This window comes from Actinotalea sp. C106, from assembly GCF_023630195.1.
Classification (GTDB): Bacteria; Actinomycetota; Actinomycetes; order Actinomycetales; family Cellulomonadaceae; genus Actinotalea.
Map to the genome: position 1 here is coordinate 1 of NZ_JALPKN010000001.1, position 44,508 is coordinate 44,508.

Annotated in this window: 34 protein-coding genes; 17 read left to right on the top strand and 17 right to left on the bottom strand. The window is 70.8% G+C overall.

The window, feature by feature from the left end; genetic code table 11:
* Positions 1-181: 181 nt before the first annotated feature.
* The gene (locus L0B03_RS00005; RefSeq protein WP_250442479.1) at positions 182-1,423 is read right to left on the bottom strand and encodes an LCP family protein; all 1,242 of its coding nucleotides are present in this window, start codon (positions 1,421-1,423) and stop codon (positions 182-184) included.
* A gap of 132 nt (positions 1,424-1,555) precedes the next feature.
* Positions 1,556-2,551 carry a dTDP-glucose 4,6-dehydratase gene (gene rfbB / locus L0B03_RS00010; RefSeq protein WP_250442482.1) on the bottom strand — a complete coding sequence of 332 codons (996 nt, stop codon included), beginning with the start codon at positions 2,549-2,551 and terminating at the stop codon, positions 1,556-1,558.
* Between the two features lie 209 nt (positions 2,552-2,760).
* Here rfbB and L0B03_RS19435 point away from each other — a divergent pair, with 209 nt between their 5' ends.
* On the top strand, positions 2,761-4,947 hold the full coding sequence (locus L0B03_RS19435; protein WP_250442484.1) for a DUF4214 domain-containing protein: 2,187 nt from the start codon (positions 2,761-2,763) through the stop codon (positions 4,945-4,947).
* Between the two features lie 146 nt (positions 4,948-5,093).
* On the opposite strand, the gene L0B03_RS00020 is transcribed toward L0B03_RS19435, so the two are convergent.
* The 4 genes from L0B03_RS00020 to L0B03_RS00035 form a co-directional block, all read right to left on the bottom strand.
* Entirely contained in the window at positions 5,094-5,456 is a 363-nt protein-coding gene (locus L0B03_RS00020; RefSeq protein WP_250442487.1) for a hypothetical protein, read from the bottom strand.
* A gap of 59 nt (positions 5,457-5,515) precedes the next feature.
* Complete coding sequence (locus L0B03_RS00025; RefSeq protein WP_250442489.1) at positions 5,516-7,519, bottom strand: hypothetical protein; 2,004 nt, start codon at positions 7,517-7,519, stop codon at positions 5,516-5,518.
* Positions 7,520-7,596: 77 nt separating this feature from the next.
* Positions 7,597-8,808, bottom strand: coding sequence for an ABC transporter ATP-binding protein (locus L0B03_RS00030; RefSeq protein ID WP_250442491.1), 1,212 nt, complete (start codon positions 8,806-8,808; stop codon positions 7,597-7,599).
* Positions 8,808-9,710: an ABC transporter permease gene (locus L0B03_RS00035; protein WP_250442492.1), complete on the bottom strand. Its 903-nt coding sequence runs from the start codon at positions 9,708-9,710 to the stop codon at positions 8,808-8,810. Before L0B03_RS00035 ends, L0B03_RS00030 begins: the two co-directional genes overlap by 1 nt.
* Before the next feature lie 189 nt (positions 9,711-9,899).
* Between L0B03_RS00035 and L0B03_RS00040 the strand changes: the two genes are divergently transcribed.
* Positions 9,900-11,840, top strand: coding sequence for a DUF4214 domain-containing protein (locus L0B03_RS00040; RefSeq protein WP_250442494.1), 1,941 nt, complete (start codon positions 9,900-9,902; stop codon positions 11,838-11,840).
* A gap of 60 nt (positions 11,841-11,900) precedes the next feature.
* Here the strand turns inward: L0B03_RS00040 and L0B03_RS19440 are convergent, their stop codons facing one another.
* Genes L0B03_RS19440 through L0B03_RS00055 form a run of 3 tightly spaced genes read right to left on the bottom strand, consistent with a single transcriptional unit; the run spans position 11,901 to position 15,891 of the window.
* A complete protein-coding gene (locus tag L0B03_RS19440; protein ID WP_250442496.1) occupies positions 11,901-13,385 on the bottom strand; it encodes a glycosyltransferase in 1,485 nt (494 codons plus the stop codon).
* Entirely contained in the window at positions 13,376-14,938 is a 1,563-nt protein-coding gene (locus L0B03_RS19445; RefSeq protein WP_250442498.1) for a glycosyltransferase family 1 protein, read from the bottom strand. The genes L0B03_RS19440 and L0B03_RS19445 overlap by 10 nt, the downstream gene beginning before the upstream one ends.
* Positions 14,935-15,891, bottom strand: coding sequence for an FkbM family methyltransferase (locus L0B03_RS00055; protein WP_250442500.1), 957 nt, complete (start codon positions 15,889-15,891; stop codon positions 14,935-14,937). Before L0B03_RS00055 ends, L0B03_RS19445 begins: the two co-directional genes overlap by 4 nt.
* A gap of 122 nt (positions 15,892-16,013) precedes the next feature.
* On the opposite strand from L0B03_RS00055, the gene L0B03_RS00060 reads away from it, so the two are divergent.
* From L0B03_RS00060 to L0B03_RS19450, 3 genes are read left to right on the top strand one after another with little or no spacing between them, the layout of a single operon-like run.
* Entirely contained in the window at positions 16,014-16,997 is a 984-nt protein-coding gene (locus L0B03_RS00060) for a GDP-mannose 4,6-dehydratase (RefSeq protein ID WP_250442502.1), read from the top strand.
* A 3-nt stretch (positions 16,998-17,000) separates the two neighbouring features.
* Positions 17,001-17,978 carry a GDP-mannose 4,6-dehydratase gene (locus L0B03_RS00065; protein ID WP_250442504.1) on the top strand — a complete coding sequence of 326 codons (978 nt, stop codon included), beginning with the start codon at positions 17,001-17,003 and terminating at the stop codon, positions 17,976-17,978.
* Positions 17,975-20,476: a glycosyltransferase gene (locus tag L0B03_RS19450; RefSeq protein WP_250442507.1), complete on the top strand. Its 2,502-nt coding sequence runs from the start codon at positions 17,975-17,977 to the stop codon at positions 20,474-20,476. Before L0B03_RS00065 ends, L0B03_RS19450 begins: the two co-directional genes overlap by 4 nt.
* 24 nt (positions 20,477-20,500) lie before the next feature.
* On the opposite strand, the gene L0B03_RS00075 is transcribed toward L0B03_RS19450, so the two are convergent.
* Positions 20,501-22,930, bottom strand: coding sequence for a glycosyltransferase (locus L0B03_RS00075; RefSeq protein WP_250442509.1), 2,430 nt, complete (start codon positions 22,928-22,930; stop codon positions 20,501-20,503).
* Positions 22,931-23,189: 259 nt separating this feature from the next.
* Here L0B03_RS00075 and L0B03_RS00080 point away from each other — a divergent pair, with 259 nt between their 5' ends.
* Positions 23,190-24,134 carry a glycosyltransferase family 2 protein gene (locus L0B03_RS00080; protein WP_250442511.1) on the top strand — a complete coding sequence of 315 codons (945 nt, stop codon included), beginning with the start codon at positions 23,190-23,192 and terminating at the stop codon, positions 24,132-24,134.
* Between the two features lie 6 nt (positions 24,135-24,140).
* On the opposite strand, the gene L0B03_RS19455 is transcribed toward L0B03_RS00080, so the two are convergent.
* Positions 24,141-25,181 carry a glycosyltransferase family 2 protein gene (locus tag L0B03_RS19455; RefSeq protein WP_250442513.1) on the bottom strand — a complete coding sequence of 347 codons (1,041 nt, stop codon included), beginning with the start codon at positions 25,179-25,181 and terminating at the stop codon, positions 24,141-24,143.
* Complete coding sequence (locus tag L0B03_RS00090; protein WP_250442515.1) at positions 25,178-26,335, bottom strand: glycosyltransferase family 1 protein; 1,158 nt, start codon at positions 26,333-26,335, stop codon at positions 25,178-25,180. The genes L0B03_RS19455 and L0B03_RS00090 overlap by 4 nt, the downstream gene beginning before the upstream one ends.
* A gap of 103 nt (positions 26,336-26,438) precedes the next feature.
* On the opposite strand from L0B03_RS00090, the gene L0B03_RS00095 reads away from it, so the two are divergent.
* From L0B03_RS00095 to L0B03_RS00115, 5 genes are all read left to right on the top strand, one after another.
* A complete protein-coding gene (locus L0B03_RS00095; RefSeq protein ID WP_250442517.1) occupies positions 26,439-28,496 on the top strand; it encodes a DUF4214 domain-containing protein in 2,058 nt (685 codons plus the stop codon).
* An 85-nt stretch (positions 28,497-28,581) separates the two neighbouring features.
* A complete protein-coding gene (locus L0B03_RS00100) occupies positions 28,582-29,700 on the top strand; it encodes a nitroreductase family protein (protein ID WP_250442519.1) in 1,119 nt (372 codons plus the stop codon).
* Positions 29,690-30,637, top strand: a complete 948-nt coding sequence (locus L0B03_RS00105; RefSeq protein WP_250442522.1) for a lysylphosphatidylglycerol synthase domain-containing protein — start codon at positions 29,690-29,692, stop codon at positions 30,635-30,637. The genes L0B03_RS00100 and L0B03_RS00105 overlap by 11 nt, the downstream gene beginning before the upstream one ends.
* Positions 30,634-31,854 (top strand): polysaccharide pyruvyl transferase family protein, encoded by a 1,221-nt coding sequence (locus L0B03_RS00110; RefSeq protein WP_250442523.1) that lies wholly within the window; start codon positions 30,634-30,636, stop codon positions 31,852-31,854. The genes L0B03_RS00105 and L0B03_RS00110 overlap by 4 nt, the downstream gene beginning before the upstream one ends.
* Positions 31,851-32,978 carry a glycosyltransferase family 1 protein gene (locus L0B03_RS00115; protein ID WP_250442525.1) on the top strand — a complete coding sequence of 376 codons (1,128 nt, stop codon included), beginning with the start codon at positions 31,851-31,853 and terminating at the stop codon, positions 32,976-32,978. Before L0B03_RS00110 ends, L0B03_RS00115 begins: the two co-directional genes overlap by 4 nt.
* Here L0B03_RS00115 and L0B03_RS00120 read toward each other — a convergent pair whose 3' ends face one another.
* Both L0B03_RS00120 and L0B03_RS00125 read right to left on the bottom strand, forming a co-directional pair.
* Entirely contained in the window at positions 32,979-34,667 is a 1,689-nt protein-coding gene (locus L0B03_RS00120; RefSeq protein WP_250442527.1) for a hypothetical protein, read from the bottom strand.
* On the bottom strand, positions 34,664-35,281 hold the full coding sequence (locus L0B03_RS00125; RefSeq protein ID WP_250442528.1) for a dTDP-4-dehydrorhamnose 3,5-epimerase family protein: 618 nt from the start codon (positions 35,279-35,281) through the stop codon (positions 34,664-34,666). Before L0B03_RS00125 ends, L0B03_RS00120 begins: the two co-directional genes overlap by 4 nt.
* A gap of 79 nt (positions 35,282-35,360) precedes the next feature.
* On the opposite strand from L0B03_RS00125, the gene rfbD reads away from it, so the two are divergent.
* Positions 35,361-36,215 (top strand): dTDP-4-dehydrorhamnose reductase, encoded by an 855-nt coding sequence (rfbD, locus tag L0B03_RS00130; RefSeq protein ID WP_250442530.1) that lies wholly within the window; start codon positions 35,361-35,363, stop codon positions 36,213-36,215.
* 19 nt (positions 36,216-36,234) lie between these two features.
* On the opposite strand, the gene L0B03_RS00135 is transcribed toward rfbD, so the two are convergent.
* Entirely contained in the window at positions 36,235-37,212 is a 978-nt protein-coding gene (locus L0B03_RS00135; protein WP_250442532.1) for a lysylphosphatidylglycerol synthase domain-containing protein, read from the bottom strand.
* 1 nt (position 37,213) lies between these two features.
* Complete coding sequence (locus L0B03_RS00140) at positions 37,214-38,794, bottom strand: DUF2142 domain-containing protein (RefSeq protein ID WP_250442534.1); 1,581 nt, start codon at positions 38,792-38,794, stop codon at positions 37,214-37,216.
* Positions 38,795-38,830: 36 nt separating this feature from the next.
* Between L0B03_RS00140 and L0B03_RS00145 the strand changes: the two genes are divergently transcribed.
* Positions 38,831-39,523, top strand: coding sequence for a hypothetical protein (locus L0B03_RS00145; protein WP_250442535.1), 693 nt, complete (start codon positions 38,831-38,833; stop codon positions 39,521-39,523).
* 1 nt (position 39,524) lies between these two features.
* Here L0B03_RS00145 and rfbA read toward each other — a convergent pair whose 3' ends face one another.
* Positions 39,525-40,394 carry a glucose-1-phosphate thymidylyltransferase RfbA gene (rfbA, locus tag L0B03_RS00150; RefSeq protein ID WP_250442537.1) on the bottom strand — a complete coding sequence of 290 codons (870 nt, stop codon included), beginning with the start codon at positions 40,392-40,394 and terminating at the stop codon, positions 39,525-39,527.
* 138 nt (positions 40,395-40,532) lie between these two features.
* On the opposite strand from rfbA, the gene manA reads away from it, so the two are divergent.
* The 4 genes from manA to L0B03_RS00170 form a co-directional block, all read left to right on the top strand.
* Positions 40,533-41,711: a mannose-6-phosphate isomerase, class I gene (gene manA, locus L0B03_RS00155; RefSeq protein ID WP_250442545.1), complete on the top strand. Its 1,179-nt coding sequence runs from the start codon at positions 40,533-40,535 to the stop codon at positions 41,709-41,711.
* Positions 41,712-41,836: 125 nt separating this feature from the next.
* Positions 41,837-42,577, top strand: coding sequence for a glycosyltransferase family 2 protein (locus tag L0B03_RS00160; RefSeq protein ID WP_250442539.1), 741 nt, complete (start codon positions 41,837-41,839; stop codon positions 42,575-42,577).
* Positions 42,574-42,981 (top strand): DUF2304 family protein, encoded by a 408-nt coding sequence (locus L0B03_RS00165; protein WP_250442541.1) that lies wholly within the window; start codon positions 42,574-42,576, stop codon positions 42,979-42,981. The genes L0B03_RS00160 and L0B03_RS00165 overlap by 4 nt, the downstream gene beginning before the upstream one ends.
* A partial coding sequence (locus L0B03_RS00170; RefSeq protein ID WP_250442543.1) for a DUF2142 domain-containing protein occupies positions 42,978-44,508 on the top strand: 1,531 nt, incomplete at its 3' end. The genes L0B03_RS00165 and L0B03_RS00170, both read left to right, overlap by 4 nt.

The following is a 44,508-nucleotide window of genomic DNA, read 5'->3' on the forward strand; positions in this document are numbered from 1 at the left end:
CGTCCGGTCCCGCCGACCACGATCGGGTCGGGGCCGCCCTGGCGGCGGGGGGCCGCAGGCCGGGTACGGCTGCTCGGCGCGAAGGTGGGAGGGGTCTGCTGAGGGGCGGGCCCCTGGTCCTCGCCGGAGCCCCGGGTGCTGCGTCGGTGAGGGCGGGGACGCTCGTCGTCGCTCATGGGGCTCAGCCGCAGACCGTCTCGAGGTCCGCCGCGTTGAAGGAGTCGCGATCCTCGAGGTCGGTGGTGTCCTCCGGCTCGCCGGCCTCCTCGGGGGGCGAGGTGGTTCCGCCGGAACCCTGGTCCTCGGTCGTGTCCGGGGCCTCGGGCTCCTCGTCCTGCAGGGGCCGGTCCTCGGCGATGCGGGCCCACACGTCGGCGGCCTCGGGGGTCCACACCACGCGGTTGGGGTCCGAGGGCGCGGCGCCGAAGGGGATCGTCATGAAGGTGATGATGCCACTCGGGACGTTCCGGAGGCTGAACGCCAGGCCGCTGAGGTCCGGGATCGAGGAGATCCCGTCGCTCACGGTCAACGAGCGGGTCACGGCGTTGAGGAAGCGGACGAGCTCAGGCACGTCGGTCAGCAGGTTCTTGGACAGCACGCTGTTGGCCGTGGCGGCGATGAGGCGCTGCTGCCGGGTGATCCGGCCGGTGTCCGAGCCGTCCAGGCCCTCGCCCGTGCGGGCGCGGGCGTAGTTCAGGGCTGTGCTCCCGTCGAGGGTCTGCTGGCCGGCCTCGAGCACCAGGTTGTTCGCCTTGGGGGAGTCGATCGGCTCAGGGAGGCAGATCGGGATGCCGCCGAGGGCGTCGACCATGTCGATGAACCCGGCCATGTCGACCACGACGAACTCGTCGATCCGCACCCCGGTGTTCTGCTCGACCGTGCGGATGGTGCACGCGGCGGCATCGGTGGTCTCCCCGGACTGGCTGCCGATGGTGAAGGCCGAGTTGAACATCGCGTTGGACTGCGCGTAGGAGGTCGAGCCGTCCGAGCGCGTGCACGAGGGGATCTCGACGAGGGAGTCGCGGGGGATCGAGACCATCTCGACGCGCTGCCGGTCAGCCGAGACATGGACGACGATCGTGGTGTCGGAGTGCTGACCGGCCTCCCCGTCCCCCTCCATCTCCTCGATGCCGTCACGGGTGTCGGTGCCCATGACGAGGATGTTCAGCGCCGTCCCCTGGTTGGGGTCGTTGGGGTCCGGGGCCGCAGCCGCCTCGGGGCGGTCCTCACCGAGGAGGTCGTCCACGTCCGCGGAGTCGATGTTGCCCTGCAGCCGCAGGTACGCCGTCGCGGCGCCCGTCCCGGCGAAGGACAGGACGCCCACCAGTGCCAGGGCGACGACGAAGCGCACCGGGTGGCGGCGCGCGCTACGGGCGTGGCGCACGGCGCGGGGGCGCCCTGAGGAGGCGTGGCGGGGGGTCACAGGGACCGAGCATAGGGCGGCACCTGGCGCTGTTGGGTGGACCTCACCCGGTTGCGTCGTGGAGGAGTCGTGGAGGATCTCGCAGGTCGGGGCGGCGAGCGACGGCGCTCGTCACCCCGGCCGGCGGCAGCCTCAGCGTCCGAGCTGGGCGTACTTGGCCTCGGTGGCGTCCTTCTGGGGGCGCCACCAGGCCTCGTTGGCGCGGTACCAGTCGATCGTGGCGGCGAGCCCGTCGCGGAAGCTCGCGTACCGCGGCTCCCAGCCGAGCTCGGTGCGCAGGCGGGTCGCGTCGATCGCGTAGCGCATGTCGTGCCCGGGCCGGTCGCTGACCAGGTCGTAGGCGTCGGAGGACTGCCCCGTGAGCTCGAGGATCAGCTCGACCACCGAGCGGTTGTTCTCCTCGCCCTCGGCACCGATCAGGTACGTCTCGCCGATCCGCCCGCGCTCGACGATCGCCCACACCGCGGTGTTGTGGTCCTCGACGTGGATCCAGTCCCGGACGTTCTCCCCGGTGCCGTACAGCTTGGGGCGCACCCTGTCGATCACGTTGGTGACCTGGCGCGGGATGAACTTCTCGACGTGCTGGTACGGGCCGTAGTTGTTCGAGCAGTTGGAGATGGTCGCCTGCACCCCGAAGGACCGCACCCAGGCGCGGACCAGGAGGTCCGAGGCCGCCTTGGTGGAGGAGTACGGGCTCGAAGGGTTGTACGGCGTCTCAGGCGTGAACTTGGCCGGGTCGTCGAGCTCCAGGTCGCCGTAGACCTCGTCGGTCGAGATGTGGTGGTAGCGCACCTCGTGCCGGCGCACGGCCTCGAGCAGCGTGTACGTGCCCACCACGTTGGTCTGGACGAAGGGCCACGGGTTCGACAACGAGTTGTCGTTGTGCGACTCGGCCGCGAAGTGGATGACCAGGTCGGCCGCGCCGACCAGCCGGTCCACCAGCTCGGCGTCGGCGATGTCGCCCTCGACGAAGGTGATGCGGTCCGCGACGGGGGCGAGGCTCGCACGGTCCCCGGCGTAGGTCAGGGCGTCGAGCACGGTGACCTCGACGTCGGGTCGCTCACGCACGGTCAGGTGAACGAAGTTCGAGCCGATGAAGCCGGCTCCGCCGGTCACGAGAAGACGCACGGAGAACCTCCGAAGCAGGGATGGGTGGGTTGCCATGCTAGCGCCGCAGGGCGCGGGCGGTTCATGGCGGAGCTCGCCAGACGTGGCACGGAGCGGGTGACTTCCGCCGGGCATACACGGACGCTTCGGTCACGCGGTGCTGAGATGCTTGACCGCAGGTCACCGGGGACTGACACTCCCCTAGATTCCTCTCGAGCCTGGGATGTGCCGTGCTTCTTCGCTTCGCCCTCTCCTTCGTCCTTTCCCTCACTGTAGGTGTGGGTGTCCCTGCTGCGCCTGCCCCGACGACGCCGGACGCCGTCACCGACACCGCCGGGACCGCCCTGACGCCGACGAGCGAGGGCGCCGCGGTCGCAGGGGACACCGTGATCGAGGAGGACCTGGCCGTCGAGGAGGGGACGGGCGGACTGGCGCCGGCCGAGGGCTCGGTCGAGCTCGAGGAGCTCTCCGTCGTGGTGGCCTCCGAGGAGGAGTTGGCACAGCTCGCCGAGGAGGAGGTCACCGAGGCGCCCGCGGCCGAGGATCCACTGACCACCTCGGGCGAGGACACGGCGACCGAAGAGCCCGCGACCGAGGAGCAGTCGGCCGACCTGACGGACGAGAGGGCGACCGAGGAGGAAGGCAGCGGAGACGGGGACCTGGCGCCGGAGCGCGAGCCTTCCCGGGCCCTCGCGCCCTCGTCCGTCGCGGGGGGCGAGGACGCCGACGTGCTCGTCGCGACGCCGAGCGAGCTCGACGACCGCGTCACGAGCGAGGTCGTCGAGACCGAGGAGTTCCAGACCCTGGGCCTGACCTGGTCAGGAGGTGCGGACATCGATGGCCTTGACGTGCAGGTCCGCACGAGGTCCGAGGGGGAGTGGGGGACCTGGATCGCCCTCGAGACGGCTGATGACTCGCCGGACGAGGGAACTCCTGACGCCGAGCAGGCCCTGAGGGCCGGCACCGACCCCGTCTGGGTGGGGGATGCTGATGCCGTCCAGCTCTCCGTCGCCGCGCAGGACGCCGCCGGCCCCGAGGGGCTGACCCTCGCACTGGTCTCCTCGGAGGAGGAGCCGCTCGACGCGACGACCGGGGACGTCGCCACGTCCGCCTCTCCGGCGGACGCCGTTGTCTCCAACGCCTTCTACTCCGGCGGCGTGCTCGCCGCGGCGCCTGCCGCACCGAGGATCGTGCAACGCTCGACCTGGGGAGCGCCTGCCCAGACCTGCCGGCCCGCGGTCGCCTCCTCGTTGGTCGGTGCGGTCTTGCACCACACGGCCGGTAGCAATGCCTACTCGACGCAGGCGCAGGCCATGCAGCAGATCCGCAACGACGCGGCCTACCACATCAACGGCCGCGGCTGGTGCGACATCGGCTACAACTACATCGTCGACAAGTGGGGCAACATCTACGAGGGCCGCGCCCGCAGCGGCAGCCAGCCCGTGATCGGCGTCCACGCCGGCGGGTTCAACACCGGGACCGTGGGCGTGTCGATGCTTGGGACCTACGGCTCTCGCCCGTCCGCTGCGACGGAGCGATCGGTCGCGCAGGTGATCGGGTGGCGCCTCGGCGCCTACGGTGTCAATCCTGCGACGTCGATGAGCTACCGGACTGGCGCGGGCCAGAACTCTCGATACACCAACCAGACGGTCTCGCTCCCTCGCGTCTTCGGGCACGGGACCGTCTCGTACACGGCCTGCCCCGGTGCTGGCGGCTACGCAGCGCTGCCCAGCATCCGCTCGATGGCCGCCACCTATGCGTCGACCTACTCCTACGCGACGCGCCTGCCGGCGTCCGAGTCGATCGTCAAGGCGCTCTACAGGGACCTTCTCGGGCGAGGCGTCGACCCGAAGGGGTTGTCGACGTGGTCCTCGCGGTTGGCGCGCAGCAACGACCAGCCCGAGCTCGTCAGCGTCTTGACGCGAAGCGACGAGTACATCAACATCCGCGTCCGCCAGGCCTACGTCGAGGTTCTCGGGCGCGAGCCGGACGCCCGCGGAGCTGCTGACTGGCTCCGGCGCATCCGCGCTGAACCGGCGCGCGTGGACGAGGTGCAGCGGCAGTTCTTCGACACGACCGAGTTCATGACGAGGTCAGGGGGGACGACGAGGGGGTACGTGGCGAACATGTACCAGTCCATCCTCGGTCGTCGGGCCGCGGCCTCCGAGGTCTCGATGTGGACGGCGCGGATCGACGAGCGCGGCCGCTCGTGGGTCGTCGACCAGATCTGGTTCTCGCAGGAGGCGGCTCGCAACCGCGCGGGGAGCTATTACCAGGTGTTCCTGAAGCGATCCCCGGACGGCGCCGGTCGTGCGATGTGGGGGCGTGTCCTCCTCGGCAAGGGCGAGGGGGCGGTGCGGACCGGGATCGCCGGGAGCAACGAGTACCGCAACCGCGCGATCGCTCGCTACCCCTGACCTGTGTCGTGCCCACCGTGAGGTGAGGTCGAGACACGGACCGTCGTGTCCCCGACGACGAGGATCCGCCGTCCTGGCCGCGATCATCACCCGGCTGCGCACACCATGAGAAGGCACCCGAAGACGGCTCCCTGGCGCTGAGTGGATCAGGAGAGTCCGTCGGCGCCGATGTGCCGGTGCGTCTGAAGGGCGCTGGCGCGCGAGACACCTAGTCGCGCGTGGAACTCACGATCATCGACCGCGCCCGGGCCGTGAAGGACCTCGTTCAACGCGTTGGCGACCGCGAGCCGATCGTCAGCGCTGAGGATGTACTGGTCCCGTGCGAGCCACTCTTCGGGAGGGCCGATCCAGGGGTCAGGCGGGACGCGATAGCGGCCAGCCTGCAGACACTCCGCGCACGCCCACGCGTCCTCGATGGACAGGCCCAGCCACCGAGACCTCGTCCGGGAGTGGTCCGTCAGCGGGCCGTAGCACCAGTCGCAGTAGTCCTGGACGTCCTCGCTCGTCATAGCGGCACGGTACTCCGGCGACCGATGAGCATCGCGACCTCGGGAGAAAAGCCCTAGTTCTATCCCACGTCCACCGGGATGACGCTTCCGTCCTCCTGAATCGTGCCGACCCACACCTGCGAGACACCGAGCACGGCCTCTCGCGGCAGGTGGGACAGCGCGTAGGTCCAGTTGGACGTGCCGTGCGTCGCCAGCGAGCTGATCGGCTCGCCATCCGGCCCCCGCAGAGCGTCCTCGTCGAAGGCCACCACGTCGAGGTCAGTGCCTCCCCAGCTCTGCCGGATGAGGGCCAGGTCCTCCTGGTTGGGGAGCCGACGAAGTTCCACCACCTCGACATCGCAGGCGCTGCGCAATGACTCGAGGTACGGGGGGCCGCCAGCACGGATGAGCAGCGCCCGGTCACCTTGGATCCCTGCGCAGACCGCCTGGAGCTGGCCCCAACGACCTCCCTGCTCGGGCACGGTGTAGAGGTCGCCCCACGTGGTCAGGGGGTGCGCCGCGACGGCGACGGCGAGGGTCCCCGCGAGGGCCCGGGTCCAGATTCGCCGGGCGGCCCAGAGCGCGGCGAGCGCGATCGTGGCCATGATCAGGAAGCCGGGGATCGTGAGGGGCAAGAAGCGGCGCATCGCCCAGATGTGATCGGGGGTGATGCTGACACGCCACAGGTAGAGGGCCGAGGGGGCGGCGACGACGGCGAGGAGCACGAGGTAGCGGCCGTCGCGACGGGCGAAGGCCCGGTAAGCGACCAGGGCGAGGCCCGCGAAGGCCAGCACGACCATCGGCCACCCGAAGTACCAGGACTGCCACGTGACGGAGTTCTGGTCGTAGCTCGCCGTCGGGTTCGGCTCGAGGCCCTCCCGCGCCTGCAGGCCCTGCACCAGCATCGAGTAGGGCGAGCCCTCCACGATGTTGTTCCCGGTGAACCACAACGGGCGGCTCGTCAGGACCGCGGCGACCACGACGACGAGCAGGGCTGCCCCGATCCCGAGCGTCCTGCGGTGCCGGAGGGCTGCACGACGCACCGGTGTCCAGACGGGAGGGAGTGCGAGCGCCATGCCGACGACGACGGTGGCCATGAGCGCGGCGGTCAGCATGCTGAAGCGCGGACCGAGGTCCGCCAGGTAGCCGGGGCTGTGGAGCCTGAGGTCGAGGTAGCCCAGCCCGACCAGAGCGAGGGCGGTCAGCGTCACCAGGACCAGGTTGCGCTGCATCGCCCGTCGTGGCCGCGGGGCGACCGGTGCTGCGGCCGCGAGAGCCATGCCGGCGATCAGGCCGATCACCACGGCACTTCCGTCGATGCGCACCAGGGCGATCGCGCCGATCATGCCTGCCGCGATCACATGGCGCCACCAGGTGCGTGTCGAGAAGGCAGACCACGACATCATGAGGCCGCCGAAGGCGAAGGCGACCGTCACCGGCTCGGTGTAGGCCGCACGGGAGAAGACCCCCATGGGCATCGATGCGCCGAGGGCTGCCATGGGCAGGAGGGCCCAGAGCGGCCCGACGATCCGGCGGCTGAGGGCGTAGACCGCGAGCAGCCCCAGGGAGCCGAGCAGGAGGTTCCCCGCGAGCACGGCGGTCTCCCCCCCGACCCACCCGCCGAGGGCGAGCAAGCCAGGGAGCAGCTTGGCGCCCTGGGCGTGGAGGACGCCGTCGGCCGGGAAGTAGGCGCCGGTCCAGGCATACAGCTCGGGCATGACGGGCTGGAGGGCGTCCTGCACCTCCAAGGCTGAACCCATGGGGATGCCGGGGTGCGAGTGGTTGCTGAGCCAGATGCCCTCGAGCGTCAGGAAGCCCGGGTCCCGTGTGACGGTCACGTAGCGCGAGGTGTAGGGGAGGTGCGCAGCGATCCACCCGAGGGTGAGGACCAGGGCGACGCCCGCCCCGAGCAGGCCTGCGCGGTCGGCCTGGAGGGGGGCGGGCATCAGGCGCCACGTCGCAGCGACGGCCACGAGCAGGAGCGGAGCGACGAGCCACGGGGTGAAGACACCCGGCAGGACGGTGACCGTGACCACCAGACTGGTCCAGAAGAGCAGCATGATGAGCCGGTCGGGCGTGCTCATCAGGCCTCGGCCGAGCATCCCTCGACCGGGGCCCGTCACCTCGGTGGTTCTCGGCGCGTCACCGGACCCCGGCGTCGTCATGTGGGTGAGCCCGCGAACTCCGCCTGGGTCCAGACGAAGCCGACGCTCCCGCCTCCGGTCGTGACGGTGAACTGCGCTCCCTCGATGAGGCGATGCAGCTCTGCGCCGGAGTCGGCGGCGATCGCACCGTGCACGGTGTACGCACCTTCTCCCAGCTGCAGCCCGGGGAGGCGGAACTCGACCTCCTTCCGGCCCGACAAGCTGTCGAGCCGTCGGCCGAGGAGCTTGGTGTTGGTGCCGAAGACGTTCTGACCGAGCGGGGTGTCGATGCCGACGCCGATGATCGGCTGATCGACGCGTTCGTCGGCCTGGAGGGTCAGGCCGATCCTCAGGTCCTGACCGGGAGAGATCTCCGAGACCGGCGTGCCGTCCTCGCCCATGAGCCTGATCGCCTCGACGCGCGCCTTGGAGGTGGGGAGGCTCCCGGCCTCCTGCCCGGCCTCCTGCTCGCGTGCGATCTCCTCCTGGCGCGTGTGCTCGAACTCGCCACGCAGCGTACGGAGGGCTTCGCGGGGCTCGCCGTCGGCGATGATCGCGCCGTGCTCGAGCACGACGGCGCGATCGCACAGCTCGGCCACCTGGTCGAGCGAGTGCGTGACCAGGACGATCGTTCGACCTTCGTGCTGGAAGCCGCGGATACGGTCCATGCACTTGCGCTGGAACGGCTCGTCGCCGACCGCGAGGACCTCGTCCACGAGCAGGATGTCCGGGTCGACGTGCACGGCCACGGCGAAGGCGAGCCGGACGTACATGCCCGACGAGTAGAACTTGACCTGGGTGTCGATGAATCTCTCGATCCCGGAGAAGTCCACGATCGCGTCGAAGTGCTTGTCCGTCTGCGCGCGGCTCAGGCCCAGGATCGACGCGTTGAGGTACACGTTCTCCCGGCCGGTGAGGTCGGGGTGGAACCCGGCGCCGAGCTCGAGGAGGGCCGCGAGACGGCCCCGGAGATGCACGGTCCCGGACGTCGGCTGCAGGATGCCGCCGATCATCTTGAGCAGCGTGCTCTTCCCCGACCCGTTGGCGCCGATCAGGCCGATCGTCGATCCCGAGGTGATGTCGAGGTCGATGTCGCGCAGGGCCCAGAAGTCGTCCTTGTGCAGGTTGGATCGACCGAAGTTGACCAGGCGCTCCTTGAGCGACTTCTCCTTGCGGATGATGAAGCGCTTGGAGACCTTCTCGATCTTGACGACGGTGGTCGCGCTCATCACAGCTCCTGGGCGAAGTTGGCCTGCAGGCGCGCGAACACTCGTTGGCACAGCCACAGGAGGAGGATGCCGACGAGCAGCGCGACCCCGAGCCGCTCGGCGAGGTGGTCGGGCTTGAGCTCACCGTCCCCCGAGACCCAGAAGGTCTCCTGGAAACCGAGGATCACCAGCGTCATCGGGTTGGCCAGGTAGAGCTCCTGGAGCCAGCGGCCGATCTCGCCCGAGGCGAGTGCCCACGAGTACACGATGGGGGAGGCCCAGAAGAAGATCATGAGCAGGATCTCGACGAGGTACTGCACGTCACGCAGGTACACGTTGACCGCTGAGAGGAGGAAGGCGGCGGCGGTCGCGAGGACGAGCAGCACGGCCAGGGAGAGCGGCAGGTACAGCCAACGGCTGCCGGTCGGGAAGGCGCCGACGGCGACGGTCGCGGCGACCAGCACGCCCAGCTGGATGGTGAAGTTGAAGAGGGCCGAGCCCACCACGCTGAGCGGGAAGACCTCACGTGGGAGGTAGACCTTCTTGATGAGTCCGGCGTTCACGACGATCGAGGCGGTGCCGCTGGCGATGATTTCGGAGTAGAGGGTCCAGGCCGTGAGCCCTGCGTAGATGAAGACCGCGAAGTCGGGGATCTCGCGGGCGGCACCGAGGAACCGACCGATCGCCACGTAGTAGATCAGCAGCAGGGCGAGGGGCTTGAGCAGGCTCCAGAGGAACCCGAGGGTGCTGTCCTTGTACTTGGCCTTGAGCTCGCGTCGCGTCAGCATCCCGAGCAGCTCTCGCTGGGCGTGGATGTCCCGGATCGACTGCAGCGTCCCGACGACGAAGCCCGGTCGAGGCCCCGCGATGCGGAGGGGCTCTGAGGCGAGCGCCGAGCTCCGCGCACTCCGATGATCGTTCATGTGCTCCCTGTCGACGGACGCTGGGGCGTGCTGGCGCCCGGGCCAGCGAGTCACCTTACCTTCGGCAGAGCCTAGACCCGCCGATCGGGTGAATCCGGCGGGCCTGCCCAGCTCCGGGGTCGTGCCTCTGAGTGACGCGCGGTGGCTCGTGGTCCAATGGCAAGGATGCCTAGGACCCGTGGAGCTGTCATGCAGGTGCACCGTCGATCGGGTCAGCGCGCGCTCGTCGCTGCGCTGGTCCTCACCCTGCTCGGTGCCACGGGAGGTCCCGCGGGTGCAGCCGAGCCGACGGCGACTGCCCCAGCCCCTGCCGCGACGTCCCAGGACGTGCTGGCGGCGAGCCCGTCCAACCAGGCGACGTTCGTCGGCCGAGGGTGGGGGCACGGCCGCGGGATGGGCCAGTACGGTGCCTACGGGTACGCGACGGTCCACGGGTGGGGCTACCAGCGGATCCTCGACCACTACTACAGCAACACGACGATGGGGACCGCGTCGGGGGGTGCGATCGACGTCGAGCTCATGGCCCTCGCTGGCAAGGAGCTTCGCGTCATGGCACGGGGGCTGAGGATCAACGGGGTCACGATCCCCGACGCCACCGCGGCGGGGACGGCCGTCCGGGTGATCCGGAACCAGGACGGGACCTACACCGTCCGTACCGGGTCGAGCTGCGCGACCTCGCAGCCCTGGACCACACGGAGCGGGCGCCCCACCAAGGTCACGCTGGCCACCACGTCCCAGGCCAGTCCCGACCGATACCTGCGCCTGTGCGAGTCGACGGGCCAGCGCTTCTACCGAGGCACGATGACCGTCCAGCCGCACCGGACGAGCGGCGCCCAGACGACCTTCAACAACGTCTCGGTCGAGGACTACCTGCGCGGTGTCGTGCCGCGCGAGTCCCCTGCGTCCTGGGGCAGCACCGCGCGCGGGATGCATGCCCTGCGCGCGCAGGCCGTCGCTGCCCGCAGCTACGCACTGTCGGGGACCCGGCCCTCGGGCGCCAAGACCTGCGACACGACGGCGTGCCAGGTGTACGGCGGCAGCGCGTGGCAGCCGAACGGGGGGGCACGCCAGTCCCTCGAGGAGACCAACACGAACCGGGCGGTCGACGACACCCGAGGGCAGGTCAGGGTCCTGCCGGGGAGCACGGCCCCGTTGCGGACCGAGTTCAGCTCCTCGACCGGCGGTTGGACGGCCGGAGGTGCCTTCCCCGCGGTCCGTGACGACGGCGACTCGGTGGCGCAGAACCCGAACCACACGTGGACCCTGAGCGTCCCGCTCAGCACGGTGGGCTCGGCGCTGGGCATGGGGACGATCCGTTCGCTCACCGTGACCGCGCGCAACGGTCTTGGTGCGGACGGGGGCCGGGTCCGGGAGATCGTGGCCCGGGACGTCAACGGAGCTACGCGCACCCTCACGGGCGACCAGTTCCGCTCGGCCCTCAACGCCGTCCCGGGGGTGACCTTCCGCAGCGACTGGTTCACCGTCTCGCTGGTCAGTCCGGCCCACGCCCAGGCTGTCGTGAAGGCGCTCTACCAGGACCTGCTCGGCCGTGGTGCGGACCCGACCGGTCTGCGGACCTGGTCGAACAAGCTGATGTCGGGGACGAGCCAGTCCGAGCTCGTCAGCACGCTGACGCGAAGCGACGAGTACATCCGGTTGCGGGTGGCCCGGGCGTACCGCGAGGTGCTCCTGAGGGAGCCCGACCCGGTCGGGGCGAACAACTGGCTGCAGAGGATCCGTCGAGGGTCGGCCACGGTCGACGACGTCCAGCGACGCTTCTACGACAGCACCGAGTACTACACCCGCGCCGGCGGCACACGCTCGGGCTACGTCGCGCGGCTCTACCAGACCGTGCTGGACCGGCCTGCGAGCGCTGCGGAACGGGAGAGCTGGAGCCGCAAGTGGGACACCATCGGGCGTGCCGGCGTCGTGGACTCGATCTGGTTCTCCTTCGAGGCCGCCCGGATCCGAGCCGGCGCCTACTACCAGACGTTCCTCCAGCGCGCCCCCGACCCTGCAGGCAGGGACAGCTGGGCGAGGGTGCTCCTCTCGCGCGGTGAGGGAGCAGTGCGCAACGGCATGGCCGGCAGCCAGGAGTACCGCACCCGCGCGATCGCCCGGTACCCCTGAGTGGGGTGCTCGTCGGGTCGTCCCGACGAGCACCCCACCCGGCGGCTTTGCCGATGGGTCTCAGCCGACGAGCAGGTCCCAGGTCTCGGCGGCGTAGTCGTCCCAGCTCCGGGGGGCGCGTGCCCGGGCAGCGGCGCTGAGCCGCGCGTGCAGGACGTCGTCGGTCACCAAGGCGCGCATCGCACGGGCGATGGCGTGGTCGTCCCTCGGGTCGACCGTCAGCGCCCCGCCGTCTCGCGCGATCTCGAGCATGCTGCCGAACCCGGACGTGATGGCGGGGGTGCCCACGGCGAGCGACTCGGCGACGGGCAGCCCGAAGCCCTCGTTGAACGAGGGGAAGACCGTGCAGCGCGCGACCCGGTAGGCGGACCAGAGCTGGGCATCGGTGGCCCGGGACCGTGCGTCCACCGGTCGTCCTGCTCGTTGCAGCCCCGCGAGGGCACCCGTGAAGGCCTCGCTGCCCCACGAGTTGCCGCCGATGAAGGAGAGGCTGAACTCGACGCCGTCCCGCCAGAGCGTCTCGGCCGCGTGGAGGATGGCGAGGTGGTTCTTGCGCGGCTCGTGGCTGCCGACGACGAGCACGAGGGGGAGCGACCCGACGAGCATGTCTCGGCGGGCTGCCTCGACGTCCTGGGGGCTCGAGGCAGCTGCCTCGACCGCGAGGGGGACCGAGACGACGTCGGGACCGGACTGGCCGATGGCCTCCAGCATCGAGCGCCACCCTTGGTACTCCGTGCGCGCCGCGTCGGAGATGGCGGCGACCACGTCGAAGTGCCGGACCGCGGCCAGGTTGCCGGCGAAGACCGCGCTGAAGCCGGTCGCGGTGGTCTCGGCCGAGGTCAGCGGGACGCAGTCGAAGCCGATCACTCCCGTGCGGTTGGGGGAGAAGCGGGCGAGGGCGAGGAGTCGAGTGCTCCGCCCGGGTTCGGCGGCGAGCTCTGGCACCGCGTAGGACGCCCGCCACGGGACGACGACGGTGGTCTCGGCGTCGTCGGCGGTGTCGACCGCGGCTCGCTTGAGGGTGATCCGGTCGTGCTCGAGGGGGGTCAGCTCCCGGATCGCCTCGAAGTCTCGGGTCCAGGCGACGGGGGTGCACTCCTGGTCACGCAGCCAGCGTCCGACGGTCTCGCGGGCGACGCGCTGGATGCCGGTGGTGAGCGGCGTCGACACGGTGTGGGCCACGTCGACCAGCACCTCCTCGACGGCGACCCTCACGTGCCACGTGGAGCTCGCTGCCGTCGTCTCTCGGGCCAGGGTCTCCCACAGGGCAGCGGTGTCCTCGAGCTCGCACGCACGGACGGTCTCCAGGACGGTCGTCTCGTCGGGCAGGCGGCCGGTCAGCACGGCGAGCAGGAGCCAGACGTGGCCGTGGTCGTGCAGGTCCGCGACGCCACGCAGGGCTGCAGCGAGGTCGGTCGGACCGGCGAGCTCGCGGCGGGTCGGCCGACCGCCCGCCAACGCGCCGACGACGCTGGGGAGGCGGCGGGACCAGGCGTCGAGGTGCGCGCTCGGGATGCGAGGGGATCGGCGTAGGTTCACAGCCACGTGGCCTCCAGGGCGTCGGCCGTCGAGCTGCTCTCGTCGGGTTCGTCGATGTCGGCAGGGGCGATCAACGCGTCCCAGAGCTCCTCGGCGTAGGTGTCCCAGGTCCGGCTCGCCCGACCGGCCGCGGCGGAGCGAAGCCGGTCGAGCTCCGCGGGCTCGGTGAGAAGGCGCCGCATCGCTGCGGCGATGTCGTGATCGCTCCTCGGGTCCACGGTCACGCAGCCACCTCGCTCGGCGATCTCCTGCTGGCTGCCGAAGTTCGACGTGATGACCGGGGTCCCGCACGCCAGGCTCTCGGACACCGGCAGGCCGTAGCCCTCGTGGAGCGAGACGAAGACGGTGAAGTCGGCGCCGCGCAGCTCTTCCCAGAGCCGCTTCTCGCTGACCCGGCCGATGTCGTGGACGGGGCGCCCCGCGGCGAGGAGTCGGTCCACCACGGGCCGCAGAACCTCGTCGGACCATCCCTGACCGCCGACGAGGCGGACGTCGAAGTCGAGCCCGTCCCGCCAGAGCAGCTCGGCCGCGTGAAGCACGGCTCGCTGGTTCTTGTGCGGCTCACGGCTGCCGATGCACAGCACCGAGGGTCGTGCTCGCGCGGTCCGTCCCTGCCCCTGGGGTGCCGCGGGGGGAGCGTCCTCGGTGAGCAGGACCTCGGTGACGCGGGGGCCGCGCAGGCCCTGGGCGCGGACGGCGCTGGCGAACCCGGCGAACTCGGCGGTCGCCGAGCGGCTGATGCCGGCGACGCGGTGCGCGTACTTGACCACGGTGAGGTACTCGGCGAACGCGAGGGTGTCGCGGGCAGGCCGTGTGTCGGCGCTGGTGATCGGGATCATGTCGTACCCGATGATGCTCAGGGTGTTGCCGCTCGATGCCCCGAGGGCGGCGAGCTGGTCGCTGAAGCCTGGCTTGGGGACGTCGGGCAGGACGACGACGCTTCGCCACGGGACCACGAGGTTCGGCACGAAGCCGCTCTCCGCGTCGGGGTCGGCCCGCCAGGGCTCGCCGTGCTGGAAGACGCGTGCGGACTCCCGGGGACTCAGGGTCCGCAGGGCCGAGGCCTGGTCCGTCCATGCTGACGCGGTGACCCCGTGAGCGGAGGCCCACCGGGGTACCGTCTCGCGGACCACGCGGTGGATGCCGGTGTGGGTGTCGTACCGCGCGCAGTGGTCGACGTCCACGAGGACCCCGTCCTCCACGATCTCGAGGTGCAGCTCGGCGTTGGCGCGGTGGGGCTCGTCCAGGGCGCGGCCGAGGACCCACGACTCGACGTCGTGCAGGGGGGCCACCTCGACGAGGCGGCCGAAAGACCTGACCTCGTCGAGGCGCGGGAACGCTCCTGTGGCCGCTGTCAGGAGCAGCCAACGCAGGTCGGCGCGGTCCGGTGCCGCGCAGGCTGCCACCAGGGGGGGCAGGAGGTACGCGGCGCGTGCGCCAGGGATGCCGTGGGTCTCGACGTCGAGCTCGACGTGCTCGAAGGCGACCCGAGCTGCTTCGCCGAGACGTTGGTCGAGCGCACCGAGGAGTGCTTCTCGGTCGTGGGGGGAAGGGGTCACGAGCGGCCCCGGATCCGATCGATGGTCCGGCGGGCGAGCCGGACGGGCCGCGTGATCCGCCACGAGAGCGTGTTGCGGATGGCGGCGAGCTCGGCGTTGGCGCGGGCGATCGCCTCGAGGTCCGACTGGCGACTCGGCGGGGTGGTGGCCACGCTCGTGCTGAGCGCACCGGCCCACTGGGTCAGCGCCTCGGTGCGCCAGTGGACGACCTGCCCGAGCAGGTCGACGCGGTCCTGGAGGACACGGTGGACGGCTGCCGGCACGTGGGCGTCCAGGACGCACGCGGGGTACGACAACCGCGGCCCGAGGGTCGTCGCGTGCTCGGAGGCCACGTAGAACCGCGACAGCCCGTCGAAGAGGCAGAACTCGTACCCCGCCGCGAGGATGCGGGGCTCCCACTCGGCGTGCGTCTGCACCGAGGAGTTCGGTGCCGTCGACTCGACGACGAGCACCCAGGGCCGGGAGACGGTGAGGTCGATGCTCTGGAGCACCTTGGCCTCGGCCCCTTCGGTGTCGACGACCATGAAGTGGATCGTCTGGTCGAGCCCGCCGTTCTCCTGCAGGACGTCGGACAGCGGTAGCGAGGGGACGGTGCGTTCGACGACCTCGACCCCGGCCTCGCGGTGCTGCTGGCCCACCTCGTCGATGATCGACGAGAGGCCGGTGCCGGGCACCTCGTGCAGCACGATCTCGCCACGGGGGCCGTCCGTCACGACGGCCTGGACGAGCGTGTCGCGAGGGCGCTCGAGACGGTGGGCCTCGGCGAAGGCATGGACGGGCTCGACGGTGATGCCGCTCCAGCCTCGGTCGTAGAAGGCCCTGCTCACGGAGTCGTCCCGAGGGTGGTTCGCCCCCACCTCGAGGTAGCGGCCGTCGGGAACCTGTCCGAGGGCGCGCCACAGGACGACGTCCTCGCGGTTCTGCGAGTAGGAGATGAACGGGGTGTCGGACACCCGGAGATCATAGGCGTCCTCGTGCTCGACACGCCCTTGCGGCCGCCGTCGGCGGGCCTGACCGCACCGCCGGCGGACGGTAGGCTCGCCCCGTTCTCTACTTCTCCGGCACTCGAGGGACCATGCCCCGCGCACTCATCACCGGCATCACCGGCCAGGACGGTCTTTACCTCTCCGAGCTCCTGCTCGCCAAGGGCTACGAGGTCTACGGGCTCATCCGTGGCCAGAACAACCCGAAGTACGAGCTCGTGCAGAGGACCGTCCCGGACGTGAAGCTGCTGACGGGCGACCTCACCGACCTGTCGAGCCTGCTCCGTGCGCTCGAGGTGTCCCAGCCCGACGAGGTGTACAACCTCGGAGCGATCTCCTTCGTCGCGTACTCGTGGGAGAACGCCATGCTGACCTCGGACGTCACGGGCAAGGGTGTCCTGAACGTCCTCGAGGCGGTCCGGCTCTACTCCAAGGACGACCCCACCAAGGTGCGCTTCTACCAGGCGTCCAGCTCGGAGATGTTCGGCAAGGTGCAGGAGGTCCCCCAGCGGGAGTCGACCCTCCTCTGGCCCCGCTCGCCGTACGGGGTGGCCAAGGTCTTCGGCCACTACATGACCATCAACTACCGCGAGTCGTACGGCATGCACGCCTCGTCCGGCATCCTCTTCAACCACGAGTCGCCGCGCCGCGGCCCCGAGTTCGTGACGCGCAAGGTGAGCCAGGCCGTCGCCCGGATCAAGCTGGGGCTGCAGGACGAGATCGTCATGGGCAACCTCGACGCCAAGCGCGACTGGGGATTCGCCGGGGACTACGTCGAGGCGATGTGGCGGATGCTCCAGCAGGACACCGCTGACGACTACGTCGTGGCCACGGGGGAGACGCACTCCATCAAGGAGCTGCTCGACGTCGCCTTCGGTGCCGTCGGCATCGAGGACTGGTCGGGCTACGTCCGCCAGGACCCGCGCTTCATGCGTCCGGCCGAGGTCGAGCTGCTGATCGGTGACCCGGAGAAGGCGCGTACCGTGCTCGGCTGGGAGCCCAAGGTCGGGTTCTCGGAGCTGGTGGCGATGATGGTCGAGAGCGACCTGGCCGAGCAGCGTGCCGCAGGACGCTGACCGGTGACGCGTGTCCTGATCACCGGGATCACGGGTCAGGACGGCGGGTACCTCGCTGAGCAGCTGCTCGACGAGGGCGCCGAGGTCCACGGCCTGGTGCACACCCAGGACGGGACTGCCCGGGCTCTGGCCGACGCGCACCCCCGGCTCCACCTGCACGGTGGGGACCTCGCAGACGCCGAAGGCCTCCGCGCCCTCGTCGCCGGCGTGGAGCCGGACGAGCTCTACAACCTCGGTGGGATCAGCTCCGTCGCCTACTCCTGGGAGCAGCCCGTCCTCACCGCTCAGCTGAGCGGTGTCGCGGTCGCCGTGCTGCTCCAGGCCGCGTGGGAGCTGCAGGAACGCTCGGGGCGTCTGGTGAGGTGCGTGCAGGCGAGCAGCTCGGAGATCTTCGGTCAGGCGGACCGCTCCCCGCAGGACGAGGACACCCCGCTGCGCCCGGTCTCCCCGTACGGCGCGGCGAAGGCCTATGGCCACAGCATCGCCGCGGCCTATCGGGGCAAGGGCTTGCACGCGGCGACGTGCATCCTCTTCAACCATGAGTCCCCACGGCGTCCGGTCACCTTCGTCACCCGCAAGATCACCGCCGCCGCGGCGCGGATCGCGGTCGACGGGAGGGGGACCGTGGAGCTGGGGAACCTCGACGCCCGTCGGGACTGGGGCTGGGCACCGGACTACGTCGACGCGATGGTGCGCGCGGCACGCCACACCGAGGCCGCAGACTTCGTGATCGCCACCGGCCAGACGCACACCGTCGCGGAGTTCGCGGAGGCCGCGCTGCGCCGGGCCGGAGTCGGTGATGACTGGGCGGACCACGTCGAGGTCAACCCCGCCTTCCTTCGTCCGCTGGACGCCGAGGTGATGGTGGGAGACCCCTCCCGAGCGCGCCGTGAGCTCGGATGGACGCCGACCGTGGACTTCGACGAGGTCGTCGGACGCATGGTCGACCACGACCTCGAGCTTCTCCGGGAGGGTGAGTGACCAAGCAGACGGACCGCGACGTCGCATCGGCACGCGCCGGCGTCGTCTCGGTGATCCTCGTCAACTACCGGGGAGCAGAGGACACGATCACCTGCCTTCGGGCGTTCGACGACATCGCGTGGCCGAAGGATCGCCTCGAGCTCATCGTCGTCGACAACGAGTCCGGAGACGGCAGTGCCGATCGCATCCGGACCGAGGTTCCTGGCGTCGTCGTCGTCGAGGCAGGTTCGAACACCGGCTTCGCGGGGGGCTGCAACCTCGGTGCCCAGCACGCGACCGGTGAGCACCTCGCCTTCATCAACAACGACGCACGCCCGGACCAGCGCTGGATCGAGGCGGCCGTCGCCGTCCTCGAGGCTGAGCCTGACGTCGGGGCCGTGGCCTCCAAGGTCCTCGACTGGGAGGGGCGTCTGATCGACTACGTCGACGGCTCCCTGACCTGGTTCGGCATGGGGTACAAGCGCGAGGTCGAGAAGCCCGACACGGGGGCGTGGGAGCGACCCAAGGACGTGCTCTTCGGCACGGGAGCAGCGATGTTCGTGCGCGCAGCCCTCTACCGCGAGGTGGGCGGGTTCGACGAGCGGTTCTTCATGTTCTACGAGGACGTCGATCTCGGGTGGCGACTCAACCTGCTCGGGCACCGCGTGCGGTACGTCCCCGGGTCGGTCGCATACCACCGGCACCACGTGACCATGAAGAAGTTCGGCAACTTCCGCGAGAGCTATCTGCTCGAGCGCAACGCGTTGCTCATGATGTACAAGAACTACGACGACGCATCCCTGGCCCGCGCGCTGCCCGCCGCCATGGCTCTCGCGGTGCGGCGATCCGTGGCCCGCACGGAGCTCGACGCGACGATGCTCGACCTTCAGCGCTCGCCGGGCGGTGACGAGGTCGGGTCGGTCGAGGTCCCCAAGATGGCACTCACGGGCCCGCTCGCGATCGACTACTTCGTCGAGCAGCTGCCCTCCCTCCTCGAGTCGCGACGCGATCTGCAGGCCCGTCGGCGCCGCTCGGACCGGGACCTGTTCCCGCTGTTCCGCGAAGCCATCGAGCCGGCCTACGGGATGCCCGCGTACCTCTCCGCGCACGACTCCTTGGTCGAGGCGTTCGCCATCGCCGAGCACCTCACGGCTCGGCACCGCATCCTGGTCGTCACGGGCGAGCCGCTGCTCGAGCGGATGGCCGGGCCGGCGATCCGCGCGTGGGAGATCGCCAAGGCGCTCGCCTCGGAGCACGAGGTCAGGCTCGTCTCGACGGCGGGCGCCCGGCGTACGAGCCCCGACTTCGAGGTCGAGTACGCGGCCGGAACCGGCCTGCGCGAGCCCACCGACTGGGCTGACGTGATCATCTTCCAGGGCTTCCTCCTGGAGACGTCCCTGTGGTTGAAGGGGAGCGGCAAGGTGATCGTCGCGGACGTCTACGACCCGATGCATCTCGAACAGCTCGAGCAGGCGCGTGACCTCGGTGAAGAGGGCCGCGCGCACGCCGTCGAGGTCACGACCCACGCCCTCAACGAACAGCTGCGTCGGGCTGACTTCCTCATGTGCGCATCGAGCAAGCAGCGCGACTTCTGGCTCGGTCAGCTCGCCGGCCAGGGACGAGTGAGCCCTGCCGTCTACGACGAGAACCAGAACCTGGACAACCTGCTCTCGGTCGTCCCCTTCGGGATCCCCGACGAGGCACCGCAGCAGGCCAGGCACGCGATCAAGGGTGCGATCCCGGGCATCGGGCCGCAGGACAAGGTCATCCTGTGGGGTGGAGGCATCTACAACTGGTTCGACCCGCTCACGCTGATCCGCGCGGTCGACCGGCTCAAGGACCGTCACCCCGAGGTCCGGCTCTTCTTCCTCGGCCTCAAGCACCCCAACCCCGGGGTGCCGGCGATGACCGTCGCGTGGCGGACGCGGGAGCTCGCAGAGGAGCTCGGGCTCACGGGCCGGCACGTCTTCTTCAACGAGGGATGGGTGCCCTACGAGGAGCGAGCGGACTACCTCCTCGATGCCGACGTCGGCGTCTCGACCCACTTCCAGCACATCGAGACGGAGTTCAGCTTCCGCACCCGGATCCTCGACTACCTGTGGGCCTCGTTGCCGATCGTCGCGACGGACGGCGACACCTTCGGGGGCCTCATCAAGGAGCGCGGTCTGGGGCACGCGGTGCCGGCCGAGGACGTCGAGGCGCTGGAGAGCGCGCTCGAAGAGCTGCTCTTCGACGAGGAGGCCGCGGAGCGTGCCCGGACGGCGGTCCGTGAGGTCGCCGAGGAGTACCGCTGGTCGAACGCCTTGCAGCCTCTGGTCGAGTTCTGTCGGCACCCACGCCGGGCCCTCGACCTCGCCGTGCCTGCTGCTGCCTCTGAGGCACGGGCGCCGCGACGGCGTCCGCGCCCGTCGGTCAAGGCGGACCTTGCGTTGGCGAAGGACTACCTGCGTGCCGGGGGTGTCACCGAGGTGGCGCGTCGTGCGTCGGGGCGGGCCCGTCGGGTGCTCGGTCGGGGCTGAGCCTTTTCCAAGGTTGACGGGCTGTCAGGCTCTCCCGAGGGGGAGCCGGCGCACGGCTCGTCGCACCACATCGGTCAGCGCGGCAGCGCGGACGGTCCTGCGCCGGGCGCGACGGTGCGGGGCTGAGAGCGCGAGGGCCTCGAGGACCCTGCGCCCAGCGGCCTCGGGGGAGTGCAGGGCAGCGATGTCCTGGGCGGCCTGCGCTCCCTTCTTCAGGGCGTTCGAGGGGTGCTCGATGACGTCCTTCATGGCGGCAGCCGCCGCGTCGAGGTCGGGTTCTGCCCACACCCCGCCGGGTGGGTAGGGCGCGGCGTCCTCGGGGATGGCAGCGTCCGCGAACGGGACCAGGTAGCTGTTGCTCTCGGACATGAAGTCGAGGTTGCCGCTGTACGCCGTCGCGATGACCGGCTTGCCCCATGCCATGGCCTCAGCGATGGTGAGCCCCAGGCCCTCGGCGCGATGCAGCGACACGTAGGCGTCGCAGTGCGCGACCAGGGCATCTCGTGCTGCGGCGTCGAGGTAGTCCTCCAGGAGCACCACTCGCGGGGACGCGGCGGCTCGCAGGCGAAGTCGCTCGGCCTCGGCGGGTCGGCGGTCGGCGTTGATCGACTTGATGACCAGGTGCGGTTCCCCGTCCACGCCGAAGGCGCGCTCGAAGGCATCGATCAGACCGAGCGGGTTCTTCCGCTCGACGGTGCTGAGGTAGTCGAACGAGAAGAGGAACAGGGGACCGGCGGGGAGCCCGAGGTCCTCACGTGACAGCACGGGATCCTCGCCCCGCTGAGGCAGCGGGGGAAGCACGGTGCGTACCGGTACCGGTGAGTGCGGCTCGATGGCTCTGCGGATGAACTCCGTCGCGACCCACACCTCGTCCAGGTGGTCGAAGCCGACGTGCTGGTCCGCGGGGAACTCCTCGACCTCCCAGTACCACATCCCGATCCGGTAGGTCTGGGAGAAGAGGGAGGGCATCGAGGCGGCGACCGACGGCGTGAGGTCGGCGTTGACGCAGATCAAGCTCGTGTCGCGCGTGGGGCCAGCATCCCCGCTGGCGTAGCTCGCGCCCTGACGGCTGGAGGCGTGACGGGCGACCGGGACCGTTCTCGTCGGCACAGCCGCAGACTGGAGGGCGTTGAGCATCTGGCGTGCTGACTCGCCGACCCCGAGCTCGCCTCGGAGGAAGCCGATGACGTTGACCCCGCGCGTGCTGGGCCCCGTGCGGGCCGAGGGAGAGGGTGTCGCCCCTGGTGCGCGGGAGTGGCGGTCGAGGGCGCCGTCCAGCAGAGCCGCCGAGTAGGCGGCCTCGCTGCGGCCGTGGTCCGCGACCCAGCGCATCAGGGCATCGGTGTGCTCGCCAGGGACGCCGGGGAACCGGTCCTGGAGGTCCTGTCGTCCTGCGTAGATCGCGGCCACGTAGCGGGCGGGCTCGCCGGCCGGGCCTGGCTCGAGGAGCCAGTCTGCGACATCTTGCGCGGCTTCCTCGCAGAACGGGTCAGGCGGTGCCGGAGCGCCTCTGTCGTGGGCGAGGCACGCGTCGCGATAGACGATCCGGAGCGCAGGGTCGACCTCGTCCCCTGTCGCGAGCACGGTCATGTCCCACGTCGGAGTCGGCCGCATCTCGTGAAGCTCCACGAGCCGGGAAGCGGCACGTGCGACGACTCCCGCCAGGGCCGGATGCTCGCTCAGGCGCCCACGAGGGTTGCCGTGCGGCACGCTGTCGAGCAGCCACGGCAGGTGGTGGTCGAAGGCGGTGAGGTCGATGCCCACCACCTGCCTGCCATCGACCGTGATGCCGTGTTCGTCCACCGTCAACGCCTGGTCGGAGGTGAGCGACCAGGCTGAGACGAGACCTTCCTGGACACCCAAGGTCTGGTGAGAGACACGAGCGGCCGCGACGTCGAGCCAGCGTGCGTCGTCAGCCTCATCTGAGTCAGTGGGAAGCCAGAGGGGACGGGCGACGCATGCCTTCCAGAGCGCAAGGAGGGATGAGGTGTCTGGGGCTGCAAGAAGGGCGGCGGAGTAGGCGCCGCGGCGAGCTGCGTCGTGGACCTGCGGCCACAGGTCGTCGCCGGTGACGTCCGGGACGCGCGAGCAGAGGACGGGCTGCGTCAGGTCGTCGACGAGAGCTGCAGGTCTGCCGACGAGGAGGGCGCCTGGCCGCAACGCGATGACGGGACCCTTGGTGGGGGCCACGTGCTCGAGCAGTGCTGGATACGTGCGGCGTGCGAGCACAGCGGGACCGGAGGTCAACGCTGCCAGGTGCAGGTGCCGCTGGTCGATCCCGACGTCGGTGGGGGCGAGCACGGTGCAGCCATCCGCTAGCGGGAAGGTGCCGTCGAGGTCGAGGACGATCACGTGGGCGCCTGGCAGAGCCCGACGGGCGTGCTCGACGGCGAGTGCCGCGAGGGCGGCAGCCCGCTGGTGGCTGACGAGGATCACGGAGGGAACGGCGCGCATCCTCCTCCTTCCGTCGAGTGCTCGGTCTGCTGTCTCCGTGGGGATGTCCGCAGCTTGGAGAAATCTAGCCTGTCGCCGTGCGCACGACGCCGCCTCTGCGGCGACGGAGGTTCGCTCCTCACGGTGCGTGCGAGCGAAGGTCCCGGGCGGCCGTGCCGACATCTCACGTGGCTGGGTGACTACCATGGTCGCGCGACCCGTCCCGAGAAGCCTCGGCCCCGCGGATCGGCGTTCAGCCCGACAGTCGACAGGACATCCATTGAAGGTCTTCATCCAGGTCCCCTGCCTCAACGAGGAGGAGACGCTTCCCGCGGTCCTCGAGTCGATCCCCACCCAGATCGACGGCGTGGACGAGATCGAGATCCTCGTCATCGACGACGGCTCGACCGATCGGACCCTCGAGGTCGCTCGCGCCCACGGGGTCACGCACTTCGTGCACCACACGAGGAACATGGGGTTGGCGCGGTCCTTCCGGGACGGCGTCGACTACGCGTTGAGCCACGGGGCTGACGTCGTGGTCAACACCGACGGGGACAACCAGTACCCGCAGAACCGCATCGGGGACCTGGTCCAGCCGATCCTCGCGGGGACGGCCGACATCGTGATCGCCGACCGCCAGACGCACACGATCGAGCACTTCTCGCCGTTTAAGAAGATCATGCAGCGCTTCGGCAGCTACATCGTCAACCGCGCGGCCAGCACCGAGCTGCCCGACGCCGCGAGCGGCTTCCGCGCCTACTCGCGAGCCTCGCTGTTCCACCTGAACGTCGTCACGCAGTTCAGCTACTGCATGGAGACGATCATCCAGGCCGGCAACAAGCGCCTGCGGATCGAGAGCGTGCCGGTCGAGACGAACGCGAAGACGCGCGAGTCCAGGCTGTTCAAGAACATCTTCCACCACATGGCGAAGTCCGGTTCTGCGATCACCCGCAGCTACCTGATGTTCAAGCCGTACGTCATCTTCACGACCCTCACGATCCTGTTCGGCGTGCTTGCGGCAACTCCTCTGGTCCGGTTCCTGTTCATCTGGCTCACCGGGGGCGACACGTCGGGCAACGTCCAGTCGCTGATCTTCGGCGCCATCATGGCGGTCGCGGCCCTGCTCTCCCTCGCGCTCGGGGTGCTCTCAGACCTGCAACGCACCAACAGGGTGCTCCTCGAGGACCAGCTCGAGAGGATCAAGGCGATCCAGTACCAGCGCTGACCAGCGTCAGCGCAGCAGTCGCCCGACCTCACGGCGCGAGACCTGGGCCCCCCGCCACGTCCTGCGGCGTTCGCGCAGCGTGCGGGGGAGGCGGCGTGTGGCGTGCCAGAGTCCCCGGCAGCGGGCCCGACGGACGGCGGGAGTCTCCCTGCGCACCACGGCTGCCACGAGGCCCAGGACCTGGCGAGCCGTCGAGCGGAGCACCAGACCGAGGGGAGCGTGCCGCCCGAGGACGATGAGCGAGTTCCGGGTGTTGTAGTAGCGGAACACCGGGCTGCCCGTCCCGGAGCTCGCGGCGTGACGGTGCACGGCGACCGCGCCCGACTCATACCGTACGGTCCAGCCCGCGGCCCTCAGGCGGAGGGACAGGTCGGTGTCCTCGTAGTAGAGGAAGAGGTCCGGGTCGAAGCCGCCGACCTGGTCCAGCGCCGCCCGTCGAAGGACTGCCGCACCCCCGCAGAAGCCAAGGACGTCGGGCCCCCCGGTCTCCTGGCCGTCGGTGACGAGCCAGTCGCGGTCGAGGCCGGAACCTTCTCGGCTCAGGACGTTCCCCGTCGAGTTCACGAGCAGCACCGCCTCCGGCGAGGAGGAGGGCAGAGCAACCCTGCCCTCGTGGCGGTAGGCCCCGTGCGGCAGGGGCCCGCCGTCGTCCGGGACCAGGAGGTACCTGCCGGCGAGGAGGATCTTCGCGGTGACGGCGGCCACGCGCTGAGCACCCGGTGCGCGGAGCGCGTCGGCCATCCGCTGCAAGGCGTCGGGAGCCAGCGTCGCATCGTTGTTCAGCAGGAGGAGCAGGTCGCCGTCGTAGCCCTTGCAGCCCACCGCCGCACCGCCGGCGAACCCCAGGTTGCTGCCGTTCCGGGTGACCTGCACCTGCGGGTAGCGATCGCGGAGCAGCTCGGTGGTGCCGTCGTCGGAGGCGTTGTCGACGACGAGGACCTCCAGCTCGACGTCGCTGACCTGCGCGAGCAGCGAGTCCAGGCACGGCGGGAGCATGTCGGCGCCGTTCCAGGTGACCACCACGGCCCTGGCGGACGTGGGCCTCACCGTCGTCCACCCGAGGTGAGCGTTCGCTCGACGGCGTCACGGTAGGCCGCGACGTGGGCGGTGGCGCTCCTGGCCCAGCTGTACCGGGCTGCGTTCGCCAGGGCGTTGACCGCGAGCTCACCGTGCTTGGCCCCAGCAGCCGCGCGCATCGCCTCAGCCAGCTCTCGCGTCGAGCGCGGATCCACGAGCAGGGCGCCGTCGCCCACGACCTCAGCCATCGAGGTCCCGGACGAGGTGACCACGGGTACCCCGTGCGCCATCGCCTCCAGCACCGGCATCCCGAACCCCTCCCACGTCGAGGGGAAGCAGAAGGCACGCGCACCGGCATAGGCCACATGCAGGTCGTGGTGGCTCAGCCGACCCAGGAGGTGCACGCGCCCTCCGAGCTGCTCGGCGTGGGCGGCCACGCGGGCGGCGACGTCCCCCCAGCCCAGCGGACCGACGAGCACGAGGTCGAGGCCGGGGTCGTCCTCGGCGAGCAGCTGTTCGAACGCGCTGACGAGGGCCTCGAGGTTCTTGCGCGGCTCGAGGGTCCCGCACCACAGCAGGTAGGGGCGGGCGAGACCGTGCTCCCGGCGGAACCCCTCCACGTCGTGCTCGCCGATCAGGGGCACTCGCACCCCGTGGTGGATGACGTGGATCCGTGCCTCGTCGATGCCGTGCGCGACGCAGTCCCTGGCCGTGACCGCAGAGGGGACGACGACCACGTCGGCCTCGGCACGAACGATCGTGAGGGCGCGCCGGAAGAACGCGTTGCCTCGACGGGTGAAGTGGCTCGGGTCACGGAGGAAGGCGAGATCGTGCACGGTGACCACCAGGGGCGCTGTGCGGGGCGGGACGGCCCACGTCGTCGCGTGCAGCACCCGGTCCTGCTGCGCGGCGACCAGGGCCCGGTTCTTGCCTCGAGGACGGAACCGGTTCCACGCCTCGTACTGCACGGGCCGGGGAAGGCGACCGTGCCTCACCAGCACCTCGTGCGGGAGGCCGGTCAACGGCTGATCTCGTCGGGCCGCGACCCCGAGCAGGGATACCTCCTGATCCTTCGCCAGCTGCGCCGCGAGCTCGGTGATGTACGTCCCCGAGCCGCCCGGAGCGGGCTGGGCGAGCTGCTCGACGGTCATCTCGATCCGCAGCTGTTCACGAGAGGTCGACACGCTCAGAGCCTAAGGGGGTTCCTCAGGATCGGTGGTCCTCGTCCGATACTGAGCGTGGGTCTCTGCTCGGCGGCCTGGGAGACGCGACGGAGGCCCGGCGACGATGCGGGACGAGACCCACCAGACGGCGAGACGCCCGGCAGCGCTTCGAGGGGTGCTCGCCGGAGTGCTGACGGCGGTCGTCGGGGTGTCCACCGGGATCACGGCGCACGCGGCCGACGGCGGCCAGAGCGTCGTGACCGTCGACGGTACTGCGTGGACGGTATTCGTCGACGCGCCCCACCCCCACCGGGAGGGACCCGAGCCCGACCACGCAGATCACGCAGATCACGCCAGCGACTCGCAGACCGTCGTCGTGCTCGAGGTGGACGACCAGCTGTACGAGCTCGCGGCTGGCTCCCCCTTGGAGGAGCTGCCCTCGGGGAGCGAGGTCACGCTGACCCTCGAGCTCGACCCGGGCGAGGACGAGCTCGACGCGCTGGAGGCCTTGGGTGACGGGAGCAGCGCCGAGGCGAGCCCTCTCGTGGACGTGGTCGTGGCCGGTGGCCCCGCGTCGGGGCCCGGAACCGACCAGGACGTCGCGACGGCCGAGGTGACGGGGTCCAGGACCCTGACCGTGCTGCCGGTCCACTTCGGGACGCCGGACCCTGCCGCGACCCAGGCCAAGCTCGGCGAGCTCGCGTCCAGCACGGCAACCTACTGGCGGGCGCAGTCCGGCGGGCAGCTGAGCCTCCAGACCTCGGTGCGCGGCTGGCAGGACATCGGACCGGTGCAGGGCTGCGACTACCTGACCATCATGAGCAAGGCCCGCGCCGCCCACGGAGTCTCAGCCGAGCCGCGCCATCACGTGGTGGTGTACTTCCCCGAGCGAACCAGTTGCGGCTGGGCCGGTCTGGGCTCTGTGGGGGGCTCCCTCATGTGGGTGAACGGGTTGCTCTCCGCCGACGTCTTCGCGCACGAGTTCGGGCACAACCTCGGCCTGGGGCACGCCAACACCGCTACGTGCACCAGCGGCGGCCGCCGGGTCCCGCTGGTCCGGGCGAGCTCCTTCTCCTCGGCCTGCGTGGTGCGCGAGTACGCCGACCTCGCCGACGTGATGGGCGCGGCGTTCGTCAACCGTCCGACCGGCAACCTCAGCACGGGCTTGGCCGACCACCTCGGCTATGCGCAGGTCAGGCGCGTCAGCGCCACCTCGGGCGTTCCTGTCACCGTCGACCTGGCTCCGCTCGCCAGCACGTCTGCGCTCCGCGCGCTCTCGATCGACGTCCCCGCAGGGCGGCTGTACGTGAGCTTTCGCCCTGCCGCGGGTCGAGACGTCCGCGTGCCGGAGTGGGCCGGGGTGCAGGTACACCTGCGCAGACCCGACCGGATCGGCGCCCCCGAGACGGTCCTCCTCGACATGCAGCCCACGAGCTCCTTCGCGTTCTCGTCGGCGAACCTTCCGCAGGGCGGGACGTGGACGATCCCGGACACCGACCTGGCGCTCACGGTCGCCAGGACGGGCACCGTCGCACGGGTGACCGTGGGGCCGGCCGTCGGGGATCCTGCGATCGAGCGCTACGTCACCACGGTCTATCTCGATCTCTTCGGTCGCGGCCCTGACGCGCGCGGCCTCGCCACCTGGACCTCCGCCCTGCAGTCGGGTGCCCCTCGCGCGGGCGTGGCCAACTCGATCACGGGATCGAACGAGTACCGCGGTCGACTCATCCGCGAGTCCTACCGCCAGTTCCTGGGCCGGGAGGCGGATCCGCACGGGCTCGCCTCCTGGCTCCGCGCGATGCGGCGCGGGGGGACGATCCAGCAGATGGAGGCGGGGTTCCTCGCCTCGAACGAGTACTACGTGAAGGCCGGAGGGTCCTCTGCGGGGTGGATCCGAGAGCTCTACGGCGACGTCTTGGGCCGGACACCCACCACGAGCGAGGTCCGCAGCTGGCAGGCGCGCCTGGGGTCGGGGTCGAGCCGCCGGTCCGTCGCGATGGGATTCCTGCTGTCCACCGAGTACCTGTCGACCGTGGTCGAGGGGCACTACCAGCACCTTCTCGGGCGGGGCCTCGACACCACGGGGCGACGCACCTGGGTGAGCAAGATCCAACGGGGAACTCGCACCGAGGCCGTCATCGCGGGGATCGTCGCCAGCAACGAGTACTACCGCAAGGCGTGACGGGGTCCCGCGGCGGCGAGCTGCGGCGCGGGTAGACTCGCTCGCGGCCAGGACCCGTGCGTGCACGGGCCGCGGGCAGCGCCCGGTGCCCATCCGTCGTCACCCTGAGGAAGCCGTGATCAAGAAGCTCAAGCGCATCGCCAAGGACCTCCTGGCGATCCCCGCCGTCCGCAAGACGTACGAGACCGCCAACCGCGGGGTCCTGGCCGTCGGGGGATCGACCCGCCTCGGCGCGACCCTCTACTCGATCCCCGGCTTCGGGACCTTCAACCGCGAGCAGTTCGCCGTCCTGTCGGGTCGACGCGCCTACTACGAGAACCTGCGGCGGTCACGGATCACGCACGTCGAGCTGCGCCGCAACGTGCACCGCCTCGAGAAGGGCATCCTCATGCGGCCGCGCCGTGACGCGTTCGCCAAGGACTACATCCTCGAGACGGTGGAGTTCTACCGGACCGCCGTCCGCCGAGGCCCGCAGGACCCGGTCATGGACGCGAGCGAGATCCAGTGGGCCCACGACGTGCTGGCCGAGTACTTCGACGTCATCACGGTCCCGGACCCGGTCGTCGACCGGGCCCGAGCGGTGTTCACGTCCCTCGAGCACTCGCCGACCGACGGCACCATCAAGCCCTACGAGCACGGTGACATCAAGCGCAGCGACGTCACCTACGAGCAGCTGCTCACCCTGGCTCACCAGCGCCGCTCGGTGCGCTGGTTCCTGGACAAGCCCGTCGAGCGCGACCTGATCGACAAGGCGCTCCTGGTCGGACGCCAGTCCCCGACGGCGTGCAACCGCCTCCCCTACGAGTACCTCGTCTTCGACGACCCCGAGATGGTCAAGACCGTCGGCAGCATCCCGTTCGGGGCGGCCGGCTACTCCCACCAGATCCCCACCCTCATCGTCGTCAAGGGGCGGCTGGACAGCTACTTCTCGCCCCGGGACCGGCACGTCATCTACATCGACGCCGCTTTGGCGTCGATGGGCTTCATGTACGCCCTGGAGACCCTGGGCCTGAGCTCGAGCGTGATCAACTGGCCGGACTTCGAGCCCCTCGAGGCCAAGATGGCCAAGACCCTCAAGCTCGCTCCCCACGAGCGGGTGATCATGCTCATCGCCGTCGGGTACGCCGACCCGACCGGCCTCGTCGCGTTCTCGCAGAAGAAGGACCTCGACGTCCTGCGCTCCTTCAACGCCCTTGAGTCGTAAGCGCCTGCTCCGCCTCGGCGCCACGATCCTGGTGCTGGGGCTGGTCGGGTACTTCTTCGGTCGCGCCCTAGCGGACAACTGGGACGCCGTCCGCGAGATCGAGGTCGAGGTCAACGGCTACTCGGTCGCCGCGGTGCTGCTCTTCGGCGCTGCCGTCGTGGTGTCTGGCCTGCTCTGGGGCTCGATGCTCTCCGGCCTCGGCAAGGTCAAGGTCACGACCGCGGACGCGATCAGGGTCCAGTGCGCGTCATGGTTGCTCAAGTACGTGCCGGGGCAGGTCGGCTCGGTGGCGAACAAGGTGCTCTGGGCCAAGCAGCGCGGCATCTCGCGCACCTTGGTGGTCATCTCCTTCGTCTACGAGAACGTCTTCCTGCTGCTGGGGTCGATCGTCCCCACGGCCGTGATCCTGCTCCTCCACGACTCCCTCGCAGCGACCGGAGACGCGCTCGGCACCTTCGTGCCGGTGCTCGTCGCCCTGGTGCCGCTGCTCCTGCTGACCGACCGGCGTATCTTCCGTCGCGCCGTGAACCTGGTCGCTCGGCGGGCCCTCAAGCGGGACGTCCCCGAGGAGTACTTCCTCGGCTGGCGTGCTACGACCGGCTACCAGCTGCTCTTCCTCGTCCCGCGGATCATCAACGGTCTGGGTTTCGTCCTCATCGTCGCGTCGTTCCTGGACGTCGAGCCGTCGGCGTACGTGCCGCTCGCGGCGATCTACGTGCTCGCAGGTGCCGTTGGTATCCTCGCCGTCTTCGTCCCGAGCGGCCTCGGCGTGCGAGAGTCGGTCATCGTGCTCCTCGCGTCGCGCTACATGCCCGTCGAGCAAGCCATCGTGCTCTCGTTGCTCGCCCGTCTCTACAGCACGATCGGGGACGTCGTCGTCGCCGTCGTGTATGGCGCCCTCAAGGTCCGTGAAGCCAAGGAAGGACGTTCGTCATGAAGGTCGCAGTCATCGGTTCGGCTCTCTCCGGCAACAAGGGGGCTGCGGCCATGCTCGAGAGCGGGGTGCAGCAGCTCTCGGCGCGCGATCCGGAGGCACGCTTCGTCCTGCTGAGCATGTACCCGCGGTCCGACGCGGCGCAGAACGCGTACCCGACGATGAAGGTCCTCGACGCCTCGCCCCTGCGGCTGGGAGTCCTCATCAACGGTGCCGCCCTCCTGCACCGCCTCCTCCCGCCCCTCCGCTCGGCCATCGAGGGCGCCGTCCCCGAGGTGCGCGCCCTCGCGACCGCCGACGTGATGCTCGACCAGGGCGGCATCACCTTCGTCGACGGACGCGGCAAGTTCCTCATCTACAACGTCGCCAGCATCCTGCCCGCGCTCTTCGTCGGGACCCCGGTCGTGAAGTGCGCGCAGGCGATGGGCCCGTTCCGCACCCCGCTCAACAAGCTGGCGGCGAAGGCGCTGCTGCCGCGCATGGCCGCGATCGTCTCGCGGGGCGCGGTGACCCACGAGCACCTCATGGGCCTAGGGCTCGACAACGTGACCGCCGGGGCGGACCTGGCGTTCACCCTCGACGTGACCGAGCACGACGCCGAGCTCGCGCGCCAGGCCGTCGACATGACCTTCTTCGACGACGGCGACGTCGTCGGGGTCTCGCCGAGCGCCGTGCTGCGCAAGTCGGCCGAGGCCGCTGGTGAGGACTACGTCGCCGAGGTCCAGCGCATGGTGGACCACCTGACGGGCACCCTGGGCAAGAAGGTGCTGCTCGTCGCGCACAGCGCACGTGCCCACACCGACAAGACGCACAACAACGACCTCCCCCTGTGCCGTGAGGTCTACGCGGGCCTCGCCCACCCGGAGCGCGTCCTGTTCCCCGACGAGGAGCTCAGCTCGCAGGCCCTGCGCTACCTCATCGGCCGTTGCGACGCCTTCGTCGCCTCGCGCTTCCACGCGATGGTCTCGTCCCTCGCCATGGGCGTCCCGACGCTCGTCATCGGGTGGAGCCACAAGTACCGCGAGGTGCTCGACATGTTCGGCCTCGCCGAGTGGGCCCTGGGCCACGACGCCTACTCCGACGAGGTCTTCGCGGAGCGGGTAGGCGACCTGCTGGACCGCCAGAGCGAGGTCCGTGAGGCGCTGGAGAGCTCGCTGCCGAAGGTCAAGGCCAAGGCCCTCGAGCAGGTCAGCGTGATCGAGCGCGTCGCCCGCGGATGACCCCGCGGGTCCTGGTCGACGCGACGGCGATCCCGGCGGACCGAGGGGGCGTCGGGCGCTACGTCGATGAGCTGCTGCCTGCCCTCGGCCGGGCCGGGGCGGACCTCGTCGTGGTGTGCCAGGAGCGGGACGCCGAGCAGACCTCGGCGCTCGTGCCCTCAGCCGAGGTCGTCACGGCTCCGGTCGCCATCGCCCGCCGCCCGGCACGGCTGGCCTGGGAGCAGGTCGGCCTGCCGCAGGTCGTGCGGAGGACGAGGGCCGACGTGCTGCACAGCCCGCACTACACGATGCCCGCACGAGCCGGCGTGCCGGTGGTGACGACGCTGCACGACGCGACCTTCTTCAGCCACCCGACGCTGCACGGGGGCCTCAAGGCACGCTTCTTCCGACGGGCCATCCGCGGTGCGGTGCGACGGTCGGCATCCCTCGTCGTGCCGTCAGAAGCCACGAGGGACGAGGTGCTCCGCTATGCCGGTGGTACCGCGGCTCGTTTCCACGTGGCCTATCACGGCGTCGACAGGTCGGTGTTCCATCCCGTCAGCGTCCAGGAGCGGGAGCGGGTGACCACGACGCTGGGGCTCGCACAAGGAGAGGCGTACGTCGGCTTCCTCGGAACCCTCGAGCCGCGCAAGAACGTGCCTGCCCTCGTGCGCGGATGGGTGCAGGCGGTCGGCGACGTCCCGAGCCCGCCCGCCCTCGTGCTCGCCGGGGGAGCGGGGTGGGACGAGGACATCGAGCCCGCGATCGCGGCTGTCCCCCCCCACCTTCGCGTGATCCGGACGGGCTACCTTCCGCTGACGGACCTCGCAGGCTTCCTCGCGGCGTCGACCGTCCTGGCCTACCCGAGCCACGGTGAGGGCTTCGGGCTCCCGGTGCTCGAGGCGATGGCCTGCGGCGCGGCCGTGCTGACCACCCGAGAGCTGTCTCTCCCGGAGGTCGGCGGGGACGCGGTTGCGTACTGCGGCACCACCGAGCACGAGATCGGTGCCGCACTTCGTGACCTGCTGCAGGACGAGGAGAGACGGCGGACGCTCGGAGATGCAGCGGCACGGCGAGCTGCGCTCTTCACCTGGGACACCGCCGCGGAGGTACACCTCCGCGCCTACGCGGCCGCCGCGGGCTGACTACTCGTCCCGCGCTGGCGAACCGCCCGATCCCGCACCGGCTGGCGCGTCGGCGTCGGTGGCTGGTGCGCTCGACCTGGCACCCCACCACCCGGCGACGATCAGCAGCACGACGCCGAGGGGGAGGACCGCGAAGCACGCCAGGGTCACTGCGGGTGGTGTTGCGGACCACGCTCCCAGCGACTCCAGGCGCCCCATGAGGGTCTCACCGGCCCAGTGGTGCTCGAGGGCCTTCACGAACGAGAGGCCCGTGAATGCGAGTCCTCCTCCCACGATGACCAGCGCGGCCACCTGCCTGAGCTTGCCCCGGAGCGTGCCCATCAGGCCGAGACCGAAGGCGCCGGCGACGGCGGCGATGCCGGTGAAGAGGTACCTGCCCTGGAGCCCGCGCGCGAAGCCGGTGTCGAGGAAGAGCGACCACGTCGAGTACATGAGCACAGCGATCAGGGCGACGAAGGGCAGCGCCAGGAGCAGCCCGTCGGCCCGACGCGCGGAGTAGGACTGCCGGCGCACCACGAGGACGAGCAGTCCCACGAGGAGGACGACGGTCAGCGCCCAGGTGACCGCGTAGGGGAAGGGCGCTTCTTCGTGCTTGATCGACAGCATCGCCCAGAAGCGCGTCGGCACGTACTCGGCGACAGCGCTGACGAACCGGGGGAGCGCGGCCGCGGGGTCGAGCGGCACGTCACGGCTCGGCAGGTGCCCAGCAGGCTGCACGGCGCCGAAGACGAGGTAGTTGCGTACCCACCACCAGGCGCCCAGGAGGGAGAGGGCGCCTGTGGTCACCAGCCCACCTAGGGCTCTGCCCCAACGGCGGGTGCGAGCCGCACCGAGCAGGTACCCGAGGCAGATCACCGGGATGAACAGGAGCGCCCAGGCCTTGGCGAGCAGCCCGACGGCCAGCACGAGCCCGAGCAGCACGGCCGTTCTGCGACGTTGGTCGCCCGTACCCACCCGGGTGATGAGGTAGGACATCGCGACACCCGTGAGGATCGCGAGGTTCTCGTTGTTGACCGCGCCGCCCAGTGCGCCCAGCTGGGGGACGAGCAGCGGGGTGGCAGCGCCGACGGCGATGCCAGCGCGATCGGCCCCCAGCCTGTGCACCGTCAACGCCATGAGCCACGGGAGCGGGGTGATCAGCAGCACGTTGACCAGGCGGAGCAGCCACACGTGGAGGTCGAACGCGGTGCTCTCGGGCGTCAGGTGGCTCGCCGCCGCGGTCAAGGCGTAGTAGCCAGGTGGGTGCTGACCCAGGTTGTTCGTGCCGGAGGTCGTGACCTCACCGTCGACGACGAAGGGCGGGCGCGTCGCTCGGGGGACCACGTCCTCCCGCGCCAGGGGGTAGTACTGGCCGTCGGCGTCGGTGTGGCCCGCGATGGAGCGGGTCTTGGAGACGTTGGTGACGATCGGCAGCTGCTTGTAGCCCGGCCAGTCCATCCCGTAGCGCAAGGACAGGGTGGCGCTCACCTGGGCCGGTTCGTCGGCGGACCGGTAGGTTGGCAGGACGAAGGTCCAGGTGAGCAGGACGCCGAGCCAGACGATGGTGATCGCTGCGACCAGGGCTCGCGGGAAGGGGCCGGTACGCGCGGTCCGCAGGTCGCGCGAGGGTCGCGGGGCTCGATGCCTCGCCTCACCCGGGTGGGGCTCCGCTCCAGGCTGGTCGGTGGGCTGGGTCGCAGGACGTGTCACGACGTCAGAGCCTCCAGGTACCCGCTGACGTCGGCCAGGGTGGGGAGCAGGCCGCTGCGCTCGGCCTCCCGCAGGCTGGGTGCGGCTCGGTCCTTCTCCGAGAGCTGAGGCGTCAGCGCGGACCCGTCACGTCCGACCGTGGGCCAGGTGATGCCCACCTCAGGGTCAAGGGGGTGCAGCCCGTGCTCACGGCCCGGGGAGTAGCCGGTCGAGCAGAGGTAGAGGACGGTGGAGTCGTCCTCCAAGGAGAGGAACGCGTGCCCCAGGCCCTCGCCGATGTAGATCGCGCGTCGGTCCACGTCGTCGAGCAGGACCGAGTCCCACTGCCCGAAGGTCGGCGAGCCGACGCGGATGTCGACGACGACGTCCAGGATCGCGCCCTTCGCGCAGGTGACGTACTTGGCCTGCCCGGGGGGCACGTCGGCGAAGTGGATGCCGCGCAGGACGCCTGCCGCGGAGACCGAGCAGTTGGCCTGCTGGAGGTCGAAGGTGTGCCCGGTGGCCTCGAGGAACGGTCCGCCCTGGAAGTACTCGAGGAACACGCCCCGCGGGTCACCGTGGTGCCGAGGGGAGATCTCCCAGGCGCCGGGGACGCTCAGCTCGCGGTAGGTCATGTCCGTCCTCTCGTGTGGGTGCCCAGAGATCGTACCGGCGCGACTAGGTTGTCCCCGTGACTGGACGACGGGAGACGATGTGCGCTGGCTGGTGACCGGGGCGGGCGGAATGCTCGGCCAGGAGATGACCTCGCTGCTGCTCGAACGAGACGAGGCCTGCCGCGCGGTCGCTCGGGACGAGCTCGACGTGACCGACTCGGCGGCCACGGAGAAGGCCGTCGCGGGGTTCGACGTGGTGGTCAACTGCGCTGCGTACACCGCTGTCGACGCGGCTGAGGCCGATGAGGCCACCGCCTTCGGCGTCAACGCGGTCGGGGCGGCCAACCTGGCCCGCGCGGCAAGGCTCGCCGGTGCCCGGATCGTGCAGGTGTCGACGGACTACGTCTTCGACGGTGCCGCCACGCGGGCCTATCCCGAGGACGCGTCCCTGGCGCCGGCGAGCGCCTACGGACGGACCAAGGCCGCAGGGGAGTGGGCCGTGCGGGCCGAGAACCCTGACCACCTCGTCGTGCGTACCGCGTGGCTCTACGGCGAGGCTGGCCCGTGCTTCCCGCGGACGATCGCCCGCGTGGCGCACCAGCGCGGTGCCCTCGACGTCGTCGACGACCAGTGGGGGCAGCCGACCTGGACCCGGGACCTGGCAGACCTGGTTCATCGCCTCGTCCGGGCCGACGCCCCCGCGGGCACGTACCACGGCAGCTCCTCCGGCCGGACGACCTGGCACGGGTTCGCTCGGGCGGTCGTCGCCGCAGCGGGCCTGGACCCCGCGATCGTCGCTCCGACGACGAGCGAGGCCTTCGTGCGCCCCGCCCCTCGGCCGGCGTTCTCGGTGCTGGGTCACGATGCCCTCGAACGGCACGGCGTCGTGCCGATCGGCGACTGGGCCGAGCGCTGGGCCGTGGCTGGTGCGGGGGTGCTGGCACCTGATCAGTGACCCGCCCGGGGCCCGCGCATCAGGCCCCGGGCGAGGTCTGGGTCAGCGAGGACGCGCCGCGCCGTCGAGCGGCTAGCACCGCTGCTCCAGCACCGGTGCAGTCCGCCAGGAGCATGAGGAAGCGGCTCACGAGTGCGAGAACCAGGGCGTCATCTCTGTTCAGTGCGGTTGCGAGGACCAGGACCAGCGCGGCCTCTCGAGCGCCTGCACCTGCAGGCAGCACGACGATGACGAAGCCGACGACCCATGCCAGGGCGTACCCGCCGGTGGTGAGCAGCAGGAGGCCCTCGGTAGGGGCGCCCAGGGAGCGGGCGAGCAGCCACAGGTGCAGCCCGAAGGCAACCCACATGGCCGCGGTCCACACGCAGGCCTCGAGCATCGCGCGCGCGGTGATCGGTTCGATGCTGCCGCCGCGACGCACAAGGGTCAGGGCGGCCGGGAACCACCGGTTGAAGACCGCGGGGACCAGAGGGAGGAGCCCCGCCGCCGCGAGCAGCGTGAGCCACCAGTAGGCCCGCAGCGCCTCGGGAGAGGAGAAGGCGAGGGTGACCATCGCCACGGCCACGCCCATGACGACCAGGACCACCCACCGGACCATGCCGGCAAGGACGGCGCGGGTGCGGCGCACGCCGTAGTCCCGCGAGAGCATGGACTGCGCGACCACGGGCCAGACCCCGCCGGGGACGTACTTGCCCAGCTCGCCGAGCAGGAAGACGCGAGAGGCTGCCGGCACGGACAGCGGCGACCCCAGCCCCCGGAGCGCAGAACGCCAGGTCATCATGGTGCACGCGAGCCCGACGAGGACCAGGGCGAAGGCGGCACCGACAGCCCCCAGGTCGAGCTGCCCCAGACCCGCGGTGATGTCGTCCCACTCGTCGATCAGGTACACCGTGGCGAACCCGGCGACGATGACGAGCGCCAGGGGGCGCAGGTAGCGACGTAGTCCTCTCCTGTGACGCGGGTGGGTGGCGGCCAGCGGCGCCGCTGAGGAACTCACCTCACGAGGGTAGTCGCCGGGCCGCAGGCGCCTGCTCGACGGTCGGGCCGCTCGGCGCGTCACGCCGTGCGCGCCAGCCGCCGACGAGCAGGACCACGACCGTGGTCACCCACAGCACCGCCGAGAGACCGAGGACCGTGCCGTTCGCCGGCGTAGAGGCCAGCCCCCACGCCCCCCACCGGGTCCACGCCTCCTCGACCGTGCCCCCGGCAGGTCGGTACATGTGCTCAGCGGCCAGGACGAGGCTGAGCACGGCCACGGCCGCGGCGACCGCGGTGACGGCGGCGGGGAGCGCCGCGCGGACCGACGCCGAGGCGGCCACCAGATCGAGGGCGGCAGCCACCGCGATCCCCAGCACCACGAGGGCGCAGAAGAGGTAGCGACCCTGGAGCCCGGGGAACTGGCCCGAGTGGAAGTGCCGGATGCCACCCCCGACGAGCACGATGCCCAGGATCCCGGCGGGGAAGGCCGCGAGCGCCAGCATCGGACCGACTCTGCGCCGGCGGACGGCCCACACCGCCGCGCCGAGCAGGGCGAGCAGGACGAGCGAATTCCCGGAGCGGACGAGCCACGCCGGGACCTCGAGCTCGAGCCAGCCGAAGGATCCCCAGAAGGTCTGCGAGAGCCGCACCGAGGCCTGGTAGAGGAACACGCGCAGCGTCTGCTGGCCGTCCCCCGCTGGCAGGGGCGGGTCGCCCGCGGGCTGGACCTCCCCGTAGAGGAGCAGGTTGCGCAACCACCACCAGCCCCCGACGACGAATGCCGTCGCGAGGGCGATCAGAGCGTTGCCCGTCCGGCGGCGCCAGCCCAGCCCGTGCGCGGGGAGCAGCAGGGCCAGGGCCACCATGGGGATCGCGGCGAGCATGAACCCTTTGGTCAGCAGCCCCAGGCCCAGGGCGGCGCCGAGCCCGAGCAGCGCACGGCCGCCCGGGGGGGTGGTCATGGTCCGGACGACGAGGTAGACGACCAGGCTCCCGGAGAGGGTGGTCAGGGCGTCGTTCGAGGCGCCTCCGGCGATGTGCGCCACCTGCGGTATGCCCAGGGGGATGACGGAGGCCGCGAGGGCGACGGGTCGCGAGCCGACCAGCCTCTCGACGCTGAGCCCGATGAGGGGCACGGTCCCGACGGTGAGCACGACGCTGAGCAGCCGGAGGGCCAGGAGCTGGCCGTCCCAGGCCCAGTCGTGGGCGCCGAGCACCGTCAGGAGACCGGCGCCGAGCGCGTAGTACGCCGGCGGGTGCTGACTCATCTGGTCATAGCTCTGCGTGATCGGTGCCGGGAACGGTGCCGTCATCGCGGTGACCACCGAGCGGCTGGGAGCGTCCCGCGGGGCGCGTACCGCCAGCGCGTCCAGGCCGACGTCGAAGCCGGCCTCCTGCGTCGCGAGCACCGTCCCCTCGGTGAGGTAAGCAGCCCCCGGTGCGGGCCATCCACCGCCGTTCATGAGCCGCAGCACGCTGTTGTAGTGCTGGGGCTCGTCCGGGGCCTTGAAAGGCGGGGTGAGCACCGACCAGCACGTGGCCAGGAGCCCGAAGCACACCGTCAGCAGGACCAGCGAGGTCCGGAAGGTGCGGCGAGGCATCCGGTGAGGGTAGCGGTCGGCCGCTAGGTTGACCCGATGCTCGCCGACGACGTAGCCCGCCCCGCCCGGCCTCGTGCTCTGCTCCGGGCCGCGCCCTACCTGGCTGTGCTGGTCCTCTCGGCGGGACTGATCGGCGCGACCCTCGCCATCGGCGCGCGGCTCGACCTCACGACCTCGCAGCTCATGCGCGACCCCGCCACGTCCTTCATGGCCTCGCCCTTCATCGGGTTCCTGTCTCAGATCGGGATCTTCATCTGGTCCGGGACCGCCTCGATCGCCCTCTTCGCCGCTGCGGCCGGGGTAGGCGCGGCGACGCGTCGCCTCCGGGCCATGCTCGCGGCCACGGGCCTCCTCACGGCGGCGCTCGCCCTCGACGACCTCTTCCTCCTGCACGAGGCCGTGCTCCCGATGATCGGCGTGCCCGAGCTCGTGACCTACGGCGCCTACGGCGTGGCGGCGGTGGTCATCGCGCTGACGTTCTGGCGCGAGGCCCTGGCCTGCAGGCCCGGCCTGCTGCTCGTCGCGGGGCTGTTCCTCGGAGGGTCGGTCGCGCTGGACCTGCTCGACCCGTCCGGCATCGACCCGTACCTGTGGGAGGACGGCGCCAAGCTGGTCGGACTCGTCGCATGGTTCGTGCTGCACGTCGACGTGTCACGGCACGCGGTGCGGTGCGGTGCCGAGCCCTGCGGGTCCCGCTGCCCCACGGCGAGGCTCGCGGGCCGCCGCTGAGTCAGCCCTCCTGCTCGAGGAGCTCGAGCAGGTAGGTGCCGTAGCCGGACTTGGTGAGCCCCTCGGCCCGGGCACGCAGCTCGTCGTTGCTGAGGAACCCGCGGCGCCAGGCCACCTCCTCGGGGGACCCGATCTTGAGCCCCTGGCGGTGCTCGACGGTACGCACGTAGTCGGAGGCCTCGAGCAGCGAGTCGAAGGTGCCGGTGTCCAGCCACGCCGTACCGCGGGGCAGGACCTCGACCTGGAGGCGGCCCTGCTCGAGGTAGGTGCGGTTGACGTCGGTGATCTCGTACTCGCCGCGGGCCGAGGGCTTGAGCTCCCGGGCGATCGCCAGGACGTCGTTGTCGTAGAAGTACAGACCGGGCACCGCATAGTTGCTCTTGGGGTGGGCCGGCTTCTCCTCGAGGGACAGGGCCTTGCCCTGCGCGTCGAACTCGACCACGCCGTAGCTGGTGGGGTCGGCGACCCGGTAGGCGAAGACCGCGCCACCGTCGATGTCGCTGAACCGCGAGAGGCGGCTGCCCAGACCTGCGCCGTAGAAGATGTTGTCCCCCAGGACGAGGGCTGCGGAGTCCGCCCCGACGAAGTCCGCCCCCAGGACGAAGGCCTGCGCCAGCCCGTTGGGCTCGGCCTGCACCGCGTAGGAGATCGAGATGCCGAACTGCGAGCCGTCGCCCAGCAGGCGGTGGAACTGGTCGGCGTCGTGCGGGGTGGTGATCACGAGCACGTCGCGGATGCCGGCGAGGATCAACGTCGAGAGCGGGTAGTAGATCATCGGCTTGTCGTAGACCGGGACCAGCTGCTTGCTGACGCCCTGGGTGATGGGGTGAAGCCTCGTGCCGGACCCGCCGGCCAGGATGATTCCTCGCATGGGTGCACATACTGGCCTAGTCAGCCGGGGATCACTAGCGGGTTACCGGGGTCCCACCACTGCGTCACTCGTACGGCGCTACCATCTCTCGCAGTCCTGCCGCCGAGCCACGAGGGCACTGTGCTTCTGACGACGAACATGACCCAGCCGTACGCCTGGGGCTCGACCACCGCCATCCCCGAGCTCGTCGGCCTGGAGGCCACCGACCAGCCGGTCGCCGAGTGGTGGCTCGGAGCTCACCCCAGCGCGCCCTCGGTCGTGCACGCCGAGGACGGTGCGGTCCCGCTCGATGCCTACCTGAGTCGCCACGCGGAGGCCGCGCTGGGGGCGGACGTCGTCGCGCGCTTCGGCACCGCGCTGCCCTACCTGCTCAAGCTCATCGCCGCCGAGTGCCCGCTCTCGCTCCAGGTCCACCCGCACGTCGATCGCGCCCGGGCGGGTTTCGACGCCGAGGAGGAGGCCGGTGTCCCGCTCGGTGCTGCGCACCGCAACTACAAGGACCGCAACCACAAGCCCGAGCTGGTCTACGCCCTGACCACCTTCGAGGCGCTGTGCGGCTTCCGAGCCCCACGCCGGGCGGCCGAGCTCCTCGCGGGCCTCGACGCGCCGCTGGCCACCGAGCTGCACGACGTCCTCGCTGCCGAACCGTCCCCGGCCGGGATCCGTACGGCCTTCCAGCTGCTCCTCGAGCCCGCCACCCGTCCCAGCGCGGAGGCGGTGGGTGAGGTGGTCGAGGCGTGCCGGGCCCGGCTCGAGTCAGGCTCGCCGTCCCCGCGCGCCGATCGCACTGTCGCCTTGCTGGGAGAGCACCACCCGGGGGACCCCGGGGTCGTGACCTCGCTGCTGCTCAACCCCGTGACGCTCCAGCCCGGGGACGCGATGTTCGTCCCGGCGGGTGGCGTCCACGCCTACCTGCGCGGACTCGCCGTCGAGGTCATGGCGAGCTCGGACAACGTGCTGCGCGCCGGCCTGACGCCCAAGCACATCGACATCCCGGAGCTGCTCGACAACGTCGACTACGTCGCAGCCCCGCCCATCCGGATCGCGCCTGAGACCTTCTACGGCGCCACCAAGGTCTTCTACGCGCCGGTCGACGACTTCGAGCTCTCGGTCACGACGGTCGACGACGACGCCGTGCACCGCCTGCCGGGTCGGGGCCCGCGGGTCCTGCTGTGCCTCGAGGGCGAGCTCACGGTCGAACCGTCCCGCGGGCCTGGCCTCACGCTGCGCCGTGGGGCGACGGCCTTCGCTCCCGCGGACGACGGCATGCTCACGGTTCGAGGCAGGGGCACGCTCATTCAGGCCGACGTGCCCTGACGCCGCTCCGCCCGGACGACGTGCCCCTGACGGGGTGCGTCGGACCGGGATCCTCTCCTGACTCGCTGGATGCTGGCGGACCAACGGCCCACGGGGCACGGGCAGTCTTCGCTACTGTCTCGCCCATGGCGTCCCCGCTGGACCGACGTGTCCTGGTCGTGCTCCCCGCGTGGAACGAGGCAGAGTCCCTCCCCACGGTCCTCACTGAGATCCGTACCCACCTCCCTGGTGTGTCCGTCTTGGTCGTCAACGACGGCTCCTCCGACGAGACGAGCGCCCTGGCGCGGAGGCACGACGTCGAGGTCCTCGACCTCCCGTTCAACCTGGGTGTGGGAGGTGCGATGCGTGCCGGCTTCCGGTACGCCCTGGCCGAGGGGTTCGACGCGGTCGTGCAGGTGGACGCCGACGGTCAGCACGACCCCCGGGACGTGCCGAGCCTGGTCGAAGGCCTCGATCGGTCGGACATCGTCATCGGAGCCCGGTTCGCCGAACGCGGTGAGTACGAGGTGCGCGGACCACGCCGCTGGGCGATGAGGGTCCTGGCTGATGTCCTGAGCCGACTCGCCCGGACCCCCCTCACCGACACCACCTCGGGGTTCCGGGCGTCGGGTCCGCGGGCGATCCGACTCTTCGCCGTGCACTATCCCGCCGAGTACCTCGGGGACACCATCGAGTCTCTCGTGCTCGCCGTCCGTGGTGGCCTGACCGTCGAACAGGTCGGCGTGGCGATGCGGGCCCGGTCGGCGGGACGTCCCTCGCAGCACCCCGCCAAGGCGGCGGTCTACCTGCTCCGTGCCTGCCTCGCCCTCGGCATCTCTCTCACTCGGCGATCCCAGATGCTCGTCACGGCCGAGGTGGCTGCGTGAACGGGCACCTGTTCGCACTGTCCTGCGCGCTGATCACCCTCGTCTTCATGGTCGAGCTGCTCCGGCGCCGTCGGCTGCGGGAGAAGTACGTCGTCCTGTGGATCGCGGTCGCGGTGGTCGTGCTGGTCAGCGCGGTCTTCCCGCACCTGCTCGAGCAGCTGTCCGCCCTCGTCGGCATCACCGTCCCCGTCAACCTGCTCTTCTTCGCCGGGTTGCTCCTGCTGCTGGTGGTCTGCGTCCAGCTCAGCGCCGAGGTCAGCACGCTGGAGCACGAGAGCCAGACCTTGGCTGAGGAGACGGCGTTGCTCCGCAACAGGGTGGAGAGGCTAGAACGGGCGAGTGGCGCAGCGCCCGGTCCGCCGCTCGTCGCGGATCCCGACGTGAGTCGTCGCTCGACCACATGACGGAGGTCGTGATCGTGAACCGGCATGCGCTCGGCCGTCGGCTCCGCCCCCTGGCGATGCCCTTCGGTGCTCTCCTCCTCCTGGCGGCCCTCGCCTCGTGGGCACTGGCCTCACCCGTCGGGTCCTCACCCGACGAGGACTACCACCTCGTCAGCATCTGGTGCGGCGGCGGGATCGACGAGGGGGTGTGCGAGGAGGGCGCCGGCCCGGACGACCGACGCGTGGCCGAGGCCCTCGTCGACTCGTCCTGCTACGCGTTCGACGCGGACCAGAGCGCGAGCTGCCAGGAGGACGTCACGTCGCTCGCCGCGCAGGAGCAGGTCCTCACGCAGCGCGGGAACTTCACGGGCAGCTATCCGCCGGTGTTCTACGCCGTGATGAACCTCGTCGCCGGGGACGACCTCTCGCGTTCGGTGATCGCCATGCGGCTCGTCAACGCGGTGCTGTTCGTCGTGCTCGGGGCGGCGGCCTACGCCCTCTCCTCGCCGGGTCTGCGGCGCGGCCTCGTCGGAGGGGTCGTGGTGACGATCGTGCCCCTCGGCATGTTCATCGTCCCCTCGCTGAACCCGAGCAGCTGGGCCGTCATCTCGGCGGCGCTGCTCTTCGTCTCGCTCGTCGGCTTCATGACTGCGCCGGGCGTCAGGCGTGTGCTCGGGCACGGTGGGCTCGCTGCTGTCGCCGTGGTCCTCGGTGCGGGGGCGCGGGCTGACTCCGCGATGTACGCCACCCTGGCTGTGTGCGCGGCACTGGCCTGCACGGTGCGCTGGCGACGGGAGTCGCTGCTGCGCGCGGGCTACCCGCTGCTGCTCGGTGTCGCCGCAGCGGCGTCGTACCTCTCGTCCGGGCAGTCCGACGCCGTGACCGGCGTGGCGCCCCGCCCCCTCACGGGCGCCCTCGCCGTGGGCACCATGCTCGACGTGCCCGACCTGTGGGTGGGAGCCCTCGGCGGATGGGGCCTGGGATGGCTGGACACCGCGATGCCCCCGCTCGTGCCCTTCGTCACCGTGGCCGCGTGCGCCGCGACCGTGATGATCGGGCTTGGCCGGGTGTACCTCGGACGAGGTCTCGCGCTCGTCGGCGTCGGCGTCGCGGCGTGGGTCGTCCCGGCCTACGTGCAGTACCTCTCGGGCCTCCCTGTCGGTTCTCACGTCCAGCCGCGGTACGTGTATCCCTTGATCATCCTCTTCGTGATCGCGGCCGCGGTCCGCGTCGGTCGCGTCGAGGCCGGTGGCGCATGGAGCCGACCGCAGCGGATCGTGCTCGCCCTCGCCCTGGGGGCAGCGCACTCGGTCGCCCTGCACGCGAACCTCCGGCGCTACGTCACGGGCACCGACGTCGGGGGCCTCGATCTCGACGGCGCGATCGAGTGGTGGTGGGGTGTCCCGATCTCACCGATGGGGGTCTGGATGCTCGGCTCGGTCGCGTTCGCCGCGGCGCTCCTGCTGCTCACGCGCGAGATGGAGCGCGGCGGGACGCGCCGACCCGTGGCCGTGCCCAGGGCGACCGCGGGGGAGGCCGTGACGCCGG

Excerpts from the sequence above, each read along its gene's own strand:
- L0B03_RS00020 (WP_250442487.1), bottom strand. The coding sequence starts at position 5,456 with ATGACGAGCGAGGACGTCCAGGACTACTGCGACTGGTGCTACGGCCCG.
- L0B03_RS00025 (WP_250442489.1), bottom strand. The coding sequence starts at position 7,519 with ATGAGCACGCCCGACCGGCTCATCATGCTGCTCTTCTGGACCAGTCTG.
- L0B03_RS00030 (WP_250442491.1), bottom strand. The coding sequence starts at position 8,808 with ATGAGCGCGACCACCGTCGTCAAGATCGAGAAGGTCTCCAAGCGCTTC.
- L0B03_RS00035 (WP_250442492.1), bottom strand. The coding sequence starts at position 9,710 with ATGAACGATCATCGGAGTGCGCGGAGCTCGGCGCTCGCCTCAGAGCCC.
- L0B03_RS00040 (WP_250442494.1), top strand. The coding sequence starts at position 9,900 with ATGCAGGTGCACCGTCGATCGGGTCAGCGCGCGCTCGTCGCTGCGCTG.
- L0B03_RS00060 (WP_250442502.1), top strand. The coding sequence starts at position 16,014 with ATGCCCCGCGCACTCATCACCGGCATCACCGGCCAGGACGGTCTTTAC.
- L0B03_RS00075 (WP_250442509.1), bottom strand. The coding sequence starts at position 22,930 with ATGCGCGCCGTTCCCTCCGTGATCCTCGTCAGCCACCAGCGGGCTGCC.
- L0B03_RS00095 (WP_250442517.1), top strand. The coding sequence starts at position 26,439 with ATGCGGGACGAGACCCACCAGACGGCGAGACGCCCGGCAGCGCTTCGA.
- L0B03_RS00110 (WP_250442523.1), top strand. The coding sequence starts at position 30,634 with ATGAAGGTCGCAGTCATCGGTTCGGCTCTCTCCGGCAACAAGGGGGCT.
- L0B03_RS00115 (WP_250442525.1), top strand. The coding sequence starts at position 31,851 with ATGACCCCGCGGGTCCTGGTCGACGCGACGGCGATCCCGGCGGACCGA.
- L0B03_RS00125 (WP_250442528.1), bottom strand. The coding sequence starts at position 35,281 with ATGACCTACCGCGAGCTGAGCGTCCCCGGCGCCTGGGAGATCTCCCCT.
- L0B03_RS00140 (WP_250442534.1), bottom strand. The coding sequence starts at position 38,794 with ATGCCTCGCCGCACCTTCCGGACCTCGCTGGTCCTGCTGACGGTGTGC.
- L0B03_RS00145 (WP_250442535.1), top strand. The coding sequence starts at position 38,831 with ATGCTCGCCGACGACGTAGCCCGCCCCGCCCGGCCTCGTGCTCTGCTC.
- rfbA (WP_250442537.1), bottom strand. The coding sequence starts at position 40,394 with ATGCGAGGAATCATCCTGGCCGGCGGGTCCGGCACGAGGCTTCACCCC.
- manA (WP_250442545.1), top strand. The coding sequence starts at position 40,533 with ATGACCCAGCCGTACGCCTGGGGCTCGACCACCGCCATCCCCGAGCTC.
- L0B03_RS00160 (WP_250442539.1), top strand. The coding sequence starts at position 41,837 with ATGGCGTCCCCGCTGGACCGACGTGTCCTGGTCGTGCTCCCCGCGTGG.